Annotated in this window: 59 protein-coding genes and 1 tRNA gene (1 of these 60 running past the window's edge); 33 read left to right on the forward strand and 27 right to left on the reverse strand. The window is 66.0% G+C overall.

From position 1 onward, the window contains the following. Positions 1-53: 53 nt before the first annotated feature. From KYN89_RS04750 to KYN89_RS04770, 5 genes are all read right to left on the reverse strand, one after another. Positions 54-338 carry an NAD(P) transhydrogenase subunit alpha part 2 gene (locus tag KYN89_RS04750; protein WP_010238631.1) on the reverse strand — a complete coding sequence of 95 codons (285 nt, stop codon included), beginning with the start codon at positions 336-338 and terminating at the stop codon, positions 54-56. A gap of 121 nt (positions 339-459) precedes the next feature. Then, entirely contained in the window at positions 460-1,020 is a 561-nt protein-coding gene (locus tag KYN89_RS04755; protein WP_222824016.1) for a fasciclin domain-containing protein, read from the reverse strand. A gap of 49 nt (positions 1,021-1,069) precedes the next feature. Then, complete coding sequence (locus KYN89_RS04760; RefSeq protein ID WP_010238634.1) at positions 1,070-1,435, reverse strand: PH domain-containing protein; 366 nt, start codon at positions 1,433-1,435, stop codon at positions 1,070-1,072. 49 nt (positions 1,436-1,484) lie between these two features. Beyond that, entirely contained in the window at positions 1,485-2,609 is a 1,125-nt protein-coding gene (locus KYN89_RS04765; RefSeq protein WP_222824017.1) for an NAD(P) transhydrogenase subunit alpha, read from the reverse strand. Between the two features lie 4 nt (positions 2,610-2,613). Next, positions 2,614-2,754 carry a hypothetical protein gene (locus tag KYN89_RS04770; protein ID WP_197636581.1) on the reverse strand — a complete coding sequence of 47 codons (141 nt, stop codon included), beginning with the start codon at positions 2,752-2,754 and terminating at the stop codon, positions 2,614-2,616. A 198-nt stretch (positions 2,755-2,952) separates the two neighbouring features. Here KYN89_RS04770 and KYN89_RS04775 point away from each other — a divergent pair, with 198 nt between their 5' ends. The 3 genes from KYN89_RS04775 (at position 2,953) to KYN89_RS04785 (ending at position 5,787) form a co-directional block, all read left to right on the forward strand. Further along, positions 2,953-4,371 (forward strand): sigma-54-dependent transcriptional regulator, encoded by a 1,419-nt coding sequence (locus tag KYN89_RS04775; RefSeq protein WP_222824018.1) that lies wholly within the window; start codon positions 2,953-2,955, stop codon positions 4,369-4,371. Between the two features lie 81 nt (positions 4,372-4,452). Beyond that, positions 4,453-4,968 carry a hemerythrin domain-containing protein gene (locus tag KYN89_RS04780; RefSeq protein WP_222824019.1) on the forward strand — a complete coding sequence of 172 codons (516 nt, stop codon included), beginning with the start codon at positions 4,453-4,455 and terminating at the stop codon, positions 4,966-4,968. A gap of 60 nt (positions 4,969-5,028) precedes the next feature. Further along, entirely contained in the window at positions 5,029-5,787 is a 759-nt protein-coding gene (locus tag KYN89_RS04785) for an SDR family NAD(P)-dependent oxidoreductase (RefSeq protein ID WP_222824020.1), read from the forward strand. Positions 5,788-5,793: 6 nt separating this feature from the next. Here KYN89_RS04785 and folP read toward each other — a convergent pair whose 3' ends face one another. Then, positions 5,794-6,906, reverse strand: coding sequence for a dihydropteroate synthase (gene folP / locus KYN89_RS04790; RefSeq protein ID WP_222824021.1), 1,113 nt, complete (start codon positions 6,904-6,906; stop codon positions 5,794-5,796). A gap of 257 nt (positions 6,907-7,163) precedes the next feature. Here folP and KYN89_RS04795 point away from each other — a divergent pair, with 257 nt between their 5' ends. Continuing rightward, complete coding sequence (locus KYN89_RS04795; protein WP_222824022.1) at positions 7,164-8,471, forward strand: ParB N-terminal domain-containing protein; 1,308 nt, start codon at positions 7,164-7,166, stop codon at positions 8,469-8,471. A gap of 43 nt (positions 8,472-8,514) precedes the next feature. Here KYN89_RS04795 and KYN89_RS04800 read toward each other — a convergent pair whose 3' ends face one another. From KYN89_RS04800 to rnhB, 4 genes are all read right to left on the reverse strand, one after another. Beyond that, the gene (locus KYN89_RS04800) at positions 8,515-9,669 is read right to left on the reverse strand and encodes a site-specific DNA-methyltransferase (protein ID WP_283248503.1); all 1,155 of its coding nucleotides are present in this window, start codon (positions 9,667-9,669) and stop codon (positions 8,515-8,517) included. A gap of 162 nt (positions 9,670-9,831) precedes the next feature. Next, complete coding sequence (locus tag KYN89_RS04805; protein WP_222824023.1) at positions 9,832-10,758, reverse strand: calcium/sodium antiporter; 927 nt, start codon at positions 10,756-10,758, stop codon at positions 9,832-9,834. 81 nt (positions 10,759-10,839) lie between these two features. Beyond that, complete coding sequence (locus KYN89_RS04810) at positions 10,840-11,748, reverse strand: oxidoreductase (protein WP_222824024.1); 909 nt, start codon at positions 11,746-11,748, stop codon at positions 10,840-10,842. After that, on the reverse strand, positions 11,745-12,383 hold the full coding sequence (gene rnhB, locus KYN89_RS04815) for a ribonuclease HII (RefSeq protein WP_222824025.1): 639 nt from the start codon (positions 12,381-12,383) through the stop codon (positions 11,745-11,747). The genes KYN89_RS04810 and rnhB overlap by 4 nt, the downstream gene beginning before the upstream one ends. On the opposite strand from rnhB, the gene KYN89_RS04820 reads away from it, so the two are divergent. Together KYN89_RS04820 and KYN89_RS04825 are read left to right on the forward strand one after the other, a co-directional pair. After that, positions 12,382-13,581, forward strand: coding sequence for a PQQ-dependent sugar dehydrogenase (locus KYN89_RS04820; RefSeq protein WP_222824026.1), 1,200 nt, complete (start codon positions 12,382-12,384; stop codon positions 13,579-13,581). The genes rnhB and KYN89_RS04820 overlap by 2 nt on opposite strands. A 54-nt stretch (positions 13,582-13,635) precedes the next feature. Next, positions 13,636-14,157: a GNAT family N-acetyltransferase gene (locus KYN89_RS04825; RefSeq protein ID WP_222824027.1), complete on the forward strand. Its 522-nt coding sequence runs from the start codon at positions 13,636-13,638 to the stop codon at positions 14,155-14,157. A 4-nt stretch (positions 14,158-14,161) separates the two neighbouring features. On the opposite strand, the gene KYN89_RS04830 is transcribed toward KYN89_RS04825, so the two are convergent. Beyond that, on the reverse strand, positions 14,162-14,965 hold the full coding sequence (locus KYN89_RS04830; RefSeq protein ID WP_248285034.1) for a DUF4253 domain-containing protein: 804 nt from the start codon (positions 14,963-14,965) through the stop codon (positions 14,162-14,164). Positions 14,966-15,075: 110 nt separating this feature from the next. Between KYN89_RS04830 and KYN89_RS04835 the strand changes: the two genes are divergently transcribed. From KYN89_RS04835 to KYN89_RS04850, 4 genes are all read left to right on the forward strand, one after another. Beyond that, complete coding sequence (locus KYN89_RS04835; RefSeq protein ID WP_222824029.1) at positions 15,076-15,633, forward strand: DUF1285 domain-containing protein; 558 nt, start codon at positions 15,076-15,078, stop codon at positions 15,631-15,633. Beyond that, complete coding sequence (locus KYN89_RS04840; RefSeq protein WP_222824030.1) at positions 15,630-16,244, forward strand: CoA pyrophosphatase; 615 nt, start codon at positions 15,630-15,632, stop codon at positions 16,242-16,244. The genes KYN89_RS04835 and KYN89_RS04840 overlap by 4 nt, the downstream gene beginning before the upstream one ends. Then, positions 16,237-17,421 carry a CCA tRNA nucleotidyltransferase gene (locus KYN89_RS04845; protein WP_222824031.1) on the forward strand — a complete coding sequence of 395 codons (1,185 nt, stop codon included), beginning with the start codon at positions 16,237-16,239 and terminating at the stop codon, positions 17,419-17,421. Before KYN89_RS04840 ends, KYN89_RS04845 begins: the two co-directional genes overlap by 8 nt. A 255-nt stretch (positions 17,422-17,676) precedes the next feature. Continuing rightward, entirely contained in the window at positions 17,677-18,216 is a 540-nt protein-coding gene (locus KYN89_RS04850; RefSeq protein ID WP_222824032.1) for a hypothetical protein, read from the forward strand. A 140-nt stretch (positions 18,217-18,356) separates the two neighbouring features. Here the strand turns inward: KYN89_RS04850 and parC are convergent, their stop codons facing one another. Next, positions 18,357-20,651 (reverse strand): DNA topoisomerase IV subunit A, encoded by a 2,295-nt coding sequence (gene parC, locus KYN89_RS04855; protein ID WP_222824033.1) that lies wholly within the window; start codon positions 20,649-20,651, stop codon positions 18,357-18,359. Between the two features lie 104 nt (positions 20,652-20,755). Between parC and KYN89_RS04860 the strand changes: the two genes are divergently transcribed. Beyond that, entirely contained in the window at positions 20,756-21,301 is a 546-nt protein-coding gene (locus KYN89_RS04860; protein ID WP_222824034.1) for a type 1 glutamine amidotransferase domain-containing protein, read from the forward strand. Between the two features lie 139 nt (positions 21,302-21,440). Next, positions 21,441-22,334 (forward strand): DUF4349 domain-containing protein, encoded by an 894-nt coding sequence (locus KYN89_RS04865; RefSeq protein ID WP_222824035.1) that lies wholly within the window; start codon positions 21,441-21,443, stop codon positions 22,332-22,334. On the opposite strand, the gene KYN89_RS04870 is transcribed toward KYN89_RS04865, so the two are convergent. The 3 genes from KYN89_RS04870 to KYN89_RS04880 all read right to left on the reverse strand — a co-directional run bounded on the left by KYN89_RS04870 (position 22,331) and on the right by KYN89_RS04880 (position 24,935). After that, positions 22,331-22,660, reverse strand: a complete 330-nt coding sequence (locus KYN89_RS04870; protein WP_222824036.1) for a 2Fe-2S iron-sulfur cluster-binding protein — start codon at positions 22,658-22,660, stop codon at positions 22,331-22,333. The two genes, KYN89_RS04865 and KYN89_RS04870, sit on opposite strands and share 4 nt — an antisense overlap. Further along, positions 22,657-23,742, reverse strand: coding sequence for a cysteine desulfurase family protein (locus KYN89_RS04875; RefSeq protein ID WP_222824037.1), 1,086 nt, complete (start codon positions 23,740-23,742; stop codon positions 22,657-22,659). The genes KYN89_RS04870 and KYN89_RS04875 overlap by 4 nt, the downstream gene beginning before the upstream one ends. A 119-nt stretch (positions 23,743-23,861) precedes the next feature. Further along, positions 23,862-24,935 (reverse strand): cysteine desulfurase family protein, encoded by a 1,074-nt coding sequence (locus KYN89_RS04880; protein WP_222824038.1) that lies wholly within the window; start codon positions 24,933-24,935, stop codon positions 23,862-23,864. Between the two features lie 121 nt (positions 24,936-25,056). Here KYN89_RS04880 and KYN89_RS04885 point away from each other — a divergent pair, with 121 nt between their 5' ends. Together KYN89_RS04885 and KYN89_RS04890 are read left to right on the forward strand one after the other, a co-directional pair. Then, positions 25,057-25,713, forward strand: a complete 657-nt coding sequence (locus tag KYN89_RS04885) for an alpha/beta hydrolase (protein ID WP_222824039.1) — start codon at positions 25,057-25,059, stop codon at positions 25,711-25,713. A gap of 200 nt (positions 25,714-25,913) precedes the next feature. Further along, positions 25,914-26,600, forward strand: coding sequence for an energy transducer TonB (locus KYN89_RS04890; protein WP_222824040.1), 687 nt, complete (start codon positions 25,914-25,916; stop codon positions 26,598-26,600). 12 nt (positions 26,601-26,612) lie between these two features. Here the strand turns inward: KYN89_RS04890 and KYN89_RS04895 are convergent, their stop codons facing one another. Beyond that, complete coding sequence (locus KYN89_RS04895; RefSeq protein WP_222824041.1) at positions 26,613-26,825, reverse strand: hypothetical protein; 213 nt, start codon at positions 26,823-26,825, stop codon at positions 26,613-26,615. Positions 26,826-26,886: 61 nt separating this feature from the next. Here KYN89_RS04895 and KYN89_RS04900 point away from each other — a divergent pair, with 61 nt between their 5' ends. After that, positions 26,887-28,716 (forward strand): DUF885 domain-containing protein, encoded by a 1,830-nt coding sequence (locus KYN89_RS04900; RefSeq protein ID WP_222824042.1) that lies wholly within the window; start codon positions 26,887-26,889, stop codon positions 28,714-28,716. Positions 28,717-28,741: 25 nt separating this feature from the next. After that, on the forward strand, positions 28,742-30,382 hold the full coding sequence (locus KYN89_RS04905; protein WP_222824043.1) for an FAD-dependent oxidoreductase: 1,641 nt from the start codon (positions 28,742-28,744) through the stop codon (positions 30,380-30,382). On the opposite strand, the gene KYN89_RS04910 is transcribed toward KYN89_RS04905, so the two are convergent. The 4 genes from KYN89_RS04910 to KYN89_RS04925 all read right to left on the reverse strand — a co-directional run bounded on the left by KYN89_RS04910 (position 30,379) and on the right by KYN89_RS04925 (position 33,777). Then, positions 30,379-31,236 carry a glutaminyl-peptide cyclotransferase gene (locus KYN89_RS04910; RefSeq protein ID WP_222824044.1) on the reverse strand — a complete coding sequence of 286 codons (858 nt, stop codon included), beginning with the start codon at positions 31,234-31,236 and terminating at the stop codon, positions 30,379-30,381. The two genes, KYN89_RS04905 and KYN89_RS04910, sit on opposite strands and share 4 nt — an antisense overlap. Positions 31,237-31,306: 70 nt before the next feature. Beyond that, a complete protein-coding gene (locus KYN89_RS04915) occupies positions 31,307-31,669 on the reverse strand; it encodes a hypothetical protein (RefSeq protein ID WP_222824045.1) in 363 nt (120 codons plus the stop codon). A gap of 57 nt (positions 31,670-31,726) precedes the next feature. Further along, a complete protein-coding gene (locus KYN89_RS04920) occupies positions 31,727-31,951 on the reverse strand; it encodes a hypothetical protein (RefSeq protein ID WP_054524763.1) in 225 nt (74 codons plus the stop codon). Positions 31,952-32,160: 209 nt separating this feature from the next. Next, positions 32,161-33,777: a phosphoenolpyruvate carboxykinase gene (locus KYN89_RS04925; RefSeq protein ID WP_222824046.1), complete on the reverse strand. Its 1,617-nt coding sequence runs from the start codon at positions 33,775-33,777 to the stop codon at positions 32,161-32,163. A 255-nt stretch (positions 33,778-34,032) separates the two neighbouring features. Between KYN89_RS04925 and KYN89_RS04930 the strand changes: the two genes are divergently transcribed. From KYN89_RS04930 to KYN89_RS04955, 6 genes are all read left to right on the forward strand, one after another. Continuing rightward, positions 34,033-34,818, forward strand: a complete 786-nt coding sequence (locus KYN89_RS04930; protein ID WP_248284972.1) for a response regulator transcription factor — start codon at positions 34,033-34,035, stop codon at positions 34,816-34,818. Between the two features lie 20 nt (positions 34,819-34,838). Next, complete coding sequence (locus KYN89_RS04935; protein ID WP_222824047.1) at positions 34,839-36,428, forward strand: stimulus-sensing domain-containing protein; 1,590 nt, start codon at positions 34,839-34,841, stop codon at positions 36,426-36,428. Between the two features lie 91 nt (positions 36,429-36,519). Continuing rightward, positions 36,520-37,419, forward strand: a complete 900-nt coding sequence (rapZ, locus tag KYN89_RS04940; protein WP_222824048.1) for an RNase adapter RapZ — start codon at positions 36,520-36,522, stop codon at positions 37,417-37,419. Positions 37,420-37,480: 61 nt separating this feature from the next. Further along, positions 37,481-37,909 carry a PTS sugar transporter subunit IIA gene (locus KYN89_RS04945; RefSeq protein WP_010238710.1) on the forward strand — a complete coding sequence of 143 codons (429 nt, stop codon included), beginning with the start codon at positions 37,481-37,483 and terminating at the stop codon, positions 37,907-37,909. Next, the gene (locus KYN89_RS04950) at positions 37,906-38,184 is read left to right on the forward strand and encodes an HPr family phosphocarrier protein (protein ID WP_222824049.1); all 279 of its coding nucleotides are present in this window, start codon (positions 37,906-37,908) and stop codon (positions 38,182-38,184) included. Before KYN89_RS04945 ends, KYN89_RS04950 begins: the two co-directional genes overlap by 4 nt. Positions 38,185-38,215: 31 nt before the next feature. Then, positions 38,216-39,019 carry a TrmH family RNA methyltransferase gene (locus tag KYN89_RS04955; RefSeq protein WP_222824050.1) on the forward strand — a complete coding sequence of 268 codons (804 nt, stop codon included), beginning with the start codon at positions 38,216-38,218 and terminating at the stop codon, positions 39,017-39,019. Positions 39,020-39,332: 313 nt separating this feature from the next. Here the strand turns inward: KYN89_RS04955 and KYN89_RS04960 are convergent, their stop codons facing one another. Together KYN89_RS04960 and KYN89_RS04965 are read right to left on the reverse strand one after the other, a co-directional pair. Beyond that, entirely contained in the window at positions 39,333-40,025 is a 693-nt protein-coding gene (locus KYN89_RS04960; RefSeq protein ID WP_222824051.1) for a hypothetical protein, read from the reverse strand. Between the two features lie 225 nt (positions 40,026-40,250). Next, positions 40,251-41,702: a DNA recombination protein RmuC gene (locus tag KYN89_RS04965; protein WP_222824052.1), complete on the reverse strand. Its 1,452-nt coding sequence runs from the start codon at positions 41,700-41,702 to the stop codon at positions 40,251-40,253. Between the two features lie 95 nt (positions 41,703-41,797). Here KYN89_RS04965 and KYN89_RS04970 point away from each other — a divergent pair, with 95 nt between their 5' ends. Continuing rightward, on the forward strand, positions 41,798-42,196 hold the full coding sequence (locus tag KYN89_RS04970; RefSeq protein ID WP_222824053.1) for a four-helix bundle copper-binding protein: 399 nt from the start codon (positions 41,798-41,800) through the stop codon (positions 42,194-42,196). A gap of 121 nt (positions 42,197-42,317) precedes the next feature. On the opposite strand, the gene def is transcribed toward KYN89_RS04970, so the two are convergent. Both def and recR read right to left on the reverse strand, forming a co-directional pair. Beyond that, entirely contained in the window at positions 42,318-42,890 is a 573-nt protein-coding gene (def, locus tag KYN89_RS04975; protein WP_222824054.1) for a peptide deformylase, read from the reverse strand. Positions 42,891-42,930: 40 nt separating this feature from the next. Then, positions 42,931-43,524 carry a recombination mediator RecR gene (recR, locus tag KYN89_RS04980; RefSeq protein ID WP_010238745.1) on the reverse strand — a complete coding sequence of 198 codons (594 nt, stop codon included), beginning with the start codon at positions 43,522-43,524 and terminating at the stop codon, positions 42,931-42,933. Positions 43,525-43,577: 53 nt separating this feature from the next. On the opposite strand from recR, the gene fmt reads away from it, so the two are divergent. The 4 genes from fmt to KYN89_RS05000 all read left to right on the forward strand — a co-directional run bounded on the left by fmt (position 43,578) and on the right by KYN89_RS05000 (position 47,143). Beyond that, on the forward strand, positions 43,578-44,498 hold the full coding sequence (gene fmt, locus KYN89_RS04985; protein WP_222824055.1) for a methionyl-tRNA formyltransferase: 921 nt from the start codon (positions 43,578-43,580) through the stop codon (positions 44,496-44,498). A gap of 84 nt (positions 44,499-44,582) precedes the next feature. Further along, a complete protein-coding gene (locus KYN89_RS04990) occupies positions 44,583-45,080 on the forward strand; it encodes a hypothetical protein (protein ID WP_222824056.1) in 498 nt (165 codons plus the stop codon). Between the two features lie 39 nt (positions 45,081-45,119). After that, entirely contained in the window at positions 45,120-45,875 is a 756-nt protein-coding gene (gene truA / locus KYN89_RS04995; protein WP_222824057.1) for a tRNA pseudouridine(38-40) synthase TruA, read from the forward strand. A gap of 155 nt (positions 45,876-46,030) precedes the next feature. After that, positions 46,031-47,143, forward strand: coding sequence for a zinc-binding dehydrogenase (locus tag KYN89_RS05000; RefSeq protein ID WP_222824058.1), 1,113 nt, complete (start codon positions 46,031-46,033; stop codon positions 47,141-47,143). 46 nt (positions 47,144-47,189) lie between these two features. Here KYN89_RS05000 and KYN89_RS05005 read toward each other — a convergent pair whose 3' ends face one another. Then, the gene (locus tag KYN89_RS05005; protein WP_054526642.1) at positions 47,190-48,167 is read right to left on the reverse strand and encodes an asparaginase; all 978 of its coding nucleotides are present in this window, start codon (positions 48,165-48,167) and stop codon (positions 47,190-47,192) included. Positions 48,168-48,266: 99 nt separating this feature from the next. Between KYN89_RS05005 and KYN89_RS05010 the strand changes: the two genes are divergently transcribed. Continuing rightward, positions 48,267-48,342: transfer RNA gene (locus KYN89_RS05010), tRNA-Val, on the forward strand. Between the two features lie 55 nt (positions 48,343-48,397). Continuing rightward, on the forward strand, positions 48,398-49,621 hold the full coding sequence (locus tag KYN89_RS05015; protein WP_222824059.1) for an FAD-dependent oxidoreductase: 1,224 nt from the start codon (positions 48,398-48,400) through the stop codon (positions 49,619-49,621). A 12-nt stretch (positions 49,622-49,633) separates the two neighbouring features. Here the strand turns inward: KYN89_RS05015 and KYN89_RS05020 are convergent, their stop codons facing one another. Further along, positions 49,634-50,209, reverse strand: a complete 576-nt coding sequence (locus KYN89_RS05020) for a TlpA family protein disulfide reductase (protein WP_346727194.1) — start codon at positions 50,207-50,209, stop codon at positions 49,634-49,636. Here KYN89_RS05020 and argH point away from each other — a divergent pair. The 4 genes from argH to KYN89_RS05040 are packed head-to-tail and all read left to right on the forward strand — an operon-like array spanning position 50,193 to position 53,941. Beyond that, positions 50,193-51,617 carry an argininosuccinate lyase gene (gene argH / locus KYN89_RS05025; protein ID WP_222824060.1) on the forward strand — a complete coding sequence of 475 codons (1,425 nt, stop codon included), beginning with the start codon at positions 50,193-50,195 and terminating at the stop codon, positions 51,615-51,617. The genes KYN89_RS05020 and argH overlap by 17 nt on opposite strands. An 11-nt stretch (positions 51,618-51,628) precedes the next feature. Further along, the gene (lptM, locus tag KYN89_RS05030; protein ID WP_054524781.1) at positions 51,629-51,877 is read left to right on the forward strand and encodes an LPS translocon maturation chaperone LptM; all 249 of its coding nucleotides are present in this window, start codon (positions 51,629-51,631) and stop codon (positions 51,875-51,877) included. A gap of 31 nt (positions 51,878-51,908) precedes the next feature. Continuing rightward, positions 51,909-53,168: a diaminopimelate decarboxylase gene (gene lysA / locus KYN89_RS05035; protein ID WP_222824061.1), complete on the forward strand. Its 1,260-nt coding sequence runs from the start codon at positions 51,909-51,911 to the stop codon at positions 53,166-53,168. Further along, a complete protein-coding gene (locus KYN89_RS05040) occupies positions 53,156-53,941 on the forward strand; it encodes a precorrin-2 dehydrogenase/sirohydrochlorin ferrochelatase family protein (protein WP_222824062.1) in 786 nt (261 codons plus the stop codon). Before lysA ends, KYN89_RS05040 begins: the two co-directional genes overlap by 13 nt. Here KYN89_RS05040 and KYN89_RS05045 read toward each other — a convergent pair. Then, on the reverse strand, positions 53,938-54,053 hold the 3' portion of the coding sequence (locus tag KYN89_RS05045; RefSeq protein WP_248284973.1) for a helix-turn-helix domain-containing protein. The gene runs 940 nt beyond the window's last position; 116 of the gene's 1,056 nt are visible here — the last part of the coding sequence; the start codon falls outside the window, past its right edge — the gene reads right to left on this strand; the stop codon is at positions 53,938-53,940. The two genes, KYN89_RS05040 and KYN89_RS05045, sit on opposite strands and share 4 nt — an antisense overlap.

Genomic DNA, 54,053 nt, shown 5'->3' on the forward strand with positions numbered 1-54,053 from the left:
GCCGTAATCGGTACCGGGCGGCACGGCGAGCGGTTCAACGTCGCGAGGAAGGCTCATTTGCTGTCCTTCTTCTTGTACATGGCGAGCATCCGCTCGGTCACGGCGAAGCCGCCGAAGATGTTGATGCTGGCAAGCACCACCGCAGCGAGACCGAGCCACTTGGCGGTCGCGCTACCCGCTTCGGCGCTGGCGATCAGCGCGCCGACGATGATCACGGAAGAAATCGCGTTGGTCACCGCCATCAGCGGCGTGTGCAGCGCGGGCGTGACCGACCAGACCACGTAATAGCCGACGAAACACGCCAGCACGAAAATCGACAGGACGGAAATGAAGTCCATCTTAGAAGCTTGCCTCCCCCCGAGGGCCAAAACCGAATGGAAGAGGCTTATTGCAAGGCGCGCGGGCGCTGTCGATGGACAAAGGGCTAGGCTGACGGGATTTCCGGCGTGATTTGCCGAATCACTGCGCGGGCAGCAGCACCTTGTCGATCACGTGCATCATGCCATTGGCCTGATTGAGGTCGGTCATCGTCACGCGCGCAGTGCCGCCCGCGCCATCGCCGATCACGATCCCGTCGCCATCGACGCGGAAGGTCAGCGTGTCTCCGGACAGCGTCTGCGCCTGGTACGACCCGCCGCCTTCCACGATCCGCGCGGCGAGTTCGCCTGCGTCGATCCGGCCTTCGATCACGTGGTAGGCCAGCGTGCGCCGCAGCGCTTCGTCGGTGTGCGGCGGCAGGTCGGTCAGCGCCGCATCGCTCGGCGCGAAGATCGTCAGCGGCCCTGCCCCGTCCAGCGTCGCCCCCAGATCGGTCCGCTCGACCAGTTCGGCGAGTTTCGAGAAAACCTGAGCAGAGGCGATGTTCTGCGCGATGGTGGCGTTGGGATAGACCGGGCTCTCGTCGATCCAGGCGATGTCGTCCGGCGCGACGTTTTCGAGATCGACGTCATCCGCCAGGCTCGGCGCGCAGGCCGCAAGGGCGAGGATGGCCGGAGCGGCGAGGAGAGAGCGCATGTTCATGCTGCGATCCCTAGCCGATTGGCACGCTGCGGCAAATCGCGCACGCGCGCTATTCGACCAGGTTCATCCGCTTGGCGAGCAGCTTTTGCAGCGCCTCGGTATTGGTGAACTTGCCGACCTTGAACTCGATCGGTGGATGGCCGGAGAGGAACACCGCGATTTCCGCGTCGATGTCGATCGTGCCCGCGCTGGTGATCGAGAACGCGGTGATCGAGCGATAGGGAACGGTCAGGTATTCCTTCTTGTTGCCCAGGATACCCTGCACATCGACATAGATCATCCGCCAGTCGGTGAAGGCGATCCAGTCGCGGATCGTGCGGAAGGCGAAATAGACCTCTTCCCCCTCCACCAGGGCATGGCCGTGGTTGTCCACGAAGCCCTGCGGCGTGGTCTGGGTCTGGTTCAGAATCCCCATCGCAACCTTACCCCCCTCTTAAGCCCCCCGGCCTGCGCACCAGTATCGCTCAGCCCGCGTCCTTCAGCCGCGCGTTCACCACTTGGCCGCCCTGGGTCAGCCGCACGGCATCGCCGATTTCCTCGTCCAGCACCGGCCCCCCTGCCTCGCCGTCCCAGAAGGCGGAGAGGAAGTTGTACAGGTTGCGCGCGAACAGAGCGCTCGAATCCGGTGCCAGCTGCGCAGGCGTGTTGGCATAGCCCATGATGGTGACACCATGGCGGGTAACCAGCTCGTCCGCCACCGCGCCTTCGACATTGCCCCCTTGCGGGACGGCAAGATCGAAGATGACGCTGCCCGGTTTCATGCTGGCGATCTGTTCGTCGGAGACCAGCCGCGGTGCCGGGCGTCCCGGGATCAGCGCGGTGGTGATGACGATGTCCTGCTTGGCGATATGTTCGGAGACGAGCTTGGCCTGCGCGGCCTTGTATTCGTCGCTCATCTCGCTGGCATAGCCGCCGCTGCCCTCGCCCTCGATCCCGCCTTCCTCGACGAAGATCGCTTTTGCGCCGAGCGATTCGATCTGCTCGCGCGTGGCGGAGCGGACATCGGTCGCGGAGACCTGCGCGCCGAGGCGCTTGGCCGTGGCAATCGCCTGAAGCCCGGCAACACCGACGCCCATGATGAAGACCCGCGCAGCCTGCACGGTGCCCGCCGCGGTCATCATCATCGGGAACGCGCGGCCATACTGGTCGGCGGCGGCGATCACCGCCTTGTAGCCCGAAAGGTTGGACTGGCTGGAGAGTACGTCCATGCTCTGCGCACGGGTGATGCGCGGCATGAACTCCATGCTCAGCGCTTCGTATCCGGCGCTGGCATAGGCCTCGACCCGCGCGCCATCGCGGAACGGATCGAACAGCGCGGCAACCTTCGCGCCGGGCTTTGCGCCGGAAAGCGCGGCGGGATCGGGCGCCCGAACGCCGAGCACGATGCCCGCGTCCTTGACCACCTCGGCCGCCGGGCCAACGCTTGCACCCGCATCGCGAAAAGCCGAATCGGCAATCGCCGCGGTCTCTCCCGCGCCTGTCTCGACCGAGACTTCGGCGCCGAGTGCGATGAACTTCTTGGCGGTTTCCGGGGTCAATGCGACCCTCGTCTCACCCGCCGCCTGCTCCTTGAGGACCGCGATCTTCATGCGGTCAGGGCGTGATCAGCAGCACGACGATGAACACGATCAGGCAAATGATCGGGATCGCGAACTTCAGGCTTCCCATGAAGCGTTCGTACGTGTTGCGAGCCTTTTCGATATCCTTGGTAACGGCTTCGTTTTGTGCGGCCATGGCGCGTAAATTCTCCGGTTAAGGCGCTAGTCGCGGCAGGGTCTATCCTCGCCCCCCGCCATTCTCAAGCTCTTGCTGCTGTGCACTATCGCATGAGCGAGGGAAACTAGCCTTAATCTGCTCTTTACCGCCGTCAGGTAGACCAGCGCCCTGCACCGCAACGGGACATATTCCCTTGCACAGGCATGGCGGGGAAAAATGGCCGATCACGAAGAACGCTTGCTAATGCTGATCGATGACGAGCCGGCGCAGAGCCGCCTCGTCACCGCGCTCGCCGCCCGCGACGGCTGGCGGACGGTGGTTGTCAACGATGCCGAAACCGCGATTGCCACGCTGGGCACGCGGCAGGGCATGCAATTATCTGCCATCATCCTCGACCAGTGGGTGCCCGGCGATGCCGCGTGCGACCTGATTGCCGAGCTGAAGAAGCGCCGCCCCGCGCTGCCGATTCTGATGCTGACCACCAGTGCCAGCCCGCTGCTCGCGGTCGAGGCGATGCGCGCCGGGGCGACCGACTATCTGATCAAGCCGGTCGCGCCGGAACGGCTGATGCGCGCGCTGCGCAGCGCCACCCGGGTCGAGGCGAGCCATAACGAGCTTCAGCCGCTGACCGAGAAGATGCCAGCGGTGCTCGATTTCGACGCGATGATCGGGACCGACCCGATCTTCCGCATCGCGCTGGCCCGCGCCGCCAAGGCGGCGCGATCGCACGGCCACGTGCTGATCGAGGGCGAGAGCGGCACCGGCAAGGAGATGCTGCTGCGCGCGATCCAGGCGACCAGCCCGCGCGCGAAGGCCCCCTTCCGTCTCGTCAATGTTGCCGGGGTGCCGGTCAATTCGATCGAATCGGCGCTGTTCGGGCACGAGAAAGGCGCCTTCGCCGGCGCTTTCGAGAGCCAGATGGGCGCGCTGCAGCATTGCGACACGGGCACGCTGGTGCTCGACGAGATCGACCGCCTGTCTGCCGATCAGCAGGCTCGCCTCGCGACCACGCTGAACGAAGGGATCGTCCGCCCGATCGGCGCGACGCACGGCTTCCGCATCGACACCCGCCTGCTTTCGGCGAGCAATCGCCCGCTGTCCGAACTCGCCGCGAAGGGCCAGTTCGACCAGGATCTGCTCGCCGCGATTTCGGCCACCCGGATCAGCCTGCCACCGCTGCGCGAGCGGCCGGGAGACATCGCCGCGCTGGCCCGCCACTTCCTCGCCCGGATCGGCGAACAGCCCGGCCTGCGCCATCTCAGCCTCGCCGACAGCGCGCTCAACCTGCTGTGCGCCTACGACTGGCCGGGGAATGTCCGCCAGCTGCAGGCGGTCCTGTTCCGCGCCGCCGTGTTCTGCGATGCGGAGATGCTGACCAGCAGCGATTTCCCCCAGCTTTCCGAACTGATCGGCGAACAGGCCGGGAGCGGCCACCACGTGCAGGAAGCGGTCGGCGTGATGCTCTATACCGACGATGGCAACCTGCGCCCGCTCGAAGAGATCGAGGCCGATGTGATCCGCCTCGCCATCGGGCATTACCGCGGGCGGATGACCGAGGTTGCCCGCAGGCTCGGCATCGGGCGCTCGACACTCTACCGCAAGTTGAGCGACCTGGGGATCGACAACGCCGCCTGACGGGCTCCGTGCCGGCGGAACCCGGCACGACATTTCCCGTTCTCCGAGCGTAATCTTACGCCGGAAACAGGAATAGCCCACATGGATATCGTCGACTGCATTCTCGCCGACCACGACCGCCAGCGCCGCTGGTTCGCCGCACTGGACGAGGCGCGCGACGATCTCGAATCGGCCGGGAAAATCTTCAACCGCCTGCGCGACCATCTCGAAGCGCACGCGATGGCGGAAGAGAAGTACTTCTACCCCACCCTCCTCCAGCTCGGCAAAGGCGCGCTCGATTCCGACAGTGCGGACGAGACGACCGAAGACGCGATCGACGATCACAACAAGATCGCCAACGCCGCCGATGCGGCGCTGAACGAAGAGGTCGGATCGGACGCCTGGTGGAAGTGCGTCGACAAGGCGAACTACCAGAACAGCGCGCATCTTTCCGAAGAGGAACGCCAGGGCCTGACCGATTTCCGCCGCCGGGTGCCGCTGGAAAAGCGGATCGCGCTGGGGATCAAGTATCTCGCCTTCGAAGCAGACCACGTCACCAATGTGGAGCGCGAGGAGAAGGATCCGGACGCCTACATCGAGGAAAACCAAGCGGCGTGACGAGGATGCGCCGGTTGCCGAGGCATCGACAACGCGGCGTAACCCGCTAAGCCCCTCGGCATGACCGAGGGATACGATTTCACCAACCGCACCGCACTCGTCACCGGGGCCGCTTCCGGCATTGGTGCCGCGTGCGCCCGCTGGCTCGACCGCAATGGGATCGGCAAGCTGGTCCTGATCGACCGCGACGGCGATGGCCTGGGCAAGCTCGGGCTGTCGTGCGAGGTCGAGTGCCACCAGGCCGACGTTGCCGACGAGGGTTTCTGGCAGAGCCTCGAACCCAAGATCGACCGGCTCGACCATGCGGTGGTCAACGCCGGGATCGGCACCGGGGGCCGGATCGCCGATCTCGACTTTGCCGAGTGGCGGCGGGTGATGGCGATCAACCTCGATGGTGCCTTCCTCACTCTCTCCACTGCCCTGCGCGCGATGCGCAAGACGGGTCGTGGTAGCGCCGTCGTCACCGCGTCGATCACCGGGCTCAAGCCGGTGCCCGGCATCGGTGCCTATGGCGTTTCCAAGGCCGCGGTCGCGCACATGGCGCGGATCGCGGCGGCGGAGAACGCAGGCCACGGCATCCGCGTCAACGCGATCGCGCCCGGCGGCGTCGACACCGCGATCTGGAACTCGCCCGACAACGAAGCCCAGTTTGCCGAGCACGGGCGCGAGGCGGTGATTGCGCAGATGGGCAAGACCACCCCGCGCGGCCGCTTCGCCACGGCGGACGAGCTGGCGCGCGACATCGGCTACCTCCTGTCCGACGCCTCCGCCAACGTCACCGGCACCGTGCTGACCAGCGACGGCGGGTACACGCTGTAACGCCGCCTAACTGGGCAGATCGCTGAAATCGGTCAGCGCCGCATCGCGCAGGCCCCGCCACACATCGCGCGCCTGAACCGTCTCCGGCACGTCGTGCACCCGGAGCAGCTGCGCGCCCGCATCCATCGCCGCGAGAGCCAGTGCGATGCTCCCGCCGAGCCGCGCATCCGCCGCCGCCTCCTTGCTCAGCGCGCCGATCATCCGCTTACGGCTCGCGCCGAACAGGATCGGCTGGCCGAGCGCGTGCAACAGCGGCAGCGCATTGATCAGCGCGAGATTGTCGGTCAGCGACTTGCCGAAGCCGAGGCCCGGATCGAGCAGGATTTTCTCCCGCGCGATCCCCGCCGCGACCGCCGCATCACGCCGTTCGCGAAGCGCGTCGAACACGTCGAACACCACGCTCTCGTAGCTCCCACCCTCATGCAGATCATTGCCCGATCCCGGCGCGTGCATCAGCACCACCGGGCAGCCGGTCTTTGCCACCAGCTCCGCAGAGCGCGGGTCGTAGCGCAGCGCTGAGACATCGTTGACGATCCCTGCGCCGGCCTGCAGCGCGGCCTCCATCGTGCCCGCGCGGCGCGTATCGATGCTGACCGCCGCGCCCATGCTGGCGGCGGCTTCGACTGCGGGGACGACGCGGCGGATTTCCTCTTCCTCCCACACGGCCTCCGCCCCGGGCCGCGTGCTCTCGCCGCCGATGTCGATGATGGAGGCCCCCGCCTCGACCATCGCGCCGATCGCCTCGCGCGTGCCCGCCGGATCGTCCACATGCTTGCCCCCGTCGGAGAAGCTGTCGGGCGTGACGTTGAGGATGCCCATCACCTGCGGCTGGTCGAGGCGCACGGTTCGCGCACCCAGCTCCAGCGCCGGATGCGCCATGCGCAGGTTGCCCCACTGCGCCTCGGCCTCGGCGGCGACGCTGTCGGGCAATTCGCCGAGCACCTGCGCGATGGTTTCGGGAGAAGCGCGCCAGCGTTCGACCACTTGGCCATCGCGGCGGTAGATCACTGCAAAACGGCTGGCATAGACGAGCCCCCCGGCGAGGCGGATCGCGTCCCCTTCCTCGCTCTGCGGGCCGGGCGCGAAGCCGATCGGGCGAATGTAGACTGTCTCGCTCATGCGCGCTTACCTAGCCGCTTTGTAGGGGATCTGACACACCTGACACACAGTCTAAGGGCTAAAAAGCGAGGGGCGGGATGAGCGCAAAAACCGACGGGAAAGAGTGGGGCCCTGCGCATGGCGTCCATTCTAGAGCGAGCACATTAAGTAGGACAGTCTCACTGCTTCGCATTCAATCTAGTGCACGACTCCAGATTTCTTGCTGACTTGCGTTTGGATAGACTACACCGGGTTCTGGATGCATGAGGTGGGTGAAAATGTCGTTCAGAAAAATCGAACTCTCGAAGCTCGTAATCAATAGAGCAAATGACCGGCATGGCGAGCTAGAAAACGAAACAGCAGCGATATCTTGGTTATTCTCCAACCGCGAAACGCACATGCGAAATCTGGCCAAGGACATCCTGCAAAGCCGCGGCGTATTCGACCCTCCGCTAGTTTCCCCCAGCGACGACACATATATTGTATACGACGGCAACAGGCGCACCACCTGCCTTAAGTTGATTTCCAATCCGCGCCGAGCTCCAACGGTTGAACTTCAGCAGTTCTTTAAAAAACTCAAAGATGACTGGCCCGGCGCTATTCCAGAAAAGATTGAGTGCCAGATCGAGCGTGATCGTGATCGCATCGATGAAATTCTGTTTCGTCGGCATACCGGCAGCCAAAATGGCGTTGGCCAGAGTATGTGGGACGACCGGATGAAATCAAATTTCGTCACCCGGTCCGGACGCGGCAGCGGAATCAATGTCGCCGACGAGATCGAAAAAAGGCTCAAGGAAGCGAACAAGCTTCCAAGGCGAAAAATCCCGCGCTCAAACTTGAACCGCCTTTTATCAGCTGAGGTGTTCAGGAATCGCATCGGCATTAGCGTGAGTAAGGGGCGCTTCAGTTATGTCCGTAATGCAGATGCTGCCCTTAAAGCGATGGAACGAGTGGCTAAAGATCTAGCCAGCAAGAAAGTCGTTCTCGGTGATATTTGGGATGTCGAGGGGAAAGCAAATTATCTGGACAGTTTGGAGAAGGAAGGCATCCTCCCGACCGCCTCAGATGCGATTGATCGTCCAAGTTTTACTCCTCGCCCCTCACCATCGCCTAAACCGCCCCGGCCCTCACCCGCTTCTCGGCCGCGAAAACGAGAGACTCTAATTCCGCAGATTGACTATGGAATTGCTTGGCCGGGCCGCTTGCAGCGCCACAGAGCAATTTGGGAAGAATTACAGTTCAACCTCATATTAGAAGACCACCCCAATGCCATATCAGCCTTATTCAGGGTGCTACTCGAATTGTCGGTCGAGAACTATATCGATGTAACCAAGCCAACGACGGTGCACGCTAACGACAAACTATCTAAGAAGATGCTCAAGGTAGCAGAAGATTTAAATTCGAGCAGCGTGATTGATGCAAAGTACCTATCCGAGTTAAAAAAGGCTCAGCATGCAGAGGAAATTATCTCTGTGGACACTTTGCATCGCTACGTTCACTCTCCGAATTTCACGCCCTCACCGGATCACCTGCGAGCAATTTGGGACAGTATAGACGAATTCTTGACCCACTGCTTGAAAGCATAGAATCTGAACGAGGAGGTCGCACTTAATCACTAAGCTGCGTACATCAATCCTCCACCGCCAGCAGGTACAGCTGCCGCGCCGCGTCGAGCACCTTCACCGCGCCCTCGTCCTCATAGTGCCAGAAGGTCCAGCCGTTGCAGCTGGGGGCGCCTTGCAGGTCCTTGCCGACCTGGTGGATCGAGCCGGTCATCTTTTCGTGTGCCAGCGACCCATCGGCGCGCACGGTGGCGGTCCAGCGGCGCTGCTTGTCGAACACCTGCGTGCCCGGCTTGACGAAGCCCGCCTCCACCAGCGTGCCGAAGGCGACGCGCGGGGCGCTCTGGCGGCTTTGCATCGTGGTCAGCGCGCTTTCGTCGAGCGGGAGTTCCTTCTCGATCCGCGCGCGTGCGACTGTGCGGTAGCTCTCCTCACGCTCGCAGCCGATCCACTCGCGGCCGAGACGCTTGGCGATCGCGCCGGTGGTGCCGGTGCCGAAGAAGGGGTCGAGCACCACGTCGCCGCGCTCGGTCGTCGCCAGCAGCACGCGGTACAGCAGCGCCTCGGGCTTTTGCGTCGGGTGCGCCTTGTGGCCCGCGTCGTCCTTCAGCCGCTCCCCGCCCGAGCAGATCGGGAAGGTCCAGTCGCTGCGCATCTGGAGTTCGTCGTTGAGCGTTTTCATCGCGCGGTAGTTGAACTGGTAGCGCGCCTTTTCGCCCTGGCTGGCCCAGATCAGCGTCTCGTGCGCATTGGTGAAGCGCGTGCCGCGGAAGTTGGGCATCGGGTTGGTCTTGCGCCACACGATGTCGTTGAGGATCCAGAAGCCCAGATCCTGCAGCGTCGCACCGAGGCGGTAGATATTGTGATAGCTGCCGATCACCCACAGCGCGCCATCGGGCTTCAGAACGCGTCGGCACTCCGTAAGCCAGGCCTTTGAAAAGTCGTCGTAAACCTTGAAGCTGTCGAACTGGTCCCAGTGATCCGTCACGGCATCGACATGGCTGCCGTCGGGCCGGTTGAGATCGCCGCCGAGTTGCAGGTTATACGGCGGATCGGCGAAGACCAGGTCGACGCTGTTGTCCGGCAGGCGGCGCATCGCCTCCACGCAGTCCCCGTCGAGGATCTGGCCCAGCGGCAGATCGAGCTTCGGCGCAGGCGCGACCTGCCTGGCGCGCGGTGCGACGGATTTGGCGCGCGGCCGGGCTTTCGTTTCAACGACCATGGTGCGTGCATCCCCCAAAAACCTGTCGGCCGGGCACCCTGAATGGCCCGGTCGAGTTATCCACAGGGGGACTCGATGAGTCCTCGGCGAGTCCCCGTCAAGTCATTCTTGGTAAATGCTTATGGTTAGGGTCGGGTAAATCCGTTCCAACCCTCTGGAAAATCAGCTGAAAGCGAGCGCGGTATTGGCTGCGAATCCGCCCAGCATCAGGAGGCCGAACAGGCGACCGATACGGTTCATGAAGCGACACATGAGCACCAGCAGCAGCGCCGAGGCGGCGCATATGGGCCAGCCGTACTGAAGCAGCTCGGGCGGGAGAGAGGTGCCAGATACGCTCATCGTCACACCGCCGATCAGCAGCAGGTTGAAGATGTTGGAGCCCAGCACATTGCCCAGCGCCAGCTCCGCATGCCCGCGAAACGCGGCGACGGCGGAGGCGGCCAACTCTGGCAGCGAAGTGCCGACCGCGACGATCGTCAGCCCGATCACCGCCTGGCTGACGCCAAGGTCGCTCGCAATATCGATCGCGCCGGTCACCAGCCAGCGTCCGCCGAGCACCAGTGCAGCAACGCCCAGTGCAAAGAACAGCAGCGAGAGCGCGAAGTTGGAGGGGGCAGCGGTCTCCTCCGCCTCGGCCTCTGCCTGGGCGGGAGGATGGCGGTAGCGCCACACGATATAGATCACCAGCGCGGCCAGCAGGCCGACACCGATGAAGGGCGATCCGATCCTGAGCCAGGCGATCCCCCACACGATCAGCGTCAGCAGCAGCGCGACCACGGAATCGCGCCGCCCCACGCCCGCGAGGACGATCGGCGCGACCAGTGCGGCACCGCCCAGGATCAGCAGCGAATTGGCGATGTTGGAGCCGACGATATTGCCCCACGCGATCTCCGGCGAACCGCTCAGCACGGCCTGCACGCTGGCGACCATTTCGGGCATCGAGGTCGCCGCGCCGACGATCACCAGTCCGGTGAACAAGGTGGAGACGCCCAGTTTGTTGGCGATGCCCACCGCGCCGCGGACCAGCAGTTCGCCTCCCCCGGCAAGCGCGACGAGGCCGATGGCGATGAGGATCAGTGAACCGGTCATATGCGGCCGTCTGATAGCATGCCGCTCACGCCCGCATAGGGAAAACGCGCGAGGCGTGGCGGTTTTCTGGGCAAAATCTGCTCAGGTTGCGGGCTGGAGCTGCGGGTCGACCCCGGTCATGTCCTTGGAGATTTCCCACAGTCGCGTCGCCAGCAGCGGGTCGCGCGCGGTCGCGGTCGCCACGGCCCTGCCCGAGGTCGCGCCTCTCGCCTCCATGAAGCCGTAGGGGCCGTAGTATTCGCCGCCCTGCGCGGCCGGGTCGGTCGCCGCCTGAAGCGCGGGCAGCGCGCCCTGCTTGGCGGTGTTGAGCAGCGGCGCGGCGACCGGCATCACCAGCTTCGCCCAGCCGACCTGCCGGGTCAGCTCGGTCTTCGCGACGCCGGGGTGGCAGGCAATGCTGGCGATGGGCGAGCCCGCGGCGCGCAGCCGCCGATCCAGCTCGATCGCGAACATCAGGTTGGCAAGCTTGCTCTGGCCGTAGAATTTCTGGAGCGCGTAGCCCCGCTCCCCGGCAAGGTTCTCGAAATCGATCGAGGCCGGGCGGTGCGCGATGCTCGACTGCACCACCACGCGCGGGTTCTTGCCCTTGGCGAGCGCGGGCAGCAGCAGGCTGGTGAGCGCAAAGTGGCCCAGATGGTTGACCGCGAAGTGCATCTCCGCCCCGCCTGTGCCGATGGCATGGGGCACCCACATGATCCCGGCATTGTTGATCAGCAGGTCGAGACTTTCGATGCTGTCGGCAGCGGCGCGGACCGATGCCATGTCCGCCAGATCGAGCTCGACGATCTCGATCTCAGCACCCGGTGCCAGCTTCAGCAGGTCCTGCCGCGCACTCTCCGCCCTGTCGCGGTTGCGGCAGCCCAGCAGCACCTTCGCGCCGTTCTTCGCCAGCATTTCCGCGATATGGAACCCGATGCCCGTATTCGCGCCGGTGACCAGCGCGGTGCGCCCGGTCTGGTCCGGAATATCGTCGAAGGTGAAACCGCTCATGCAAACATCTCCTGCTGGGAGACCGGTGCGAAGCTGCGGCGGTGCAGCGCGCATGGTCCATGCTCCCTCAATGCACTGAGATGCTCTGCGGTCCCATATCCCTTGTTCCGCTCCCACCCGTAATGCGGATGCTCGCGCGCGGCGGCGATCATGAGGCGGTCGCGCCATTCCTTGGCGACGATGCTGGCGGCGGAAATCGCAGGCTCCTTCGCATCCCCGCCCACGATCGCGCGCGCGGGCCAGCACCAGCCCTCGCACCGGCCCGACGGGGTCAGGTTGCCGTCGACCAGCACCATATCGGGCGCACGGCCCATCGCCTGCGCCACCCGCTCCACCGCCAGCGTCATCGCCAGCATGGTCGCGCCGAAGATGTTGAGCCGGTCGATCTCCGCAGGCTCGATCACCGCCACACCCCATGCGCAGCGCCGCCTGACCTGCTCGTCCAGCGCGGAACGCTTGGGTGCGCCAAGCTTTTTGGAATCGTCGAGCCCTGCCGGGCGCGGCTTGCACAAAGCGACCGCAGAGGCCACCACCGGGCCCGCGAGCGGACCCCGCCCAGCCTCGTCCACCCCGACGACGAGCGCACCGGGCGGGCATGACGCCACAAAATCGGGAAGAGGGTTTTCTGCGAACATGACCAAGAACAAATTTCTGAGCGCCGCGCTTGCTACCAGTGCAGGCCTTGCCATCTCAAGCTGCGGCAATGCCAATACCGGGGAGAATGCGGCTGCGTCCGCCTCCTCCAGCCCCGAAGCCAGCCAGCCGAGCGAGACCGTCGGCCCCTTCGCGGTGCGTGATCTGGGCCGCTTCGACGAGCCATGGGCCGCCGCTTTCGTGCCTGGCACCGGCATCATGGTGATTACCGAGAAGGCAGGAACGCTGGAGGGCTACGATACCGAGTCCGGCGAGCGGTGGGAAATCGCGGGCGCACCGACGGTCGATTACGGCGGCCAGGGCGGGCTTGGCGATGTCGCCTTCCTCGACAGCGAAAGCGCGGATAGGCTGGGCACCCGCACGATCTACCTCAGCTGGGCCGAGGCGGGCGATGGCGACACGCGCGGCGCGGTGGTCGGTCGCGGTCAGCTGGTGTGCGAAACGCGCGCCGATTGCGCGGTGCAGGATCTCAACGTGATCTGGCGCCAGACCCCCAAGGTGACCGGCCGCGGACACTATTCGCACCGCATCGCCTTCAGCCCCGACGGCAAATACCTGTTCGTCTCCAGCGGCGAACGGCAGAAGCAGGACCCGGCGCAGGATACCTCCAACACGCTGGGGACGGTCGTGCGCCTCAATCTCGATGGCACGGCGGCGGCGGGCAATCCGCTGGCGGACAAGGGTTCGCCCAGCGACCAGATCTGGAGCTGGGGCCATCGAAACCTGCTCGGCCTGCAATTCGACAGCGCCGGGCGTTTGTGGGATCTGGAACATGGCCCCGCAGGTGGCGACGAGCTCAATCTGGTGGAGCGCGGCAACAACTACGGATGGCCCGTGCGCTCCAACGGGGACAACTACAACGGCTCGCCGATCCCCAACCACAGCGCGGACGACGGCTTCACCAAGCCCGCGATCTACTGGACCCCCGTTATCGCGCCGGGCGATTTCCTGTTCTATTCGGGCGACATGTTCGCCGACTGGCAGGGCGATGCGCTGATTGCGAACCTGAAGGAACAGAACATCGTGCGCGTGCGGATGGATGGCACCAAGGCGACCGAAGCGGCGCGCTACGATCTGGGGGCACGCCTGCGGGAGATCGTCGAGGGTCCCGATGGTGCGCTCTACATCTTCGAGGATGGCGAGAACGCGCGCCTGCGCAAGCTGACGCCGGCGGGCTAAGCTGGCACTCGACAGGATCGACAGCGGGCGCGCTTGGTACTAACCGGCGCGCCCATGCCCATGATCGTACCCATCGACGCGGTTCCGGCCGCCCTGCACGAAGAACTGCTCGACGCGGTGTTCGGCGACGACCGGACCACGCGCACCGCCTATCGCATCCGCGAGGGGTTGCAGCATCTGGAAGGGCTCAGCTTCGCCGCGCTCGACGACGAGGAGTTTCTCGCCGGGACGATTGAGCTGTGGCCGGTCTCGCTGACCGATCCCGACGGACGGCAATATCCGCTGCTGATGGTCGGCCCGGTGGCGGTCGCGCCCAGCCGCCAGAACGAAGGCTATGGTCGCGCGCTGATGGCCGCCGCGCTGGGCGCGGTCGAGGGGCCTGCGACAGCCGAGAATCCGGCCTTGCCGCAGGTGCTGATCGGCGACCCCGAATATTACGACAAGTGGGATTTCACCGCCGCACCGACCGGCGAATGGGACACCCCCGGCCCGGTCGAACGCCACCGCCTGCTGGTGCGCTGCGCCAACCCCGCCGTGCTGCCGAAGCGCGGAATGCTGGGGCCGTGGCGGAGCTAGTCGCTCAATCCCACCAGAAGTACCACCAGTCGCTCTCCATCAAACCCGCAGCCAGCGGTTCGAGCGTTTCGGTGCCCTGAAGCACAATATCGCTGCAATACAGATATTGCTCCTGCGCCAGGGCCAGAGCCTCTCCGCGACTGGCGGGCCTGCGGGTCACCCGCATTCCGATGACATCGCCGCTCATTCCGACGACCTGCGCCCCGTATTCCGCATGCCATTTGCGGTGGACGGCAACATGCACTTCCGGCGGCGGGCAGGCATTCCAGTTACCCCAGCGCAGATAGGCAGCCGCGTCGGCCGAATCTTCGGTTGGCAGAACGCAGAGATGAACCTTGTCCAGATACGCGCCCGTCAGGATATCCTTGTCGACCGACAGCCCCATCGATCCGATCTCGTGCGGCTGAGGCCACTCGCCCTTTTCCAGTTCGAACGGATCCTCGCCATATTCGTGATCGAACAGGCGCTGCAATTCCGCGCCGACCTCGATCCGCTCCGCAGCCGTCAGGATTTCCTGTGGCGTTCGTGGCGCAGGGAAAGGCGGCAGGTCCGGGTTGGTCGGCATGGGAAAGACCGACCGATCGTCTATGCTATACTGCTCCAGAACGCGCTCCAGCGCTTCGTCGCCGCTTATAATGATCGGCCAGCCGCCGCCCCGTCGCGACAGCTTCTGCCACTCCGCAAGAGCCCTTTGCCCCGGCACCGTGGCGATCGGATACGGAAATGCCGCGCGCATACGTTCGAGCATCTCGTCCTGCGGCCCGCCAGCAGCCGCGCCCGCGACCGAATGGCGCGCAAGCCCGAGCATCGCCGCCAATCTGGCCAAAACGCCCAACGCCCCTCTCCTGTCCATCGCAATTCCCCGACAATCGCGCATCGAATATTGCACAGCTCGGGGTGCTGCGCCATCTGGCAAGAATGCCCTACGAGCCCCCTCCCCATCTCGCCTCGCTGACCCTTTCGCAAATCGCGGAGCAGGTGGAGGCGCGCAAGCTGCCGCCGGTCGAAGGATGGGCGCCGAAGCAGGAGGGCGATTCAAACATGCGGATCGCCGCCGACGGCACGTGGTTTCACGAGGGTTCGCCGATCAGCCGGCAGGGGATGGTCCGCGCCTTCTCTGGCCTGCTGATCCGCGACCAAAACGGCGCGCATTTTCTCGTCACCCCATTTGAGAAGCTCTCGATCGAGGTCGAGGATGCACCCTTCCTCGCCACCGACATGGTTGCTCGCGACGAAAACGGCACACCGGCGCTGGCCTTCCGGCTCAATACGGACGAGCTGGTGATCGCGGGGCCGGATCATCCGATCATCGCGCGCGGCGATGCGGAGACGCCCGCGCTCTACATAGGCGTGCGGCGCGGGCTGGAGGCGCGGCTCAACCGCAGCACCTACCAGCAGCTCGCCGAACATGCCCTGGCAAAGGGCGACGACTGGAGCGTTTCGAGCATGGGCGAGACGTTTCGCCTGAAGCCGTGAACGCCCCCGACGGAAAACTGGTCGATCGCCTGCGGACGATCTTCGATGAGGGTCACGGGGTCGAACTGCCGGATCTGCTGACAGACAAGCAATTCGCCGGACGCGATCCGCGACCCGCCGCAGTGCTCATCCCGGTCACCGATCGCGCAGAACCGGGCGCGATCCTGACCCAGCGCCCGCTCGACATGCGCAGCCACCCCGGCCAGGTCGCCTTCCCCGGCGGCAAGCTGGACGCGGGCGAGGACGCGGTCGAGGCCGCGCTGCGCGAGGCGCACGAGGAACTCGCGCTCGACCCGTCGCTGGTTCGCGTGATCGGCGCGACCGACCGCTATCATACCGGGACCGGGTTCGACGTGACTCCGGTGCTCGGCGTGATCCCGCCCGACCTGCCGCTGGTGCCCAATCCGGGCGAGGTGGAAAGCTGGTTCGAAGTGCCTCTGTCGGTGCTGTTCGACCGGTCCAACTACACCGAGAACAGCACAATGTGGAAAGGGGCGGAGCGCCGCTATTACGAGATGCACTGGGAAGGCTACCGGATCTGGGGCGTGACCGCGGCGATCATCTTCAACCTCTCGCGCCGGCTGGATATTACGGAGAGCTTCGGTGGCTGAGCACCTGCCACAGGCACAATGGACGCAGCGGGCCGATCTCGCCGCGCTGGTCGAGGCGATCGGGCCCGGCAATATCCGCTGGGTCGGCGGCGCGGTGCGCGACACGTTGCTGGGCGCGCCGGTCAAGGATATCGACGCCGCAACTCCGCTGCGCCCCGAACAGGTGGTGGAAGCCTGCAAGGCGGCGGGCATTCGCACCGTGCCCACCGGCATCGATCACGGCACGATCACCGTGCTGACCGATGGCGGCCCGGTCGAGGTGACCACTTTGCGCGAGGATGTCTCGACCGATGGCCGCCGCGCCACGGTGGCCTTCGCGAGCGACTGGCGCGAGGATGCCGCGCGGCGCGACTTCACAATCAACGCGCTCTATGCCGATCCGGCGACGCTGGAACTGTTCGATTATTTCGGCGGGCTGCAAGATCTGGAGGCGCGGCGGGTGCGCTTCATCGGCGATGCGCGCCAGCGGATCCGTGAGGATCACCTGCGGATCCTGCGTTATTACCGCTTCCAGGCGCGCTTCGGCGCGGCGCTGGACGCAGAGGCAGAGGAAGCCTGCGCCGAACTCGCGCCGATGCTTAAGGGCCTCAGCCGCGAACGCGTCGCGATGGAGCTGACCGCGATCCTCGCCCTGCCCGATCCCGCGCCGACGATCGCCCGGATGCACGAGCATGGCGTGCTGCCGGTGATCCTGCCCGAAGCGGGTGAAGACCAGATCGCCGCGCTCGAACAGCTGGTCGCGACCGAAGCCGCCTGTGAGGCTTCGCCCGACCTGATCGTGCGGCTCTCCGCCCTGTTGCCGGCGGACGGGAGCATTGCCGAAACGGTCGCCGCGCGGCTGCGCCTCTCGCGTAAGCACCGCGATCTGCTGGTGTGCCTCGCGGCGCGTGAGGCGAGCGATGCGGAGGCCCCCAAGGCGCTTGCCTATACGCATGGCAGCGCCTGCGCGGCGGGCCGCCTGCTGCTTGGCGGCAGCGATCCCCGCGTGATCGCCGGGTGGGAAATTCCGCAACTGCCGCTCAAGGGCGGCGAGATCGTCGCGCGCGGGCTGAGCGGAGCCGACGTGTCCAAAACCCTGCGCGCGGTCGAGGCGCGATGGGTCGCCGAGGAATTTCCCGACCGCGCCCGGGTGCTCGCGCTGCTGGACGAGCTTTTGCAAAGCCGAACAAGCTCTTAAGCTTGCCTTCAGGCGCAACTATCTAATACTATTCCCGACGCAGCAAGACGGCGCGTCGGTGTCTATCAGCCCCGCCCCGGTTGACATCATTTAGCCGCATTTACATACCGACCCACCTCGGAAGTGGCCCTTTTGGGGCCTTTTGTCGCCATCTGGCGGGAGCATCTGCCGGGATCAGCCGTTTCAGTGGGGCAAGTCCCCACCCCGCGGGCCGTCGTTTCGGCGATCGACCCGCGCCACAAGGAGAGTAAGATTATGAAGTTCAAGACCGCATTCGCAGCCGCCGCCGCGCTCACGCTGGCCACCGCCGCCAACGCCCAGGTGGGCCCCGAAGTCGGCGCGACCGTCTACGGCCCCGAAGGCAACACGGTCGGCACCATCGAAGCGATGCAGGATGGCGTCGTGGTCGTGAACACCGGCACCTACACCGCTCCCGTCCCCGCCAACGCGTTCGGCGAAGGCCCCGAAGGCCCGATCGTGTCGGTCACCAAGGACCAGCTCAACGCGATGATGGCCGAGCAGGAAAAGCAGATGATCGCCGCGCGTGACGCCGCGCTGATCGAAAACGCCACCGTGCTGACCGCCGATGGCGTCGAAATCGGCACCGTCACCTCGATCGACGGCGACAATGCCATCGTGACGCTGGAAGACGGCCCCGTCAGCCTGATGCGCGACCAGTTCGCCACCAACGAAACCGGCGCGTTGATCGTGCTGGCGACCAAGGATCAGCTGATGGCCGCGCTCAACGGCGGGAGCGTCGAAGGCGGCGAAGCGATGGAAGCCGACGCCGAGTAAGCGTCAGCCACAAGTTTCCCTCGGGGCCACCATCTCGAGGGTCGCAAGAGGCGGGTCGTGTGCCGAAAGGCGCGCGGCCCGCCTTTGGTTTGGGGAGAACCCGGACTTTGGCAGGCGCACCATTCGCGCGCCCGCTTGGCTTAGAAGCGGTTATCCCGCGGGAAGCCCTGCGGCGGCATGCGGCCTGCGCCGCCGCGCGCGACCTTCCATTGCCACATCTCCATTTCGGTGCGGGTGCGCTCGCCCGTCCCGCCCATCTGCCAGCTGAGGCCTTCCTCCAGCCGGAAGGTGGTGACGTCGGCCATCCCGCCATCGCGGTAGCGTTGCAGCTGGACGCCCTGCCCGCGGCTCATCTCGGGCATTTCCTCCAGGTTGAACACCACCAGCTTGCGGTTGTCGCCCACGACCGCGACGTGATCGTGCCCCTCGCCGATATGCGCCACCCGGGCGAGCTTGGCGTCGCCCTTCAGCGTCATCACCGCGCGGCCCTTGCGCGTCTCGGCGAGCAGATCGTCCGACTTGATGACGAAGCCCTTGCCCAGCGTGCTCGCCAGCAGCAGCCGCTCACCGGGCTTGTGTGCCCAAGCAGAGACGATGTGCGCGCCATTGTCGATGTCGACCATCGTGCGCACCGGCTCGCCGAAACCGCGCGCGCCGGGCAGCTTGTCCGCGCCCAGCGTGTAGAAGCGCCCGTCGTCGGTCGCGATCAGCAGCTTGTCGGTGGTCTGCGCATGGAAGGCGAAGGCGAGTTCGTCACCTTCTTTGAACTTCCATTCCTGCGACAGGTCTGCATGCCCCTTCGCCGCACGGATCCAGCCGCGCGCGGAGAGGATCACCGTGGTCGGTTCCTTCTCGATCATCGCGTCCATGCTGAATTCAACCGTCGGCTCCGCCTCGTCGATGGTGGTGCGGCGCGCGCCCAGCGCGGTATCCTTGCCGTATTCCTTGCGCAAGGCATTGAGATCGCGCTTCAGCCGCGTGCGCTGGCGCGCCGGGCTGTCGAGCAGCTTCTGAAGCTCGTCCTGCTCCTTAAGCAGGTCGTCCTTCTCCTGCCGCAGCTGCATTTCCTCGAGCTTGCGCAAACTGCGCAGCCGCATGTTGAGGATCGCTTCGGTCTGCCGGTCGGTCAGGCCGAATTCGGCCATCATCACGGGCTTTGGCTCGTCCTCGGTGCGGATGATCTCGATCACCCGGTCGAGGTTGAGGAAGGCGATGATATAGCCTTCGAGCAGTTCCAGCCGGTCCGCGATCTTGGCCAGCCGGTGGCGGGTGCGGCGCTGGAGAATGTCGATCTGGCTCGCGATCCAGTTCTGCAGCAGCTCCTTGAGGCCCATCACCATCGGCGTGCGCGTCGCATCGAGCACGTTCATGTTCAGGCCGAAGCGCGTTTCCAGATCGGTCAGGCGGTAGAGCGATTCTTTCAGCAGCTCCGGATCGACATTGCGGCTGCGCGGGACGAGCACGATGCGGATCTGCTCGTCGCTTTCGTCGCGCACGTCCTCGAGGATCGGCACCTTCTTGTCGGCGATGACCTGCGCGATCTGCTCGATCAGCTTGCCCTTGGGCACCTGATACGGGATTTCGCTGATGATCAGCTGCCACTGTCCGCCGCCCAGCCGCTCGATCCCCGCATCGCGGTCGGCAGCGTTCTCGGCCTCGGCGGCATGGAAGCGCGCGCGGATGCGGAAGCTCCCGCGCCCGGTCTCGTAGGCCGCGCTGATGGTTTCCGGGCTGTCCACGATAAGCCCGCCCGTCGCCAAGTCAGGCCCCTGCACCAGCTGCATCAGCTCGGCATGCTCGACCGCCGGGTTCTCGATGACTTCCAGCGTCGCCTCGATCACCTCGTCGACATTGTGCGACGGGATGTTGGTCGCCATGCCCACCGCGATCCCGCTGGCCCCGTTGGCGAGCAGGTTCGGGAACAGGCCGGGGAAGATGACCGGCTCTTCTTCCTCGTTATTGTAGGTCGGCACGAAATCGACCGTGCCCTCGTCCAGCCCCGCCATCAGGCTGATCGCGGTCTTGGTCAGGCGCGCTTCGGTGTAGCGGGCGGCGGCGGCGTTATCGCCGTCGATATTGCCGAAGTTTCCCTGCCCCTCGACCAGCGGATATCGCAGCGCGAATGGCTGCGCGAGACGAACCATCGCGTCGTACACGGCCGTGTCGCCATGCGGGTGGTACTTGCCCAGCACCTCGCCGACCACGCGGGCGGACTTCTTGTAAGCGCTGTCAGGCGAGAGGCGCAGCTGGCGCATCGCCCACAGCAGGCGGCGGTGGACCGGCTTCAGCCCGTCGCGCAGATCGGGCAGCGAGCGTGCGGTGATCGTCGACAGCGCATAGACGAGATAGCGCTCGGACAGCGCGGTCTCGAACGGCGCATCGACGATTGCAGCGGGGGAATCGGGCTCCGCGGGGCCCTGATCTTTGGAAGCCATCGGCTCGCCCTACCACCGGCTCGCCCTGGCCAGAAGCGCGGAACGCAAAGCTTTCCCCGCCCGTTTAGCCCGTGAAAGCACAATTGATACGAAAGGACTTCATCATGGCCAAACGCGTTATGATTCTCGCCACCAACGGCTTCGAACAGTCGGAACTCTTCGACCCCAAGAAGAACCTCGAAGATGCCGGCATCGAAACCGAACTGGTCAGCCTGGAATCCGGTGAAATCAAGGCCTGGGACAAGGACGACTGGGGCAAGACGATCACAGTCGACAAGACCGTGGACGACGTTGCCAACTGCGAAGGCTACGACGCCCTCCTTCTTCCCGGCGGCCAGATCAACCCCGACCTGCTGCGCGTGAACGACCGCGCGGTCGCCATCGTCCGCGAGTTCAACGCTGCGGGCAAGCCGATTGCAGCGATCTGCCACGCGCCGTGGATGCTGATCGAAGCGGGCCTGGTCGAAGGCAAGACGCTGACCAGCTACCACTCGATCCGCACCGACATGAAGAATGCGGGCGCGAACGTGGTCGATCAGGAAGTCGCCGAGGACGGCAACCTCATCACCAGCCGCAATCCGGACGACATCCCCGCCTTCTCGGACCGCCTGATCAGCCGCGTGCTGGAGAAGGTGCCCGAAAACGCCTAAGCTTCTGAGAAGCTGATAAAACCCGGGCCCGGTCGCAGAGATGCGGCCGGGCTTTTTGCTACGCGCTTGCCAATATGGCGAGAATGAGGCACGATTGTGGCCACAATGTGATGGCCACATTGGAATGGGGAGAGAACTGATGGCCTTTCGTTCTTCGCTGCTTCTCGTGTCCGCCGCCGCCCTCGCGCTGGCCGCGTGTTCCGACAATTCCGCCTCAGAGACGACCGAAGCCGTCACCACGATGGATGTCGCCGAAGCGGACGCGATGGAGGCACCGTTGGCGGAAAGCGCTGCGGGCGAGGCGATCTCCACGCCGGACATCCCCGCCGCCGCTCCCAAGATCGCCTATGTCTATTCCTACGGATTCCGGGTGGAGCGCGACGCGATCGCACCCCTGCAGGAACGCCATGCCGACATGTGCGCCAATCTCGGCCCGCTGACCTGTCAGGTCCGCTCGATGAGCCAGAGCGGGGCCGACGATGATTACGGCTATGGTGAGCTCGAACTTTCCGTCGCGGCGGACAAGGCGCGCGATTTCGGGCGCAAGCTGGCCGGTGCGGTCGAGGCCGAAGGCGGCGAGCAGGTCTCCTCCACCATCGAGGGAGAGGATCTGTCGAAACAGATCGTCGACACCGAAGCGCGCCTGCGCAGCCGCGAAGTGCTGCGCGACAGGCTGATGGAAGTGCTGCGCACCCGCAAAGGCAGCGTGCAGGAACTGGTCGAGGCCGAACGCGGCGTCGCGCAGGTCAATGAAGAGATCGACCAGGCGCGCAGCTGGCTGCAGGAAATGCGCGGCCGGGTGGCCTATTCGCGGATCACCGTGACCTACCAGAGCCAGGGCGCAGGCCCGGGCAGCTTCGTCGAGCCGATCCGCAGGGCGGTAAGCTCGATCGGGCCGGTCGCGGGCAATGTGATCGGGGGGCTGATCCTGCTGCTGACGATCTTCGCGCCGCTCGGCCTGATCGGTTACGGCCTGTGGCGGCTATTCCGCTGGTTGCGGCGGCGCGAGGAAAGCACCGCCAGCAAGGACTAACGCCCGCTCATATCGTGCGCATCGGCCGGGATGGTGACTTCCAGCCCGTCGAACGCATCGGTCAGCGTGATCTGGCACGAGAGGCGGCTCGTCGGGCGCACGCCATAGGCGAGGTCGAGCATGTCTTCCTCGTCCTCGCTCGCTTCGGGCAGCTGGGCGAACCATTCCTTCGCGACCAGCACGTGGCAGGTGGAACAGGCCATCTGCCCCTCGCAGGTGCCCTCCAGCGGCATGCCTGCCGCCTGCGCGACGCGCAGCAGCACGTCGCCCGCCTGCGCCTCGGCCTCGACCCGTTCGCCGTTCGACTTGATGAAGGTGACTTTCATCTTTGCGAGGATGCCGCTTCGAGGATGATCGAGCAAGCGCGCTGCATATCCTCGCGCGTGGTATAGCGTCCCCAGCCCAGCCGGATCGAGGATTTCGCCTGCGCATCGCTCAGCCCGATGGCGCGCAGCACGTGGCTCGTCCGGCCCGACCCGCTGGCGCAGGCCGACCCGGCGGAGAACATGACTTCGCGGCATTCGCTCATCAGCCGGGCGACGTCGAGGCCGTCCTTCCGGATGTTGAGATTGCCGTGCCACCGCTGCTCCGCACTGCCGTTGAGCGTCCAGCCGGAGAAGGCGTCGCGGGCGATCTGCCATAGGCTTTCGATGTGCGCCGCGTCCTCTTGCTGCCGCTCCACCGCGAGCGCCGCGGCCGCGCCGAACCCCGCGCACAAAGCAGGCGAGAGCGTGCCCGAGCGCAGGCCCTGCTCCTGCCCGCCACCCTCGACATGCGGGATCAGCGACAGGCCATCGCGCACCCACAGCGCACCGATCCCCTTGGGCCCGTGCAGCTTGTGCGCGCTGACGGCGATCATGTCGGCCTGTTGCGGTAGCGCGATCTTTCCCGCCGCCTGCACGCCGTCGACCAGCAGCAGCGCGCCGGTTTCCTTGGCTCGTTTCGCCATCTCGGCGATGGGCTGGATCGTGCCGATCTCGTTATTGACCTGCATCATCGCGAGCAGGCCGACATATCTGGGCATGTCGACGTCGGGTGCGATCACGCCATCCGCGCCGACCGGCAGTTCGGTCCAGTTGCCAATCGCCTTGACCGTATCGATCACCGCCGCGTGCTCGATCGCGCTGAAGGCGATGTGCTCGCCCGAGCGGACCGCCGCATTGCCCCGGATCGCGAGGTTGAGCGCTTCTGTGGCGCTGCCGGTAAAGATCACCTGACCACCGGGGGGAAAGAGCTTAGCCACCTGCTCGCGCGCCACCTGGACCGCTGCGGCTGCCATCCGACCCATGCGGTGCGGGCTGTGCGGATTACCGAAGGTGTCGGAATCGGGCCCGCCGAGCCACGCGAGCATCGCGTCGCGCGCTTCAGGCGCGAGCGGGGTGGTGGCCTGGTAGTCGAGGTAGATCATGCTGTTGCTCTTATCCTTCCCGCTACGTCGCCCCGGACTTGATCCGGGGCAAGGCTTTCTTCGGTTGCGACGGAAAAGAAAGCGGGACCCCGGATCAAGTCCGGGGTGACGGTGGGGTTTTAGGTGAGGCTGCGCCAGGCCTCCGCAAACGCATCCAGTTCCTCCGGCGTCGAGCTCCACCCCATGCTGACCCGGATCGTGCGCGCGGCGACATCATCGGGCACACCGAACGCATCGAGCACGCGGCTTTTCTTGAGCGTGCCCGAGGAACACGCGCTGCCTGCGGAGACGGCAAAGCCCATCGAGTCGAGGCGGATCAGCTGGGCTTGGGCGGACATGGTTGGGTGGGCGACGGCGATGATGTGAGAGCAGTGCATGCCCATCCGCAGAACTTCACCCTGTCGGAACAGCTCGTTCTTGAAGTCGAATTGCTGCTCGACTGTCGTAGCCCAATTCTCGATATCTCCTGCCTCTAGCGCAGCTGCCATGCCGAGAATATCGGGCAGGTTCTCGGTCCCCCGCCGATATCCGCGTTCGTGACCACCGCTCGGCTTGAGCATCGCGAAGTCGCGCACCAGCAGCGCGCCAACGCCGATCGGTCCACCGAACTTGTGGGCCGAGACGATGGCCATATCGCAATCGGGCAGCGGCATTTTCCCGGCGCTCTGTGCGCAATCGACAAGCAGCAGCCCTCCGTGGTCGCGAACCACTTCGGCTATCGCCTCGATGTTCTGGATCGTCCCGGTTTCCGAATTGACGTGCTGAACAGCCACGAGAGAACGATTTTCTTTTCCTTCAACGATGGACGACGGCTCAATGAGCTTGGTGAGGACCTCCAGATCGAGCTCGCCCTCATCGCTTACGGGGATCGAGGGAACGTCACGGCCTCCGACAAAGCCGTAAATGGCATCATGCTCGACCGCGCTGACGGCTTCATTGATCACAGCGGCATGATCGAAAGCGAGCAATGCACTCTCGCTCGCTCCGCTGGTAAAGATTACCTCGCCTTCCCAAGCCAGCGCTGCCTTCACCCGTGCGCGGGCATCCTCCAGCGCCTGCTTGGCACGGCGCCCCTCGGCGTGGGGAGACGAAGGATTGGCCCAGAGCGCAAACCCCTCCTCCATCGCGGCCTTTGCCTCGGGGCGGAGCGGCGAGGTGGCGGCGTGGTCGAGATAGATGCGGGGGCGCGCCATCAGATGCGCGAAGTAATTGCGAAATGCGGCATAAAGCCTATATAGCCGCGCACCCGGCGCGCGCCACCGCCCAATAGGCAGACGCGTGCGCCAGCCCAGCTATTTCCGGATCACAGCACCCATGCCCACCGTCATCTTCCCCGGCCCCGAAGGCCGCCTCGAAGGCCGTTTCTCGCCCCCGCCGCGCCCGCGTGCGCCGGTCGCGCTGATCCTCCACCCGCACCCGCAGGGCGGCGGCACGATGAACGAGCGCAATACGCAGGCCCTCTACAAGACCTTCGTCGATCGCGGCTTCGCGACTTTGCGTTTCAATTTCCGCGGCGTGGGCCGCAGCCAGGGCAGCTTCGACAACGGCATCGGCGAATTGTCCGACGCGGCCAGCGCGCTCGACTGGATCCAGTCGATCCACGAGGAAGCGCAGGTCACTTGGGTGGCTGGCGTATCCTTCGGCGCGCTGATCGGCATGCAGCTGCTGATGCGCCGCCCGGAAATTCGCGGCTTTATCTCGGTCGGTGCGCCGGCGAGCATGTACGACTTCAGCTTCCTCGCGCCGTGCCCCGCCAGCGGCATCTTCGTCCACGGCGCGGCCGATACGGTGGTGCCCCCGCCTGCGGTCACCAAGCTGGTCGAGAAGCTGCGGACGCAGAAGCACATCACCATCCACCACGAGGAAATCCCGCGTGCGAACCATTTCTTCGAGAAGGAGCACGACGAGATGATGGGTGCGGTGAACAACTACCTCGACTTCCGGCTCGATCCCTCCTGCCCGATCCGCTGATCGCGCAGGCCTGAGGGCCGGCCCGACACGGTTAATCGCCAATCGCCTCCCCCTGCGCGCGGCCCCCGCGGGGCGGCAGGTCGTGTCGCAATTCGATCCTGATTTGAAACGTTATACCATCTAGCGCCCGTTAATAGTCATAGTGTATCATCTCTTTGAAGGCGGCCCGAAGCTGCCCGGAAAAAACAGGAGAGATGTCCATGGCTTACACCTATGCCAACCAGACGCAGAACCGGCTCCCCGCCATTCTGGGTGTGGCCGGAGTGCACGCCGGGATCGGCGCGCTGCTGATCTACGGCCTCGCATCGGGCGAGTTCGAGAAGATCGTTCAGCCGCCGCTCGAAGGCGGCCAGATCGAGCTGCCGCCACCCCCGCCGCCGCCCGAGCCGGTCGACCAGCCGCAGGTCGAAACCCCGCCTTCGGCACGCGATGTGGTCGCACCCAAGCCGCCCTTGGATGTCTCGACCAATCCGCCGCGCGTCGACACCAGCGGCATCATCCTGCCGCCTGCGCCGCCGCAGCCTTTGCCGCTGCCCAGCGTTACCCCCACGCTCGCGCCGCCGCCCCCGCCCAGCCCCGCGCCCAGCTTCGACCCGATGCCGGCGCGGCCCGCGAACAATGCGGGCAGCTGGGTAACGCAGAGCGATTATCGCAGCAGCTGGATCTCGCGCGATTACGCGGGCACGGTCGGCTTTAGGCTGAATGTCGGCGCGAGTGGCCGGGTGGAAGGCTGCTCGGTCACGCAATCTTCCGGCGTCGCCGCGCTGGACGAGGCGACCTGCCAGCTGGTCACCCGCCGGGCACGGTTCGATCCGGCCAAGAACGGCCAGGGCCGCGCGGTTGCGGGCAGCTATAACGGCGCGGTGCGCTGGCAGCTGCCCGACTGATAGACGCGCCGCCTACCCTCCGATTCCCTCGGCCGTCGCGGTGTCCACCGGCGCCCGGCCCTGGGAATCGGGGATGGTCCAGATCGCCACGTTGAGCAGCGCAACCAGCGCGGCGACCACCATCAGCCCCGCCTGCTTGCGAAAGCCGCGGCGGAACAGGATGAACGCGCCAGCAATCAGGGCGAATGCGGCGAGGACCAGCAGCGAGAGTACGAGGTTGAGCATCCCCCTTCCCTAGCGCCACAGCGATTGACGGGGAAGCGGCACGGTTCCATCGTCCGCCGCCATGACAAACTTCACCCTCACCCGCCGCCAGACCCTCGCCGGGCTCACCGCCACCACCGCCCTGACGCTGGGTGGCTGCGCCGCCAGCCGCACCGGCCCTTCACTGCGATCCATGACCCTCGCACCCGACGAATGGCTCGACGACGTTTCCTACGGCATGCTGAAATATGAGCCGGAGCGGGCGACCAGCCTGGGCGTGGATACCGGCGATTACGCCGAATGGCGCGGGATGCTGGAAGATCAGTCGATCGCCGGGCAGCGCGAATATGGCGCCTATCTGCGCTGGGTCGTCGGCCAGATGGAAGGCCTCGACGAAAGCGGCCTTACGCCCGACCAGCAGACCAGTTTCGAAGTCGTGCGCAGCGCTTTTTCGACCGCCGCCGAAGGGTTCGACCAGCCCTATGGCGATGTCGCAGTCGGCAGCTGGCGCAACGCGCCTTACGTCGTGATCCAGAATGTCGGGACATACCTCGACATGCCGCGCTTCATGGATTCCTCGCAGCCGCTCGCAGACGAAGCCGACACCGGATATTATCTCGACCGGCTCGCCAGCGTGGATACCGCGCTTAACGGTGAGCTGGAGCGGCTGGAAAAGGCGCGCAGCCTCGGCGTGATCCCGCCCGACTTCCTGCTCGACAAGGCGATCGCCGCGATGGAAGCGAGCATCGAGTCGGCGCCTTCGGACTATGTCGGTCCGCTCGAAAAAGCGCCCGAGGCGATCCGCGCCTCCGCGATGACGACCGCCCGACGTGTGACCGAGCAAAGAATCGTCCCCGCGCTCCAGCGCCAGCTCGCCGAACTGAAGACCGAGCGCGCGCGGGCCAAGTCCAACGCGGGCATGTGGGCGCAGCCCGGCGGGCCGGACTGGTACGCTTGGGCGCTCAAGGCCAGCACCACGACGACGCTCTCGCCCGACGAAATTCACGAACAGGGGCTGCAGGAGCTCGAAGCGCTGCACGCGCGGATGGACCCGATCCTGCGCGACATCGGCTATGACAGCGGCACGGTGGGCGAGCGGATGCAGGCTCTCAGCAGCGACAAGCGCTACCAGTTTGCCGAGGGCGATCCGGGCCGCAAGCAGATCATGGACTTCATCCATGATCGGATCGACTGGATCACCGCGCAGATGCCGCGCGCCTTCAACGAGCTGGTCGAGCCCAATGTCGAGGTGCGCCGCCTGCCGCTCGCCGAAGAACCCGGCGCACCCGGTGCCTATGGCGGCGCGGGTAGCAAGGACGGATCGATCCCCGCACGCATGTGGATCAATCTGCGCACCACGGACCTCCATCGCAAATACGACCTCGCCGACCTCACCTATCACGAGTCCATTCCCGGTCATGCGTGGGAAGGCACCTTCTCCAACCGCCTGCCGCTGATCCGCTCCATCCTGGCGTTCAACGCCTTCTCCGAAGGCTGGGCTTTGTATGCGGAGCAGTTGGCCGACGAGCTCGGCGCCTACGACGATTTCCAGGTCGGTCGTCTCGGCTACCTGCAATCCCTCGCCTTCCGCGCCTGCCGCCTGGTGGTCGACACCGGGCTGCACCACAAGCGCTGGACCCGCGAACAGGGCCGCCAGTTCTTCGTCGAGCGCAATGGAAGCAAGGCGGAGGAAGTGGCGAGCGAGGTCGACCGCTATTGCAGCTGGCCGGGCCAGGCCTGCGGCTACAAGATCGGTCATTCGCAGATCGTGCGCCAGCGCGAGCGCGCGAAGCGCGAAATGGGTGACGCCTATGATTTCAAGGGCTTCAACACGGCGGTAATCCTCGGCGGCAATTCCCCGCTGGACGTCGTGGAAAAGACCGTCACACGCTATATATCCACCGCCGGATAGCGGCGCATGACAGGAACCGGGCGCGATGGAAACTTTCGGAGACGATCTCGAAACCATGCGCCGGGTTCCGCTGGCGGATGAGCATGTCGCGGCGATCTGCGAGATCGGGCGCGAATGCAGCTATGCGGCGGGCGAAATGGTCGCCGAGCTTGGCTCGCCGATGGACCGCTTCGTCTATGTGATCGAGGGCGAGATCGAAGTCGTCGATCCGTATAGCGGGGAGCGGATGCTGCCCTCCACGCTCGGGCCGACGCAGTTCATGGGCGAAATCGCCTTCCTCAACGGCGGCACCAACATGCTGGGGATGCGCGCCGCGAAGCCGACGCGCACGATCGAGGCTCCGCGCGATGCCATGCTGGAGCTGATGGCGCGGGTGCCCGAGCTCTCCGACCATATCATCACCGTGTTCTCCGCCCGCAGGCGGCGCCAGTTCGAGCAGAGCAACAGCGGGATCAAGCTGATCGGCGCGGACCGCGATCCGCGCATCCAGCAATGCGAGCGCTTCCTCAGCCGCAACCGCATTCCCTTCCAGAGCTACGACCTCGACAGCAGTGACACCGAAGCCAGCCGGTTGTGCAGCCTGGTCGATCACGAGCCGGCTGTGATCCTCGGCAAGGATCGCCCGCTCGACGACCCGAGCCCGCGTGCCCTCGCGCAGGCGCTCAACCTCGATCTGGCGATCGGGGAGGGTGAAACGGTCGACCTGTTGATCGTCGGTGCGGGGCCGTCGGGTGTCGCAGCGGCTGTGTATGCCGGGGCCGAAGGGATGAGCGCGCTGGTGGTGGAGGATACCGCAATCGGCGGGCAGGCCGGGACCAGCAGCCGGATCGAGAACTACATGGGCTTCCCCACCGGGATCAGCGGATCGGACCTGATCTATCGCGGGCAGATTCAGGCACTGAAATTCGGCACCCGCTTCGCCATGCCGCGCCGGGTCGAGGCGCTGGAGGAGATGCCAGACGGCACCTTCTGCGCCACGCTCGACCATGGCGAGCGGCTGTGCGCCCGCGCGGTGCTGGTCGCCACCGGCGTGCAATATCGCCGCCTCCCGATCAATCGGCTGGAAGAGCTGGAGGGCGCTGGCGTATTCTACGCCGCGACAGAGATGGAGGCGCGCTTCTGCCGCAATACCGAAGTCGTGGTGGTCGGCGGAGGCAATTCCGCCGGGCAGGCGGCGATGTACCTCTCGCGCGCGGCCAAGTGCGTGCACGTGGTGGTGCGCGGCACCTCGCTCGCGGCGTCGATGTCGGACTACCTATCGCGCAGGCTGGAGGCCGATACCCGGGTGCAGCTGCATTACGAGACCACGGTTTCGCAGCTGCACGGGGCGGATCATCTCGACGCGATCACGCTCGACACCCCCGACGGGCAGCGGCGGATCGAATCGCGCGCGCTGTTCATCATGATCGGCGCAGCCCCCAATACCGACTGGCTCGCCGAACATATTGATCTGGACGAGCGGGGTTTCGTGCTGACGGGGGAAAAGGTCGGCCGCGACTCGCCCTACGAGACTTCCAAGCCCGGCATCTTCGCGGTCGGCGATGTCCGCGCAGGATCGGTCAAGCGGGTGGCCAGCGGGGTCGGCGAAGGGTCGGTCGTTGTCAGCCGCATCTGGGCGCATGTAGACCAGCTGCGCCGCGCGGAGGCGATCGGCGCCGCGGCCTAGCCGCCGGTGGCGCTGGCGTCCGGCTCGGCCTCGCGCGGGACCAGCCGCACCTCGAACATGGTCGGCCACAGCTTGCCGGTGACGAACCAGCGACCGCTCGCCGGATCATGCGCGATCCCGTTGAGCACCGCGCCGTTCCGGACCGCGCCGTTCTGCGCCGCATCGACCTCCGCCACCAGCGGGCTCAGGTCGACGATCCGGCGGATCGTGCCATCCGCCGGGTCGATCCCGACGATCACCTGACTGTACCACTGGTTGGCCCAGATCAGCCCGTCGGCCGCCTCAAGCTCGTTCAAGCGGGCGATCGGTCTGCCATCCAGCGTCACCTCCACCTCACGCTCGACCGCGTAGGTTTCGGGGTCGAGAAAGCGCAGCGTCGCACTGCCGTCGGATGCGACCAGCATGCTGTCCACCGCGGTCAGGCCCCAGCCTTCGAACGGAAATGGATCGCTGCGCACCGGCTCCAGCGTGTCGAGCGACCAGCGGTGGATCACCCGGTCCATCCAGGTGAGGCTGACCAGCTCGTCACCCCACAGTGCCATGCCTTCACCGAACTGATCCGCCGGGATCGCCTGCGCGGCGAGCACGTCGCCCGTTGCCAGATCGACCTTGCGGATCTGCGATTGGCCTTCCAGCCCGGTGCTCTCGTAAAGCTGCCCGTCGTGCCACAGCAGGCCTTGGGTAAAGGCGGCCGGATCGTGCGGATAGCGTGCGACGATCTCGGCATCGTAGATCGTTGCCGAGGGTGCGGGTCCGGGTTCGGCCTGGGTCTCGCCTGCCTGCTGTGCATGCACGGGCAGCGGCGCGAGAAAGGCCGCGGCCAGAGGAAGCGCGAGAGTGGAAATGCGTTTCATCATCGCGCCGGAAATGGCGCCAGTGAACCTGACCCGCGGCTGAAGCATGCAGGCCTTTGCGCCGTGCCGGTCACCTTTTGCCGAAAAACTTGCCTGCCATCCCGGTGATATCGTCGATCACGTCGCCATCGCCGTCCCTGTCGAGCATCTGGAGAATGCTCGCCGCTTGCGGATGCTCCTGCAACTGGCGGGCATATTCGCCCAGCGAGCCTTCACCGCCGATTTGCTGGACGATCTGGCTGAGGATGCCGGTATCCATCCCGGTCTTGGCGGCTGCCAGATCGACCGTATCACCGGGCTTGGTGTGCGCCTGACTGAGCGCCGCGATCGCCTTTTCCGCCATCGCCGGATCGATGCCGAGCTTGTCGGCCAGGTTCACCACATCATCCGGCGCGCCGCCGGTGCTTTTGAGAATGGAATCGAACAGGCTCATCAACGGCTCCTTCGTTCAGCAATGCGAACAGTGTGCTAGCGCGGCTAGATGTCGAATTTAGGGCCGCGAAGTGTGCGATGGCCTGCTGATGATCCAGAAACCCTTGTCGGCGCGGGATCGCTTTACCCGGCACAGCGGCTCGGCATCGGCGGAGATGTCGATCTCGCGCCCGTCGATCGTCTCCGCGAGCCAGAACACGAATGCCCCGTCGCCCTTCTCGTACTCGCGGGTTTCCTCCGCGTGAGTATCATCCGCAGCAAAGCGGAGGCGGTAACGGGTCATTGTGCGCAGGCCTTTCGCCACATCGTCGGTCTCGCGATTTGCGTGGGAGATGTAACGGACTACGCCGGTCGGCAGTCTTAAGAACCCAAACTAACTTCCAGTAATTTCATCGGTTTTCACGCCTATGCAGTTGGAAAAATCAGGGCCCCGCTCCGGCTTTCACCGTGCGGGGCCCCTCCTCTCCAACCGGGAAAGTCGTGTGCCTGCGGTCAGGCGACCTGGCGGGCGGGCTGCGGCGCCGCGTCGCGCACGCCCTGGTCGACATGCGCGGCGAAGGGCTGGAAATTGTTGACGAACAGCTGGACCAGCTTTTCCGCGGTCGCGTCGTATTCGTCCTTGTCGGCCCAGGTCGAACGCGGGTCGAGGATCGTCTGGTCGATGCCTTTTTCGGCCAGCGCAGGCACGCTCACCGGAACATCGAAGCCGAAATTGGCGTCCTTGCGATACTCGACGTCATCCAGCTTGCCCTCGAGCGCGGCATTGAGCAGCGCGCGGGTCGCTTTGATCGGCATCCGCGAGCCGACGCCGTACTTGCCGCCGGTCCAGCCGGTGTTGAGCAGCCAGCACTGGACCTCGCCCTTGGCGATCCGTTCCTTGAGCAGGTTGCCGTACACGCTCGGGTGGCGCGGCATGAAGGGCGCGCCGAAGCAGGTGGAGAAGGTCGCTTCCGGCTCGGTCACGCCGATTTCGGTGCCCGCGACCTTGGCGGTGTAGCCCGACAGGAAGTGGTACATTGCCTGATCGGGTGTCAGCCGCGCGATCGGAGGCAGCACGCCGAACGCGTCGGCGGTCAGCATGATCACGTTGCTCGGCACCGGGCCGAGGTTCTTCTCGCTGGTATTGGGGATCGAGCTCAGCGGATAAGCGCCGCGCGTGTTCTCGGCGAGCGAGTTGTCGTCGAGGTCGATCTCGCCGTTCTCGTCCATCACCACGTTTTCGAGGACGGTGCCCTCCATCTGCGTGGTGGCGAAAATCTCGGGCTCCGCCTCAGGGTTGAGGCGGATCATCTTGGCGTAGCAGCCGCCTTCGAAGTTGAAGACCGCATCGTCCGACCAGCCATGCTCGTCATCGCCGATCAGCGTGCGGCTGGCATCGGCGGACAGCGTCGTCTTGCCGGTGCCGGACAGGCCGAAGAACACCGCGGTCTTGCCGTCGGGGCCGATATTGGCCGAACAGTGCATCGGCATCACGCCCTTGGGCGGGAGCAGGTAGTTGAGCACGCCGAACACGCTCTTCTTCATCTCGCCCGCATATTTCGTGCCGCCGATCAGGATCAGCTTTTCCGAAAGGTTGACCGCGATCACGGTTTCGCTGCGGCAGCCGTGGCGTGCGGGGTCGGCCTTGAAGCTGGGCAGGTCGATGATGGTGTATTCGGGTACGAAGTCGGCCAGTTCCTCGGCGGTCGGGCGGACCAGCAGCGTGCGGATGAACTGGTTGTGCCAGGCGAGTTCGTTGATCACCCGCACATTCACCCGATACTCGGGCTGCGAACCGCCGAACAGGTCAGCGACATATAGCGCGTCCTTGTCGCCCAGCGCGGCGAAGAAATCTTCCTTCAGCGCGGCGAAGTGATCGGGCGTCATCGACGCATTGTTGTCCCACCACACGGTGCTCTCGGTCTCACCGTCGCGGACGATGAACTTGTCCTTCGCGCTGCGTCCGGTGTGCTTGCCGGTCTCGACCACCAGCGGCCCGTGCTTGGCCTTGCGTCCCTCGCCATTGGTCAGCGCATGCTCGGTCAGCTGCGCGGAATCGAGGTTGGCGTGGATGGTGGCACTGGTCGTGATACCCTGGTCGGCAAGGGTGTGGGACAAAGCTGCGGGCACGGCGGCCGTTCTCCTGAATGATACAATGATCGCGCGGCTGGCGGATCGCCGTCAAACCGGGCCGTCAAACCGGACGACTGCAGTCGATGCATACGAATGCAGGGTCTGGACGAGAATGCGCATAATCCCGCTTGCCCGACTCGTCAAACCGGGCGTCCGCGCATCATCAATCGGTGCACCATCGCCTGCCGGTGCGTTGTGGATAGAGCGCACACACGCTATTTCCGGCGCAAGAAGAGGAAACTGGTGCCCGGCATGGACCCGCAGACACATCCCCGCGAAACCCACAGCGGCGCATCCGCCCCCGCCACCGCGGCCGGAGGGCGTCGGGTCGTCGCGCTGGTCGACGATGATCGCAATATCCTGACCACGGTCTCGATCGCGTTGCAGGCCGAAGGGTTCGAGACGCGCGTCTATTCCGATGGCGAGACTGCGCTGCGCGCGCTGACCGACAATCCCCCCGACCTTGCCGTGTTCGACATCAAGATGCCGCGCATGGACGGGATGGAACTGCTCGCCAAGCTGCGCGAACGATCCGCCCTCCCCGTCATTTTCCTGACCAGCAAGGATGACGAGCGGGACGAGGAAGCCGGTTTCCAGATGGGCGCGGATGATTACATCTCCAAACCCTTCTCGCTGCGCCTGCTGGTTGCCCGCATCCGCGCGATCCTGCGCCGCAGCGGGCTGGAAGACGCCGCGCCGGAAGGCAGCGCCGACAGCCGGCTGAGCGAGGCGCGCGCCAGCTTCACCCGCGGGCGGCTGACGATGGACCCCGCACGCCATCAGGTGACCTGGGACGGCAAGCCGGTCTCGCTCACCGTGACCGAGTTCCTCCTGCTCGAAGCGCTCGCCCACCGTCCCGGCGTCATCAAGAGCCGCAACCAGCTGATGGATGCCGCATACCCGGACGACGTCTTCGTCGACGACCGGACGGTGGACAGCCATATCAAGCGGATGCGGAGGAAATTCCGCCAGGTCGATTCGAGCTTCGGCGCGATCGAGACGCTGTACGGGGCCGGTTACAGCTTCAGCGATGGCTGATTTGCCCAACGCTGGTGCCCATGGCTGACCGGGTCCGCGTGCGCCGCATCCCGCGCCCGCTGGAAGGCGGCGGCGTGTTCTCGCGCCTGTCGCTCACCGCGCGCATCCTCGCGGTCAACATCCTCCCCCTGCTGCTGCTGGGCGGCGGGATCGTCTATCTCGATTCCTACCGCGCCCAGCTGCTCGACGAGCGCTACAAGCTCGCCCGGATCGAGGCGCAGATTACCGCCGAAGCGCTGGCTGGGGCGACCCGCGCCCGGCAGGACGCTCTGCTGCTGCAGATCGGCAAGGAACAGGACATGCGGCTGCGCCTGTTCGATCCCGAGGGCAAGCTGATCGCCGACAGTTTCGAACTGGGCGAGCCGACCTTCACCCTCGACGATCCCACCGACGACCCGTTCGAACTGCGCTTCGCCCGCTTCCTCGACCAGATCGTGGACACGATGGTCAGCGCGCAGCCGGTGCCCCGCTATAACGAGCCCGAATCGAACAATGCCGATTCCTGGCCCGAGCTGCAGCGCGCCCGCGAACTCGGCATCTCGCAGATCGAGCTGCGTCAGGCGGCGGACCGTACACCCGTGATCACCGCAGCGGCCCCGGTGGGGCTGCAGGGCACCACGCTGCTGACCACCCGCAACGCGGTCGACATTACCGAATCGGTCCGCCGGGCACGCTCCACCCTGGGCACGGGCGTGTTCGTGACGCTGGCGGCATCGATTTTGCTCTCCCTGTTCCTCGCGCGGACGATCGTGACGCCGCTGCAAACCCTCTCCAAGGCGGCCCAGCGCGTGCGGCTGGGGCGCGAGCGCGAGGTGCAGGTGCCGCGCCTGCCCGACCGGCGCGACGAGATCGGCATGCTCGCCCGCGCGGTCGCCGATATGACCGACGCGCTGCGCCACCGGATCGACGCGGTCGAGCATTTCGCCGCCGACGTCGCGCACGAGATCAAGAACCCGCTCGCCAGCTTGCGCAGCGCGACCGAATCGCTCGGCACGGTGGAAGACCCTGCCCTGCGCGCCCAGCTGCTCGACATCGCGATCCACGACGTGCGCCGGATCGATCGGCTGGTCACCGAGATTTCCGACGCCAGCCGGATCGATGCCGAAATGTCGCGCGCGACCTTCTCCATAGTCGATCTGACCGTGCTGGTCGGCAATATCATCGAACGGCGGCGCAATCGCGGGCTCGACCAGGGGTGCGAGATCGCGTTCGAACATCCTCGCGGCAGCGCCCGCGTGCTCGGCGTGCCCGAGCGGCTGGAACGGGTGGTCGACAATCTGGTCGACAACGCGGTCTCCTTCTCGCCCGCAGGCGGCACGATCCGGATCGTGATTGCGCGGCAGGACGGCACGTTGTCGCTGATGGTGATGGATTCTGGCCCCGGCATCCCGCCCGAGGCGCGCGACAAGATTTTCGAGCGATTTCATTCGGATCGGCCCGAAAAAGAAGATTTCGGCCACCACAGCGGCCTGGGCCTCGCGATCGCGCGGACCATTGCCGAAGCGCACGAGGGAACGATGCGCGCAACCGACCGGCCCGATGGTGAACCGGGCGCGTGCCTGGTCCTGACGCTCCCCGTCGCACCGGCGGATGACTTGCCGACTGGCTAGGTGCGCGCATTAGGCCTTATCCCGCGCTATAATACGCGTTAGGCGGAAGGCCCGCGCCAGGTGGCGCCCCGCAACGGACACAGTAGCGCGCATGAGCGAACCGCAGAAACTGATGCTGGTCACCGGAATGTCCGGCGCGGGCAAGACGACGACCCTGCGCGTGCTGGAGGATCTCGGCTGGGAAGCGGTCGACAACTTCCCCGTCCGCCTGCTGCGCCCGCTGGTGCGCGAAGTGCTCGCCGGGGAAGACCGCGTGCCGCTGGCGATCGGGTTCGACACACGCACCCGCGGATTCGAGCCGCAAACCGTCATCTCAATCGTCAAGAGCCTGCAGGAACGCGAGGATCTGGCCCTTTCCACCCTGTTCATCGATTGCCGCAGTTCCGAGCTCGAGCGCCGCTACAACGAGACGCGTCGGCGCCATCCGCTGGCCAATGGCCGCACCGCACTCGACGGCATTCTCGCCGAGCGCGACCTGCTCGAACCCCTGCGCCGCTGGGCCGACATGTTGATCGACACCAGCCAGCTGGCGACCAACGAGCTGCAACAGTTCGTCCGCCAGAACTTCGGCACCGACGGCGCGCCGCAAATCGCGGTGACCGTGTCCAGCTTCGGCTTCGCCCGGGGGATGCCGCCGCTGGCCGATCTGGTGTTCGACATGCGCTTCCTCGACAATCCGCACTGGGTCGAGGATCTGCGCGAGCAGACCGGGCTGGACGAGGATGTCGCGAACTTCCTCCACCAGACCGACGGATTCGAGGACAACTTCACCCGCATCCGCGAGCTGCTGATGGACCTGCTGCCGCGCTACGGCGCGCAGGGCAAAAGCTATGTCCACATCGCATTCGGCTGCACCGGGGGACGTCACCGGTCGGTCTATACGGCGGAGCGGATGGCCGCTGCGCTGCGCGATGCGGGCTATTCGCCCACGATCAGCCACCGCAATCTGGCAAGCCGGGCGACCGATACTGTGGAAATGCAGACCGCATGAGGCACCCCGGCGTTCTCGTTGGGCCTTGCCTTGGGCGTGTGTGCTTATAGACACGGGCACCATGATTGGCCTTATCCTGGTGACGCATGGACAGCTCGCGCGCGAATTCGTGGCAGCGATGGAGCATGTCGTCGGCCCGCAGGACGCGATCTCCTCGGTCTGCATCGGTCCACAGGACGATGCCGAGGAATGCCGCGCCCAGATTCGCGACCAGATCGGCGAGGTCGATCGCGGTGAAGGCGTGATCATCCTGACCGACCTGTTCGGCGGAACGCCCTCCAACCTCGCGATCTCGCTACTCGAGGAAGGGCGCGTCGAGGTCATCGCGGGGATCAACCTGCCGATGCTGATCCGGCTGGCGCGGGCGCGCGAGGCGATGCCGGTGGCAGAGGCGGTGCGCGCGGCACGCGATGCGGGCCGCAACTACATCACCATCGCTTCGGAATTCCTCGCCCGGCCGAGCGACGAGATCAAGGCGGCGGGCAAATGAGCGAGCTGCGCAAGACCATCACCATCGTCAACCAGCGCGGCCTGCACGCGCGGGCCAGCGCCAAGCTGGTCGAGGTGACCACCCGCTGGCCCGAGGTGACCGAGATCCAGGTCGCCAAGGACGGGCGCGCGGTCGACGGGCGCTCCATCCTCGACCTGATGATGCTGGGCGCGGCGCGCGGCGACGAGATCGAGCTGATCGTCGCGGGCGAAGATGCCGAGGCGGCGATGGCCGAGATCGCCCAGCTGGTCGAAACCGGTTTCGGCGAAGAGTAGGCGCGCGCGCCTGCCTTCCCCCACATCCGTCATGCCCCGTCGCGAGATCACCAGCTATTCCAACCCCACGATCAAGGCGCTGCGTTCGCTGCGGGAGAAGAAGCACCGCCAGCGCGAACGGCGCTTCCTCGCCGAAGGGCTGCGCCTGCTGACCGATGCGCGCGAATCGGGCCGTGTGCCGGAAGTGCTGGTGATGGCCAGCAAGCGTGATCCCCATCCGCTGATCGACGCGCTCGAACACGCGGTGGAGGCGGCGGGCGGCGACGTGATCGAGACCACGCCCGACATCCTTTCCAAGATCACCGGCAAGGACAATCCGCAGGCGGTCGCGGGCGCGTTTGCCGAGTGGGATACCTCGCTCGACCGGATCGACCGAAACGCCGCGTCGATCTGGCTGGTCGCGCAGGCGCTGCGCGATCCCGGCAACCTCGGCACGATGCTGCGTACCGCCGATGCGGTGGGCGCAGGCGGACTGATCCTGATCGACGATTGCGCCGATCCCTTCGGCGTGGAGGCGGTGCGCGCCAGCATGGGCGCGATCTTCACGCAAAATCTGGCGCGCGCGCGGTGGGAGGAATTCCTGCCGTGGCTGCGTCAAGGATCGGGCCAGCTGGTCGCGGCCAGCTTGCGCGAGGCGGTGCCCTATCGCGGCGCGCCTTATGCGGGCCCGTGCTTTGTGATGGTCGGCAACGAATCACAGGGCCTGCCCGAAGCCTACGAGACGGCGTGCGACCTGCGCGTAACCATGCCGATGCGCGGGCGGGCGGACAGCCTGAATGCGGCGGTGGCAGCAGCGGTGCTGGCCTACGAGGTACTCGCCAGCCTCGAAGGATGACAGGGTGACACGTGTCACCCGGGTGTCACCCGGCAGGGGCGGCGACGTTCTCCAAGAGAAACAATGCCCTGCGGCGCGCGAATTGCGTCGGGGTGACAGATGCGCGTTTTAGGCGCGGCGGGGAAGCCAACGATTGCAAAGAACGATTGCGGTGTAGCCGATGCGTGAGATGTAGGAAATCCGCGCAGCCCCCTGCCACCCTCGTCATCCCGGGCTCGCCCCGGGATCCCGCTTCGACCCCCGGCAGCGCTTGAAGCAGCACCACCCCGGATCGGGGTTCAGGGTGACACTGGAGGTTGATCCCCGAGCCCGGTCAGTCGCCCGCGACGAAGGCGGTGATCGTCCACTTCCCGTCGATCCGGTTCACCGCGATCCGGTAGTCGACGATGCTGCGCAGCGCATGGTCGGCAATATAGCCCGCGGCACCATCCTGCGTGATCACGGCCTGATAGCCGGTCTGCTGGTCTGTCTCCTCGGGCCCGTCGACATACTGGTCGTCGTACCGGACCAGCGCCCAGTCCCAGCTGATCCGCTCGATCACGCGCGCGTCCTCGGCAGGGGCGAAGCGCAGCGGCACGTCGACCCCGGTGACGATCACGGTTTCGAACACCTCTCCGCCGAAGGTCTTGGTGAAATACCACGGGAAGGCAATGTAATCCGTGTCCTGCGCGCCATCCTCGCCGATACCGCAGCCCAGCTGCACCGCGCCGGCAAGGTCGCGCCAGCTGTTATAGGCCCCGGCATCGAGCCGCTTGCGCAGCTCCTCCACCCCCGAGCCACCACCGAAATCGAGCGTCACGTCCGGGTCGGTCAGAGCGATCAGCGCATCGGCATCGCGCAAGGTAATCGCGCGCTCCAGCCGCTGGAGAAACTCGGCATAGCCGGGCAGCCCGGTGCATTCGTCACGCGGCGCGAGCGGGCCGGGGCCCTCCTCCGAGCCCGCAGTCTGCGCGATGGCAGGCGCTGCGGCGAGGCCCACGGCAAGCAGTCCGGTCAAGATATTCATCGCCAACGCCCGCATAGAACCTCCGCAGCCACATCCCCAAGTCGTCCCGCGCCTGCCCGGGATCGGGCTTCTTCAGGTACCGCGCTAAAAGCAGCACTACCCCGGATCAAGTCCGGGGTGACGTGAATGAGAGATGGGTCGCTTGAGCTACGGCCTTGCGCCCCTCGCCGATTTCTACCCCAAATCGTCATCCCGGGCCTGACCCGGGATCAGGCTTCTTCTGCCCTACTCCGCCGCGTCGCGTTCGGCCTCGGTGCGGTCCTCGATCGCCGCGACATCTTCCGAAGTGTAGGTCGGTGTTTCAGCGATCTGGGGGATTTCCTCGATCTCGCGCTTGCCGATCTCGATGCCCTTTTCGGACAGGCGGCGCCCTGCGGAGAGGACATTGCGCTCGAAACTCCCGACGAACTTGTTGTAGTTCTTGACCGCGCTTTCGAGCCCGCCGCCGACGCGCTTCATGTGTTCGGCCGCGATGGCGAGACGGTCGTAGAGTTCACCGCCCGCCTTGCCGATCTCCATCGCTTCCTTGGCGATCGTGTCCTGCCGCCAGACCTGCGCGACCGTCCGCGCGATCGCAACCAGATTGGTAGGTGTGGCCAGCAAGACTTTGTTACGGAATGCAAAATCCCACAGTTCGGGATCGGCGTCGAGCGCGGCTGCAACGAAATGCTCGCCCGGCACGAACATCACGACATAGTCGGGCGCGTCGTCGAACTGGCTCTGGTAGCTTTTCGAGCCCAGCGTTTGCACATGGCCGCGCATGGACTTGGCGTGCAGGTCCAGATGCCGCTTGCGCTCCCCCTCATCCTCCGCCTCGAACGCGGCTTGGTAGGCATTCAATGAGACCTTGGCGTCGATGACCAGCTTCTTCGAGCCGGGCACGTTCACGATCGCGTCGGGCCGCAGCCGGCCCTCCGCCGTCTCCAGTGATTGTTCGAGGTTGAAGTCGGTGTGCTCTGACAACCCGCACTGCTCCAGCACGTTCTGCAGCGCCCGCTCGCCCCAGCGGCCGCGCGCCTTGGGCGCGTTGGTGAGCGAATTGCCCAGCCGCTGCGCCTCGCGCCGGACTTCCTCCTGCCCGAGCCGCATCTGCTCGATCTGCGCGGCGAGCGAGGAGAAGGCGTTGGTGCGCTTTTCCTCCAGCGCGGCGACCTGATCCTCGTACTTCTTGAGCCGGTCGCCCACCGGCGCGAGCAGCGCACGAATCTTCTCCTCGGAGGATTTCTCGGAATGGCCGAACCGCTCGTTCGCGCGCTCCAGAAATGCTTCCTGCGCCTTGGTCAGCACGGCGGATCCGGTGTTCTGGAATTCCTTGAGCAATTCCTCGCGCGCCTCGACCAGCAGGCGCTTCTGCTCGTCGAAATTGGCGGTCTTCTCTTTCAGAGTCGCCAGTTCCGAGGAGAGCGCGCCATTGGCCCGCCGCGCCTCTTCCAGCACGGTTTCGTGCCGCGCACGGGTGTCCTTGAGCTCCGCCTCCAGCGCATCGACCCGGGCGCCCTTCTCGCGCGCCGCCTCAAGTTCGGCATAGGCGCGCAGGTACTTGGCGTCGGTCTCCTTCGCCTCCCGCTCGCTCTCGGCCAGCCGCGTCTTCAGCTCAGCTGCCGGCCGGCCACCGAGATACCACCCGACGCCCAGCCCGATGAGCAGCGCCACGACACCCAGAATCGCATATTCCATAACCGGAACATAGCTGGAACGACGCCGCGCGCCAAGCCGCCGCGGGAACTATCCCCCGCCCGTTCCGCTACCTCTCATGAGAAGGAGAAAAACCGATGTCGATCAAGGAAATGATCAGCGAGCACCCGTCCGTCGGGGCCGATTACAACGAGCAGCTGGCCGAGGCGGTGAAGCACGCGATGTATTGCGCGGCGATCTGCAATTCGTGCGCCGATGCGTGCAATGCAGAGCAAGGCGACATGTCCGAATGCATCCGCAAATGCTCGGACTGTTCGGATATCTGTCAGGCGGTCAGCACGGTCGCGGCGCGGCGGACGCACGGCAACACGGCGGTGATCAAGTCGCTGCTCGAAGCCTGCATCCTCGCGTGCAAGGTCTGCGCCGAGGAATGCGCGAAGCACGACAATCCGCACTGCAAGCGCTGCGAGAAGATGTGCCGCGAGTGCATGGAAGACTGCGTGAAGGCGCTTCAGGGCATGGTTGCGGCGGCGTAAGCCCAACAAAGAGAACCCGTCGCCCCGGACCTGATCCAGGGGACGGGCTCTTGAAAACAAACCGCCAGAAGGTAGCTTTGCCCCGGATCAAGTCCGGGGCGACTTTTACCCTGAGGTGGTATTAAGCCGCGACGCGCAGCTTCTTGAGCTTCTTGAGCGCCATCTGGCGCTTGAGGCGGCTGAGGTGGTCGATGAACAGGATGCCTTCGAGGTGGTCCATCTCATGCTGAATGCAGGTGGCGAGCAGGCCCTCCATCGCCTCGGTATGCTCGTTCCCGTCGAGATCCTTCCAGCGGACCGTGCAGGTCGCCGGGCGATCAACGTCGGCATAGATGTCGGGGACCGAGAGGCAGCCTTCCTGATATGTGGCCAGCTCCTCGTTCGGGTCGAGGATTTCGGGGTTGATGAACACCCGCGGCTCTTTCTTGGTCGCCGGGTGGGTGTGCTTGTGCCCGTCATGGTCGCACTCGATCGGCTCTGCATCCGGGTCTTCGGGCTGCAGGTCGATCACGAGGATGCGCTTGGGCACGCCGACCTGGATCGCGGCGAGGCCGATGCCGTTGGCGGCGTACATCGTCTCGAACATGTCGTCGACGAGGGTGCGCAAATCGTCGTCGAACTCGCCCGCTTCGACGGGCTGGGAGACGGTTTTCAGCCGGGGGTCCGGCACTTCAAGGATTTCGCGGATAGCCATGGGGGCTCAGATAAGCGCGCTTCGCCCAGCTATCAAGCGGTTAGCCGAGCGGCCTCCGCGCCCGCAATGCCTGCGCCAAGGTTCCCTCGTCCAGATAGTCCAGCTCGCCGCCGACCGGCAAGCCATGCGCGAGTTGCGTGATGCGCACGGGAAAATCCTCCAGCCGCTCGGCGAGGTAATGGGCGGTGGTCTGCCCTTCGAGCGTAGCGTTCATCGCCAGCACCACCTCGTCCACCCCCGCTTCGACCCGCGCGAGCAGGCCGGGGATCGCGAGATCTTCGGGCCGCACGCCGTCGAGCGCGGAGAGCCGCCCGCCGAGCACGTGGAACGTGCCCGAGAACAGCTTCGCGCGGTCGAGCGCCCACAGGTCCGCCACATCCTCGACCACGCAAATCGACTTGGCATCACGCCGGGGATCGGAGCAGATGCCGCAGGGGTCTTGCGTGTCGACATTGCCGCAGATCCGGCATTCCTCCAGCGTGTCCTGAACGCTGAGCAGCGCGTCGAGCAGCGCGGGCAGCGCGGTTTCGCGCTTCTTGACCAGATGCAGCACCGCGCGCCGCGCCGAGCGCGGCCCCAGCCCGGGCAGGCGGGCGAGCGCGGATGCCAGTGTCTCGATCTCTTGCGATGCCATGAGGTGACAGATAGGGCGAGCACCCCTCCACAGCAAAGGTCGCCGCACAGCTTATGCGCATCGTCTTCATGGGAACGCCCGATTTCGCGGTGCCGACGCTGGAAGCGCTGGTTCACGCCGCGCATGAGGTGGTCTGTGTCTACACCCAGCCGCCGCGTAAGGCGGGCCGGGGCAAGAAGCTTCAGCCGACACCAGTGCATCAGGCGGCAGAGCGCCTCGGGATCGAGGTGCGCCACCCTGCTTCGCTGAAACCGCAGGAGGAGAAGGACGCGTTCGCCGCGCTCGATGTCGATGTCGGCGTGGTGGCCGCCTATGGGCTGATCCTGCCGCAGGCGGTGCTCGATGCGCCGACGCACGGCTGCCTCAACGTGCATGCCAGCATCCTGCCGCGCTGGCGCGGTGCTGCACCGATCCAGCGTGCGATCCTTGCAGGCGATATCGGCACCGGGGTCACCATTATGCAGATGGAGGCCGGGCTCGATACAGGGCCGATGCTGGCGACCGTGCGCACCCCGATCGACCGCAAGACCGCAGGCGACCTGACCGACGAACTGGCCGAGAAGGGCGCGCAATTGATGGTCGGCACCTTGCGCGAACTCTCCAAGCATATCCCGGTCGCGCAGGACGATACGGAAGCGACCCATGCGCCCAAGATCGACAAGGCCGAGGCCCGGCTCGACTGGACGCAGGACGCGGTTCAGGTGGAACGGCAGGTGCGCGCCTTCGCCCCGTGGCCGGGTGCTTTCTTCGAACATGAGGGTGCCGAGGGGATGGAACGCGTGAAGGTTCTCGCGGCAGAGATCGCGGAGGGTTCGGGCGCGCCCGGCACCGTGCTCGACGATGCGCTGACGGTGGCGTGCGGCAGTGGCGCGCTGCGGCTCACCCGCGTGCAGCGGGCGGGCAAGCCGGCGATGGATACGGCGGATTTCCAGCGCGGGCGTGCGATCGGCAAGGGCGCGCAGCTGGGTTCATGACAATGCCCGTTAGTTCCCCAGCCCGCGATTGACTTCGCCCCGCGACCGGGAAACGTCGCCCCACCATTCACTGGGGAGACGAGTATGAGACGGGCGGTGGCGATCACGATCGGTGCGGGCATGATCGCAGCGGGCACGGCGCTGGCGGCGTGCGGCGCAGCGGAACCCGGCGAGGCGGCTGGCGACAGCTTGCCAAGAGTCTCCTCTGCGGCCCCTGCCGATCTTTCCGACGGGCTGATCACCTGCGCCATGCCCGATTTCGACGGCAAGACCGGCCTGACCGTGACCGAGCGCTTCATCCTGATCGATGGCCAGCCGAAGCGCTATTCCGATTTCAACAACCAGGCCTTCGATCTTTGCCAGGCGGGGCAGGATAATTGCGCGCTCAAAATCGAGAACGGCGTCATCCGGATGGACTGGACCAGCGCGAACGGCACGCGGTCACGCTATGACGTCGATCTGGGCACGCTCGACATTGCCGCCTACACCACGAAGGCCGGCGAGGCGGAGCGCGCGGTCGCCTTTCGGGAAGGCGCGAAATGCGTGCGTGAACCGCTGCCCGAGGGTCTTCAGGTTATGTGACGGGTTGCCTCGCGGCGATCTGTCCCTAGCAGGGGCGCCATGGCCCCGACCCGCTATGCCCTGACTCTCGAATTCGACGGCACGCCCTTCTTCGGCCTCCAGCGCCAGAAGGACGGGCCCAGCGTGCAGCAGGCGGTGGAGGAGGCCGCGCAGGCGGTCACCGGGCAGCAGGTCACTCTGCACAGCGCAGGGCGCACCGATACCGGCGTCCACGCGATCGCCATGCGCAGCCATTTCGATGTCGAGAGCAAGCTGACGCCATTTCGCATGGGCGAGGCGATCAACGCGCATCTGCGCCCTGCCCCCATTGCAGTGACGCATTGCGAGGTCGTGCCGGAAGATTGGCACGCACGCTTCAGCTGCATCGGTCGCCGCTACCTCTATCGCATCATCAACCGCCGCGCCCCGCTGACGCTCGAGAAGAACCGCGCCTGGCTGGTCTCGCCCGAGTGCGACGCGGAGGCGATGCACCGCGCGGCGCAGAGCCTTGTCGGCCATCACGACTTCACCACCTTCCGCTCCGTCCACTGTCAGGCGGCAAGCCCGGTCAAGACGCTCGACCGGCTGGATGTGGAACGTGCGGGCGAGGAGATCCGCATCCACGTCGCCGCGCGCAGCTTCCTCCATCATCAGGTGCGCTCGATGGTCGGCTGCCTCGCGCTGGTCGGCATGGGGCGCTGGAACGAAGGCCGCATCGCGCAGGTTCTGGAAGCGAAAGACCGGCAGGAACTGGGCCTCAACGCGCCATCGCACGGGCTCTATTTCGTCGAGGCGATTTATCCTGAAGCGCCGTAAACCCACCCCGCTGCGACTATCTCGCTATGCTCGATGTCTCGCTGCCCCTCCCTTGAGGGAGGGGTTTGGGGTGGGTGTTCGGCAGTTGTAACTCGCGTAAGGGCCGCCTAGGTCGCGACGGCATAAGTTTCTAATCGCAACGAAAGGGACGAGGAATGACCACCACCGGCAAACAGATCTTCACCACGCTGGAAAGCGACGGCACGCTGACCGTCGAAGTCGCGACCAGCGAAACTCCCGAGCCCAAGGGCAATCAGGTGCTGGTGAAAATGGAAGCCGCGCCGATCAACCCGAGCGATCTTGCCCTGCTGTTTGGCCAGGCAGACCTCGACAATGCGGATTATTCCGAGGGCAAGATCGTCGCCAAGATGCCCGAGCCGTTCAACTCGGGCTCCAAGGGCCGCCACGGCCAGCGCATGCCGGTCGGCAATGAAGGCGCGGGCGAAGTGATCGCAACCGGCGATTCCGATGCGGCAAAGGCCCTGATGGGCAAGCGCGTCTCCTGCGTGCCCGGCACCGCCTACGCCGAATACGCCATCGCCGATGCCAATATGTGCCTGCCGCTGGGCGACATTTCGTCGAAGGATGGCGCCTCCGCCTTCGTCAACCCGATGACCGCGCTCGGCTTCGTCGAGACCGCGAAGATGGAGGGTTTCAAGGCGATCGTGCACACCGCCGCCGCGTCCAACCTAGGCCAGATGCTCGTGCGCATCTGTCAGGAAGACGAGATGGAGCTGGTGAACATCGTGCGCCGGCAGGAACAGGTCGATGTGCTGAAGGGCCTGGGTGCCAAGCATATCGTCAACTCGTCCGACGACGATTTCATGAAACAGCTGCGCAATGCGATCGACGAGACCGACGCCTTCATCGGCTTCGATCCGATCGGCGGGGGCAAAGCGGTCGACAATGCCTTCAAGGCGATGGAGCAGGTCGCGGTCGGCAAGATGCCCGAATACAGCCGCTACGGGTCGAACCAGCAGAAGAAGATGTACATCTACGGGCGGCTCGACCTCAGCCCGACCGTGCTGACCCCGTCCTACGGCTTTGGCTGGACGCTCTCGGGCTGGCTGCTGTTCCCCTTCATGCAGAGCGCAGGCAAGGAAACCGTGGCCCGTATGCGCAAGCGCGTGCTGGAGAACCTGACCACCACCTTCAAGAGCGAGTACACGAAGGAAGTGACGCTCGAAGGCATGCTGGAGAAGGACGCAGTGCTGCAATACCGCCAGATGCGCACCGGCGAGAAGTATCTCGTTACCCCGCACGGGTAATCCAAAACCCTCGTCACCCCTGCGCAGGCAGGGGTGACGGCCAAGCTCAGCGCCCGTCGAAGTGGCGCTGCGCCTCTGCTGGCTCGGTAATCCCGTTGGCGATCAGCAGCGCGGTAAGCAGCCGCGCCTTGGGTGGGGCGAGCGCGCGCGAGGCGACGAAGCCGTTCGCATCGTCCTGCGGCTCGCGATCGACCAGCCCTTCGTCGGTCCGGCTAGCACGCACCACCAGGCATCCGCGCCGCGCGTGCTGCACCAGAATCTGCCGCACAGGATCGGGCATGTTGCCCTCGCCCAGCCCGGACACGACGATTCCCGGCGGATCGTCCGACAGCTGGCGCGCGGCTGCGGCGGCAGTCATCCCGGCATAGACCGCCAGGATCGGCACGTCGGGCAGCGGCAGGAAGCGCAGCGATGCGGCATCCCCCACGCGCCATGGCGCCCCGAACCAGTCGAGCCGCGAGGGGGTGACGATCGCAACCGATTCGCGCGGGAAGCCGCGAAACGCCTCGGTCGCGCGGGTCTGCGCCTTGCGTACGTCGCGCGCCGAATGGACCCGGTCGCCCATCACCACCAGCACTCCGCGCCCCGCGGCATCCGGATCGCCCGCGACCCGCACCGCATTGGCGAAATTGCGCATCCCGTCATATCCGACCGCATCGGCAGGCCGCATCGCGCCGACCAGCACCACCGGCTTGGTGCTGGGCAGCGTGAGGTCGAGCAGGAAGGCGGTTTCCTCCGCCGTATCGGTCCCGTGGGTGACGATGATCCCGTCGACGCCGTCGTCGCGCATCGCGAGGTCGATCTCCGCATGGAGGCGCGACCAGATCGAGGCGTCGATGTCTTCCGATCCGATATTGGCGATCTGCCGCCCGGTGAAATCGGCCGCGACGCCCAGGCCGCTGGCCTGTTTCAGATAGTCCTCGATCCCGATCTGGCCGGGGCGGTAATCGGCGCGCATGGCGTCGCCGGCCTGGCCTGCGATGGTGCCGCCTGTGGCGAGAACGAGGATGCGTGGAAGCGTCATGGACGCCGCCCTAACCTGCCTGCACATGCTTTCAATCGAATTTCTGGCAATTGATTTTCAAGTTTGGGCCGCTAGATAGCGGCCCTCCCGAATGTGATCGGGCGATTAGCTCAGTTGGTAGAGCGCTTCGTTTACACCGAAGATGTCGGCAGTTCGAGCCTGTCATCGCCCACCATTCCTTTTCCGACCATCCCTTGCCCATACCGCGCCGAGGCGGCAATCGGGCGGCGATGAGCCATTTCGACATCGCGATTGCCGGGTGCGGACCGGCGGGCCTTGCCGCCGCGCTGCTGCTGCACCGGCAGGGGCACCGGGTGACGCTGTTCGAGCGGTTCGATCGACCGCGCCCGATCGGATCGGGTCTGATGATCCAGCCGAGCGGGCTCGCGGTGCTGGATGCGCTGGGCCTTGCGCCCGATATCCTCGCCCACGGCGCGCCGATCCGCGCGCTTCACGGGCTCAACCATCAGGGCGATGTCGCGCTGGATGCGCGCTATGCCGATCTCGGCGTGGCGGGAGCCTGCGGGATCGGAATCCACCGCGGCAGCCTGTTCGCCCTGCTTTTTCGCGCCGCGCAGGCGGAGGGGATCACCATCGAGACCGGCTTCCCCGTTGCCACCACTCGAATCGAGGCAGGCGGCCGGACGCTGACCTGCGACGACGGGCGCACCACCCGCGCGTTCGATCTGGTGGTCGATGCGCTGGGCACCTCCTCCCCCCTCGCCCCGCCATGCGGCGAATGGCTCGCCTTCGGGGCGCTGTGGACGACGCTGGACTGGCCCGCCGATGCTCCGTTCGATGCAGGCCTGCTCGAACAGCGCTACACCCACGCGGAGCAGATGGCGGGCGTGTTGCCCACCGGCGTGCGGGTCGATGGCACGATGCGCGAACTCTCGTTCTTCTGGTCACTCAAGGCGAGTGAGTACGAGGGCTGGCGCGATGCGGGCCTCGATGCGTGGAAGACGCAGGTCTGCGCGCTGTGGCCCGCATGCGAGGGCCTGCTGCAACACATCGCCGCCCCCGAACAGCTGACCTTCGCCCGCTATGCCCATCGCCGCGTGCCCGAACCTGTGGGCGAGCGGCTGATCCACATCGGCGATGCCTGGCACTCGGCCAGCCCGCAGCTGGGGCAAGGTGCGAACATGGCGCTGCTCGATGCCTTTGCGCTCGCCCGGGGCATCGCCTCGCACGGCGATCTGCAGGAACGCCTTGCCCATGCAGCGCGGCTGCGCAGCCGGCATGTGAAGCTCTATCAGGCGCTCACCTGGGCGGCGACGCCGCTCTACCAGTCGGACAAGGCGTGGCACGCGCTGCTGCGCGATTTCCTGCTGACCCCGCTGGGCCGCGTGTCGCCGGGGCCGGGAATTCAGGCGCGGCTGGTTGCGGGGCTGGTCGGCAATCCGCTAGCCCCGCTGGGCCTTTCCGTGCCCGATTACGAAGCGATCGCGCGCTAGCGCCCCGTGCGTTCAGGGCGTATCGACGACCTGCTGAACCGCCTCGCGCGCCGGCTCGCTCGACCAGTCCAGCTCGCCGGTAACCCGCCACACCTCCTGCCCGCTGCGATCGTACATCACGGTGGTCGGCAGCGTCGCCGCACCGATCGCCTCACCCAGCGCGAGCTGCGGGTCGATCCACGGCGGCAGGCTGTCGATGTCGTTTTTCTCGAAGAATTCGGTGATCTTGGCCGGATCGCCCATGTCCTGGCTGATCGTGACCACGTTGAGCTCGTCCTCGTAATCCGCCGCCAGCTGGTCGAGCATCGGCATTTCCTTGACGCACGGCGCGCACCAGGTGGCCCACAGGTTCATCAGCACCGGGCGCCCCTGCAGAGCGCCCAGATTGAGCACCGCGCCTTCGGGGTCGACCATGTTGGCGGCGGGCATCAGGTCGCCCGCATGGCTCCGGTCGATCTCGCCGGGCTTCGCCTCTTTGCCAGCCTCGGTCTGCGCCGCACTCTCTTGCGGGGCCGGGTCGGCCTCCCTATCGCACCCGCTCAGGATCAGGACGATGGCGAGCGCAGGCAAAATGGCAGAACGGGACACGGATACCTCCAGCGCAGGGCGCGGCAACGCGATGTGGGGCGGCCGCTTCGCCGACGGGCCTAGTGCCATCATGCGCGAAATCAATGCCTCGATTCCCTTCGACAAGGCGCTCTGGCGGCAGGATATCGCGGGCAGCCGCGCGCATGTGAGCATGCTGGCCGCGCAGGGCATCCTGTCGCAGGAAGATGCGAACACCATCGACAACGGCCTCCAGACCATCGCCGCCGAGTACGAGCGGGAGGGCGTGCCCGAGAACTGGGATCTGGAAGACATCCACATGACCGTGGAATCGCGACTTACCGAACTGGTCGGCCCAGTCGCGGGCCGCCTGCACACCGCGCGCAGCCGCAACGATCAGGTCGCGACCGATTTCAAGCTGTGGACCCGCGAGGCGATCGAGGAGACCGACGCCGGGCTTGCCGCGGTGCAGGCAGCGCTGGTCATGCGCGCGGAGCAGCACGCAGCCGACATCATGCCCGGCTTCACCCATCTGCAGGCCGCACAACCGGTCACTCTGGGGCATCACCTGATGGCCTATTACGAGATGCTGCGGCGCGACCGGATGCGCTTTGCGGCCGCGAAGGAGCGGCTCGACGAATGCCCGCTGGGGGCCGCCGCGCTGGCGGGCACCGGGTTCGACCTCGACCGCGAGGCGACGGCGAAGGCTCTGGGCTTTGCGCGGCCGACCGCCAACAGCCTCGACACGGTGTCCGACCGCGATTTCGCGATGGACTATCTGCACGCGGCCAGCATCGCGAGCATTCACCTGTCGCGCCTCGCCGAAGAGATCATCATCTGGGCAAGCCAGCCCTTCGGCTTCATCCGCCTGCCCGATTCGCTCTCGACCGGCAGCTCGATCATGCCGCAGAAGAAGAACCCCGACGCCGCCGAGCTTGTCCGCGGGCACGCCGGCCGGATCATCGGCGCGGCGACCGCGCTTTCGATCACGATGAAGGGCCTGCCGCTGGCCTATGCGAAGGACATGCAGGACGACAAACCGCCGGTGTTCGATGCGCACGGCCTGCTGGTCCTCTCGCTGGCGAGCATGGAAGGCATGATCGCGGGCGCTGAGTTCAACACCGACCGTATGCTCGCGCTGGCGGGTAGCGGACACGCGACCGCAACCGACCTGGCCGACTGGCTGGTGCGCGAGGCAGGCGTCCCCTTCCGCGAGGCGCATCACATCACCGGCGCTGCGGTCGCGCGGGCCGATGCAAAGGGCTGCGCGCTGGGCGATCTGACGCAGGAGGATCTTGCCGCGATCGATCCGCGGGTGACGCCGGAAGCGCTCGCCAACCTCACGCTCGAAGGATCGGTCGCCTCGCGCCGCAGCTATGGCGGAACCGCGCCCGATCGGGTACGCCAGCAGGTGACCGAGGCGCGCCGCGCGCTCGGCCTCGATAGTTAAAGCGAACGACCATGCGCATCCGCCTCGCCCTCGTGCTCACCGCCGTTCTCCCGCTCGCGCTGTCCGCCTGCGGCCAGCGGGCCGCCTTGCAGCCGCCGCCGGGCGAAACCCTGCCGCCTGCGCCCTATGGCAGCGACCAGCAGCTGACTGCGGAAGAGCTGCTCGAACCCGATGTGATCGCGCAGCCGATCCGCGATACCGAGCTGCGCACCCGCTCCGAAGAGCGCGAGGACGATCCTTTCGACCTGCCCCCCGAATAGGGCGAACCCGAGTTAGGCCGAACCAAGTACGATGGACCATTTCAAGCTGACCGACGGCATCCTCCACGCCGAGGATGTGCCCCTGCCCACGATCGCGCAGGAGGTTGGGACCCCCGTCTACGTCTATTCGCGCGCCACGCTGGGACGCCATGCGCGCGTGTTTCGCGAAGGGTTGGGCGAACTTGACAACCCGCTGATCCTGTTCGCGGTCAAGGCCAACCCCAACCTTGCGGTGCTGCGCGTGTTGCAGCGTGAAGGCTTCGGCGCGGACGTGGTTTCGGGCGGCGAACTGCGCCGCGCGCTCGCCGCCGGGATGACGCCGGACAAGATCGTGTTTTCGGGCGTGGGCAAGACCCGCGCCGAGCTGGAGCTTGGCCTCGACACCGGTATCGCGCAGTTCAACATTGAATCGCGCGAGGAAGGCCGCGAACTGGCCGAGCTGGCCGCCGCGCGGGGCGAGAAGGCGCGCTGCGCGCTGCGGATCAACCCCGATGTCGACGCGGGCACGCACGAGAAGATCAGCACCGGCAAGGCGGACAACAAGTTCGGCGTACCGCTGCACCACGCGGGCGAGGCTTTTGCCGAACTGGGCGCGCTGCCCGGCCTCGCGCTTGAAGGCCTCGCGATCCATATCGGCAGCCAGCTGGCCGATCTCGCGCCGCTGGAAACCGCCTTCGGGAAGATCGGCACGCTGCTCGGCCAGCTGCGCGAGGCGGGCCACACGATCACCCGGGTCGATCTGGGCGGCGGACTGGGCGTGCCCTACCGCACGGGCGAGAGCTTCCCCAGCCCCGCCGATTACGGCGCGATGGTCGCGCGCGTGACCCGCGACTGGGGCGTGCAGCTGGTGTTCGAGCCGGGACGCGTGATCGCGGGCAATGCCGGCGTGCTGCTGACCCGCGTGGTGCGCGTGAAGCGCGGGCTCAACAATCCCTTCGTGATCGTCGATGCGGCGATGAACGATCTGGCGCGCCCTGCGCTGTATGGCGCGTGGCACGATTTCGAGCCGGTCGCCCAGACCGAGGAGCGGATGACCGCCAACATCGTCGGCCCGATCTGCGAGACCGGCGATACCTTCGCCACCAACCGCGACTGTCCCGCGCTGGTCGCGGGCGATCTGGCGGTGTTCCGCACCGCCGGGGCCTACGGCGCGACCATGGCATCGTCGTACAACTCGCGCGGCTTCGTGCCCGAAGTGCTGGTCAGCGGCAGCGACTATGCGGTGGTCGCCGACCGGATCGATGCGGGTGCGATCATGGATGCGGAGCGCGTGCCGGAATGGCTGGACTGATCGCTTCGCTGCCGCTGTTCCACCAGGTTGCGGGCAGCCGCATCGTGGTGGTCGGCAGCGGACCGATGGCGGAGGCAAAGCGCCGGCTGGTCGAACGCGCGGGCGCGGTGCCCGTGGGCGAGGCGGAGGCGCATCATGCCGCGCTGGCATTCGTCGCACTGGAGGATGCGGGAGAGGCTGCGGCGGCGCGCCAGCGGCTCAAGGCGAAGGGCCTGCTGGTCAATGTCGCGGACAAGCCCGACCTGTGCGATTTCACCACGCCGAGCATTCTCGACCGCGATCCGCTGTTGATCGCGATCGGCACGGGCGGGGCCTCCGCCGGTCTTGCCAAGCATATCCGCCTGCGGCTCGAAGCGATCCTGCCGCAGCGGCTGGGCGAACTCGCGCGGGCGCTGGCGAGCGGGCGCGATACTCTGCGCGCGAAGCTGCCCGATGGCGACGCACGCCGCCGCGCGGTGGACGCGGCATTGCGCCCCGGCGGCACGCTCGACCCGCTGGACGAAGGCTCTGCCGAGCGGGTCGCGGACTGGCTGGCCAATCCCGCCGCCGATGCGCCCGCGCGGCTGGAGAGGATCGCGCTCGCCAGCGGCGATCCCGAAGACCTCACCCTGCGGCAGGCGCGCTGGCTGGGCGAGGCGGATGCGATCTATCACGACGCGCATGTGCCCCCCGCGATCTTGGCCCGCGCCCGCGCCGATGCCGCACGCCATCCGCTGCATACCGCCCCCGATCGGCCTGTGGAGGGCTTTGCCGTCATTCTCACGCGAGACTAGATTCCGGCGCAGTCGCACGCGCCTGTAGCGTCGAAATAGCGGGCCATCGCCTCCACCGCGCTGTCGCTGAGCGCGATGAATGCGCGCCGCCGGTCGACCAGATCTTCCTCGC

This window comes from Alteriqipengyuania abyssalis (assembly GCF_019857185.1).
In the GTDB taxonomy this organism is placed as follows: Bacteria; Pseudomonadota; Alphaproteobacteria; order Sphingomonadales; family Sphingomonadaceae; genus Alteriqipengyuania; species Alteriqipengyuania abyssalis.

What these genes read in the sequence shown, in the direction of transcription:
- KYN89_RS04900 (WP_222824042.1), top strand. Translation starts at nt 26,887, where the DNA reads ATGACAAACTTCACCCTCACCCGCCGCCAGACCCTCGCCGGGCTCACC.
- truA (WP_222824057.1), top strand. Translation starts at nt 45,120, where the DNA reads ATGGCCCCGACCCGCTATGCCCTGACTCTCGAATTCGACGGCACGCCC.
- rapZ (WP_222824048.1), top strand. Translation starts at nt 36,520, where the DNA reads ATGAGCGAACCGCAGAAACTGATGCTGGTCACCGGAATGTCCGGCGCG.
- KYN89_RS04910 (WP_222824044.1), bottom strand. Translation starts at nt 31,236, where the DNA reads ATGAAACGCATTTCCACTCTCGCGCTTCCTCTGGCCGCGGCCTTTCTC.
- KYN89_RS04930 (WP_248284972.1), top strand. Translation starts at nt 34,033, where the DNA reads ATGGACCCGCAGACACATCCCCGCGAAACCCACAGCGGCGCATCCGCC.
- KYN89_RS04880 (WP_222824038.1), bottom strand. Translation starts at nt 24,935, where the DNA reads ATGGCGCGCCCCCGCATCTATCTCGACCACGCCGCCACCTCGCCGCTC.
- KYN89_RS04965 (WP_222824052.1), bottom strand. Translation starts at nt 41,702, where the DNA reads ATGGAATATGCGATTCTGGGTGTCGTGGCGCTGCTCATCGGGCTGGGC.
- KYN89_RS04895 (WP_222824041.1), bottom strand. Translation starts at nt 26,825, where the DNA reads ATGCTCAACCTCGTACTCTCGCTGCTGGTCCTCGCCGCATTCGCCCTG.
- KYN89_RS04835 (WP_222824029.1), top strand. Translation starts at nt 15,076, where the DNA reads ATGCCCTACGAGCCCCCTCCCCATCTCGCCTCGCTGACCCTTTCGCAA.
- KYN89_RS04970 (WP_222824053.1), top strand. Translation starts at nt 41,798, where the DNA reads ATGTCGATCAAGGAAATGATCAGCGAGCACCCGTCCGTCGGGGCCGAT.
- KYN89_RS04860 (WP_222824034.1), top strand. Translation starts at nt 20,756, where the DNA reads ATGGCCAAACGCGTTATGATTCTCGCCACCAACGGCTTCGAACAGTCG.
- KYN89_RS04885 (WP_222824039.1), top strand. Translation starts at nt 25,057, where the DNA reads ATGCCCACCGTCATCTTCCCCGGCCCCGAAGGCCGCCTCGAAGGCCGT.
- KYN89_RS04960 (WP_222824051.1), bottom strand. Translation starts at nt 40,025, where the DNA reads ATGAATATCTTGACCGGACTGCTTGCCGTGGGCCTCGCCGCAGCGCCT.
- def (WP_222824054.1), bottom strand. Translation starts at nt 42,890, where the DNA reads ATGGCTATCCGCGAAATCCTTGAAGTGCCGGACCCCCGGCTGAAAACC.
- KYN89_RS04955 (WP_222824050.1), top strand. Translation starts at nt 38,216, where the DNA reads ATGCCCCGTCGCGAGATCACCAGCTATTCCAACCCCACGATCAAGGCG.
- KYN89_RS05040 (WP_222824062.1), top strand. Translation starts at nt 53,156, where the DNA reads ATGGCTGGACTGATCGCTTCGCTGCCGCTGTTCCACCAGGTTGCGGGC.
- KYN89_RS04820 (WP_222824026.1), top strand. Translation starts at nt 12,382, where the DNA reads ATGACCAAGAACAAATTTCTGAGCGCCGCGCTTGCTACCAGTGCAGGC.
- KYN89_RS04950 (WP_222824049.1), top strand. Translation starts at nt 37,906, where the DNA reads ATGAGCGAGCTGCGCAAGACCATCACCATCGTCAACCAGCGCGGCCTG.
- fmt (WP_222824055.1), top strand. Translation starts at nt 43,578, where the DNA reads ATGCGCATCGTCTTCATGGGAACGCCCGATTTCGCGGTGCCGACGCTG.
- folP (WP_222824021.1), bottom strand. Translation starts at nt 6,906, where the DNA reads ATGAGCGAGACAGTCTACATTCGCCCGATCGGCTTCGCGCCCGGCCCG.
- KYN89_RS04905 (WP_222824043.1), top strand. Translation starts at nt 28,742, where the DNA reads ATGGAAACTTTCGGAGACGATCTCGAAACCATGCGCCGGGTTCCGCTG.
- KYN89_RS04760 (WP_010238634.1), bottom strand. Translation starts at nt 1,435, where the DNA reads ATGGGGATTCTGAACCAGACCCAGACCACGCCGCAGGGCTTCGTGGAC.
- KYN89_RS04920 (WP_054524763.1), bottom strand. Translation starts at nt 31,951, where the DNA reads ATGACCCGTTACCGCCTCCGCTTTGCTGCGGATGATACTCACGCGGAG.
- KYN89_RS04795 (WP_222824022.1), top strand. Translation starts at nt 7,164, where the DNA reads ATGTCGTTCAGAAAAATCGAACTCTCGAAGCTCGTAATCAATAGAGCA.
- KYN89_RS04750 (WP_010238631.1), bottom strand. Translation starts at nt 338, where the DNA reads ATGGACTTCATTTCCGTCCTGTCGATTTTCGTGCTGGCGTGTTTCGTC.
- KYN89_RS04765 (WP_222824017.1), bottom strand. Translation starts at nt 2,609, where the DNA reads ATGAAGATCGCGGTCCTCAAGGAGCAGGCGGCGGGTGAGACGAGGGTC.
- recR (WP_010238745.1), bottom strand. Translation starts at nt 43,524, where the DNA reads ATGGCATCGCAAGAGATCGAGACACTGGCATCCGCGCTCGCCCGCCTG.
- KYN89_RS05005 (WP_054526642.1), bottom strand. Translation starts at nt 48,167, where the DNA reads ATGACGCTTCCACGCATCCTCGTTCTCGCCACAGGCGGCACCATCGCA.
- lptM (WP_054524781.1), top strand. Translation starts at nt 51,629, where the DNA reads ATGCGCATCCGCCTCGCCCTCGTGCTCACCGCCGTTCTCCCGCTCGCG.
- lysA (WP_222824061.1), top strand. Translation starts at nt 51,909, where the DNA reads ATGGACCATTTCAAGCTGACCGACGGCATCCTCCACGCCGAGGATGTG.
- KYN89_RS04830 (WP_248285034.1), bottom strand. Translation starts at nt 14,965, where the DNA reads ATGCTCGGGCTTGCGCGCCATTCGGTCGCGGGCGCGGCTGCTGGCGGG.
- KYN89_RS04755 (WP_222824016.1), bottom strand. Translation starts at nt 1,020, where the DNA reads ATGAACATGCGCTCTCTCCTCGCCGCTCCGGCCATCCTCGCCCTTGCG.
- KYN89_RS05015 (WP_222824059.1), top strand. Translation starts at nt 48,398, where the DNA reads ATGAGCCATTTCGACATCGCGATTGCCGGGTGCGGACCGGCGGGCCTT.
- KYN89_RS04780 (WP_222824019.1), top strand. Translation starts at nt 4,453, where the DNA reads ATGGATATCGTCGACTGCATTCTCGCCGACCACGACCGCCAGCGCCGC.
- KYN89_RS04850 (WP_222824032.1), top strand. Translation starts at nt 17,677, where the DNA reads ATGAAGTTCAAGACCGCATTCGCAGCCGCCGCCGCGCTCACGCTGGCC.
- KYN89_RS05000 (WP_222824058.1), top strand. Translation starts at nt 46,031, where the DNA reads ATGACCACCACCGGCAAACAGATCTTCACCACGCTGGAAAGCGACGGC.
- KYN89_RS04785 (WP_222824020.1), top strand. Translation starts at nt 5,029, where the DNA reads ATGACCGAGGGATACGATTTCACCAACCGCACCGCACTCGTCACCGGG.
- KYN89_RS04775 (WP_222824018.1), top strand. Translation starts at nt 2,953, where the DNA reads ATGGCCGATCACGAAGAACGCTTGCTAATGCTGATCGATGACGAGCCG.
- KYN89_RS04890 (WP_222824040.1), top strand. Translation starts at nt 25,914, where the DNA reads ATGGCTTACACCTATGCCAACCAGACGCAGAACCGGCTCCCCGCCATT.
- KYN89_RS04875 (WP_222824037.1), bottom strand. Translation starts at nt 23,742, where the DNA reads ATGATCTACCTCGACTACCAGGCCACCACCCCGCTCGCGCCTGAAGCG.
- KYN89_RS04800 (WP_283248503.1), bottom strand. Translation starts at nt 9,669, where the DNA reads ATGGTCGTTGAAACGAAAGCCCGGCCGCGCGCCAAATCCGTCGCACCG.
- KYN89_RS04990 (WP_222824056.1), top strand. Translation starts at nt 44,583, where the DNA reads ATGAGACGGGCGGTGGCGATCACGATCGGTGCGGGCATGATCGCAGCG.
- parC (WP_222824033.1), bottom strand. Translation starts at nt 20,651, where the DNA reads ATGGCTTCCAAAGATCAGGGCCCCGCGGAGCCCGATTCCCCCGCTGCA.
- KYN89_RS04870 (WP_222824036.1), bottom strand. Translation starts at nt 22,660, where the DNA reads ATGAAAGTCACCTTCATCAAGTCGAACGGCGAACGGGTCGAGGCCGAG.
- KYN89_RS04915 (WP_222824045.1), bottom strand. Translation starts at nt 31,669, where the DNA reads ATGAGCCTGTTCGATTCCATTCTCAAAAGCACCGGCGGCGCGCCGGAT.
- KYN89_RS04945 (WP_010238710.1), top strand. Translation starts at nt 37,481, where the DNA reads ATGATTGGCCTTATCCTGGTGACGCATGGACAGCTCGCGCGCGAATTC.
- KYN89_RS04805 (WP_222824023.1), bottom strand. Translation starts at nt 10,758, where the DNA reads ATGACCGGTTCACTGATCCTCATCGCCATCGGCCTCGTCGCGCTTGCC.
- argH (WP_222824060.1), top strand. Translation starts at nt 50,193, where the DNA reads ATGGCAGAACGGGACACGGATACCTCCAGCGCAGGGCGCGGCAACGCG.
- rnhB (WP_222824025.1), bottom strand. Translation starts at nt 12,383, where the DNA reads ATGTTCGCAGAAAACCCTCTTCCCGATTTTGTGGCGTCATGCCCGCCC.
- KYN89_RS04825 (WP_222824027.1), top strand. Translation starts at nt 13,636, where the DNA reads ATGCCCATGATCGTACCCATCGACGCGGTTCCGGCCGCCCTGCACGAA.
- KYN89_RS04865 (WP_222824035.1), top strand. Translation starts at nt 21,441, where the DNA reads ATGGCCTTTCGTTCTTCGCTGCTTCTCGTGTCCGCCGCCGCCCTCGCG.
- KYN89_RS04810 (WP_222824024.1), bottom strand. Translation starts at nt 11,748, where the DNA reads ATGAGCGGTTTCACCTTCGACGATATTCCGGACCAGACCGGGCGCACC.
- KYN89_RS04935 (WP_222824047.1), top strand. Translation starts at nt 34,839, where the DNA reads ATGGCTGACCGGGTCCGCGTGCGCCGCATCCCGCGCCCGCTGGAAGGC.
- KYN89_RS04770 (WP_197636581.1), bottom strand. Translation starts at nt 2,754, where the DNA reads ATGGCCGCACAAAACGAAGCCGTTACCAAGGATATCGAAAAGGCTCGC.